Annotated in this window: 56 protein-coding genes (1 of these 56 cut by a window edge); 16 read left to right on the top strand and 40 right to left on the bottom strand. The window is 60.4% G+C overall.

All coding sequences use genetic code 11. The features are described from left to right. Window positions 1-161 precede the first annotated feature (161 nt). The 7 genes from ACW9HX_RS02100 to ACW9HX_RS02130 all read right to left on the bottom strand — a co-directional run bounded on the left by ACW9HX_RS02100 (window position 162) and on the right by ACW9HX_RS02130 (window position 12,370). Complete coding sequence (locus tag ACW9HX_RS02100; protein WP_457379311.1) at window positions 162-923, bottom strand: SurA N-terminal domain-containing protein; 762 nt, start codon at window positions 921-923, stop codon at window positions 162-164. A 15-nt stretch (window positions 924-938) separates the two neighbouring features. Further along, on the bottom strand, window positions 939-2,489 hold the full coding sequence (locus ACW9HX_RS02105; protein WP_457379312.1) for a cytochrome c/ABC transporter substrate-binding protein: 1,551 nt from the start codon (window positions 2,487-2,489) through the stop codon (window positions 939-941). A gap of 9 nt (window positions 2,490-2,498) precedes the next feature. Further along, the gene (locus ACW9HX_RS02110; RefSeq protein WP_457379313.1) at window positions 2,499-3,119 is read right to left on the bottom strand and encodes an SCO family protein; all 621 of its coding nucleotides are present in this window, start codon (window positions 3,117-3,119) and stop codon (window positions 2,499-2,501) included. Continuing rightward, complete coding sequence (locus ACW9HX_RS02115; RefSeq protein ID WP_249484033.1) at window positions 3,116-3,766, bottom strand: SCO family protein; 651 nt, start codon at window positions 3,764-3,766, stop codon at window positions 3,116-3,118. Before ACW9HX_RS02115 ends, ACW9HX_RS02110 begins: the two co-directional genes overlap by 4 nt. A gap of 13 nt (window positions 3,767-3,779) precedes the next feature. Beyond that, a complete protein-coding gene (locus ACW9HX_RS02120; RefSeq protein ID WP_457379314.1) occupies window positions 3,780-5,702 on the bottom strand; it encodes a cytochrome D1 domain-containing protein in 1,923 nt (640 codons plus the stop codon). A 40-nt stretch (window positions 5,703-5,742) separates the two neighbouring features. Beyond that, window positions 5,743-11,556 carry a manganese-oxidizing multicopper oxidase MnxG gene (gene mnxG / locus ACW9HX_RS02125; protein WP_457379315.1) on the bottom strand — a complete coding sequence of 1,938 codons (5,814 nt, stop codon included), beginning with the start codon at window positions 11,554-11,556 and terminating at the stop codon, window positions 5,743-5,745. A 202-nt stretch (window positions 11,557-11,758) separates the two neighbouring features. After that, the gene (locus tag ACW9HX_RS02130) at window positions 11,759-12,370 is read right to left on the bottom strand and encodes a lytic transglycosylase domain-containing protein (protein WP_249484031.1); all 612 of its coding nucleotides are present in this window, start codon (window positions 12,368-12,370) and stop codon (window positions 11,759-11,761) included. Window positions 12,371-12,572: 202 nt separating this feature from the next. On the opposite strand from ACW9HX_RS02130, the gene gspG reads away from it, so the two are divergent. The 3 genes from gspG to ACW9HX_RS02145 all read left to right on the top strand — a co-directional run bounded on the left by gspG (window position 12,573) and on the right by ACW9HX_RS02145 (window position 14,849). Further along, window positions 12,573-13,001 (top strand): type II secretion system major pseudopilin GspG, encoded by a 429-nt coding sequence (gspG, locus tag ACW9HX_RS02135; protein ID WP_102622369.1) that lies wholly within the window; start codon window positions 12,573-12,575, stop codon window positions 12,999-13,001. Between the two features lie 14 nt (window positions 13,002-13,015). Further along, entirely contained in the window at window positions 13,016-14,203 is a 1,188-nt protein-coding gene (locus ACW9HX_RS02140; RefSeq protein WP_457379316.1) for a type II secretion system F family protein, read from the top strand. Between the two features lie 76 nt (window positions 14,204-14,279). Then, window positions 14,280-14,849 (top strand): hypothetical protein, encoded by a 570-nt coding sequence (locus tag ACW9HX_RS02145; protein ID WP_457379317.1) that lies wholly within the window; start codon window positions 14,280-14,282, stop codon window positions 14,847-14,849. Window positions 14,850-14,975: 126 nt separating this feature from the next. Here ACW9HX_RS02145 and ACW9HX_RS02150 read toward each other — a convergent pair whose 3' ends face one another. Continuing rightward, window positions 14,976-15,875, bottom strand: coding sequence for a LysR family transcriptional regulator (locus ACW9HX_RS02150; RefSeq protein ID WP_457379318.1), 900 nt, complete (start codon window positions 15,873-15,875; stop codon window positions 14,976-14,978). A gap of 162 nt (window positions 15,876-16,037) precedes the next feature. Between ACW9HX_RS02150 and ACW9HX_RS02155 the strand changes: the two genes are divergently transcribed. Both ACW9HX_RS02155 and ACW9HX_RS02160 read left to right on the top strand, forming a co-directional pair. Beyond that, window positions 16,038-17,054 carry an alpha/beta hydrolase gene (locus ACW9HX_RS02155; protein WP_457379319.1) on the top strand — a complete coding sequence of 339 codons (1,017 nt, stop codon included), beginning with the start codon at window positions 16,038-16,040 and terminating at the stop codon, window positions 17,052-17,054. Window positions 17,055-17,117: 63 nt separating this feature from the next. Then, entirely contained in the window at window positions 17,118-18,545 is a 1,428-nt protein-coding gene (locus ACW9HX_RS02160) for a mechanosensitive ion channel domain-containing protein (protein ID WP_457379320.1), read from the top strand. A 274-nt stretch (window positions 18,546-18,819) separates the two neighbouring features. Here ACW9HX_RS02160 and ycaC read toward each other — a convergent pair whose 3' ends face one another. The 5 genes from ycaC to ACW9HX_RS02185 form a co-directional block, all read right to left on the bottom strand. Then, entirely contained in the window at window positions 18,820-19,446 is a 627-nt protein-coding gene (gene ycaC / locus ACW9HX_RS02165) for an isochorismate family cysteine hydrolase YcaC (protein ID WP_011333417.1), read from the bottom strand. Between the two features lie 66 nt (window positions 19,447-19,512). Beyond that, window positions 19,513-21,357: an amidohydrolase gene (locus tag ACW9HX_RS02170; RefSeq protein ID WP_457379321.1), complete on the bottom strand. Its 1,845-nt coding sequence runs from the start codon at window positions 21,355-21,357 to the stop codon at window positions 19,513-19,515. 45 nt (window positions 21,358-21,402) lie between these two features. Beyond that, window positions 21,403-22,029 (bottom strand): antibiotic biosynthesis monooxygenase, encoded by a 627-nt coding sequence (locus tag ACW9HX_RS02175; protein ID WP_457379322.1) that lies wholly within the window; start codon window positions 22,027-22,029, stop codon window positions 21,403-21,405. Continuing rightward, a complete protein-coding gene (locus ACW9HX_RS02180) occupies window positions 22,022-22,438 on the bottom strand; it encodes a DoxX family protein (RefSeq protein WP_457379323.1) in 417 nt (138 codons plus the stop codon). Before ACW9HX_RS02180 ends, ACW9HX_RS02175 begins: the two co-directional genes overlap by 8 nt. Window positions 22,439-22,617: 179 nt before the next feature. Continuing rightward, window positions 22,618-23,538: a LysR family transcriptional regulator gene (locus ACW9HX_RS02185; RefSeq protein ID WP_457379324.1), complete on the bottom strand. Its 921-nt coding sequence runs from the start codon at window positions 23,536-23,538 to the stop codon at window positions 22,618-22,620. 209 nt (window positions 23,539-23,747) lie between these two features. Between ACW9HX_RS02185 and ACW9HX_RS02190 the strand changes: the two genes are divergently transcribed. Next, entirely contained in the window at window positions 23,748-24,149 is a 402-nt protein-coding gene (locus ACW9HX_RS02190; protein WP_457379325.1) for a helix-turn-helix domain-containing protein, read from the top strand. Window positions 24,150-24,156: 7 nt separating this feature from the next. Here ACW9HX_RS02190 and ACW9HX_RS02195 read toward each other — a convergent pair whose 3' ends face one another. Then, a complete protein-coding gene (locus ACW9HX_RS02195; RefSeq protein ID WP_457379326.1) occupies window positions 24,157-24,726 on the bottom strand; it encodes a flavodoxin family protein in 570 nt (189 codons plus the stop codon). A gap of 332 nt (window positions 24,727-25,058) precedes the next feature. Between ACW9HX_RS02195 and ACW9HX_RS02200 the strand changes: the two genes are divergently transcribed. Next, window positions 25,059-27,845: an ATP-binding protein gene (locus ACW9HX_RS02200; protein ID WP_457379327.1), complete on the top strand. Its 2,787-nt coding sequence runs from the start codon at window positions 25,059-25,061 to the stop codon at window positions 27,843-27,845. Here the strand turns inward: ACW9HX_RS02200 and ACW9HX_RS02205 are convergent. Both ACW9HX_RS02205 and ACW9HX_RS02210 read right to left on the bottom strand, forming a co-directional pair. Beyond that, a complete protein-coding gene (locus ACW9HX_RS02205; RefSeq protein ID WP_457379328.1) occupies window positions 27,807-29,279 on the bottom strand; it encodes an ATP-binding protein in 1,473 nt (490 codons plus the stop codon). The genes ACW9HX_RS02200 and ACW9HX_RS02205 overlap by 39 nt on opposite strands. Before the next feature lie 90 nt (window positions 29,280-29,369). Beyond that, window positions 29,370-30,320 carry a GlxA family transcriptional regulator gene (locus ACW9HX_RS02210; RefSeq protein ID WP_457379329.1) on the bottom strand — a complete coding sequence of 317 codons (951 nt, stop codon included), beginning with the start codon at window positions 30,318-30,320 and terminating at the stop codon, window positions 29,370-29,372. A gap of 213 nt (window positions 30,321-30,533) precedes the next feature. Between ACW9HX_RS02210 and ACW9HX_RS02215 the strand changes: the two genes are divergently transcribed. Then, window positions 30,534-31,256: a pirin family protein gene (locus ACW9HX_RS02215; protein WP_457379330.1), complete on the top strand. Its 723-nt coding sequence runs from the start codon at window positions 30,534-30,536 to the stop codon at window positions 31,254-31,256. Window positions 31,257-31,323: 67 nt separating this feature from the next. Here the strand turns inward: ACW9HX_RS02215 and ACW9HX_RS02220 are convergent, their stop codons facing one another. Then, on the bottom strand, window positions 31,324-32,199 hold the full coding sequence (locus ACW9HX_RS02220; protein WP_457379331.1) for a LysR family transcriptional regulator: 876 nt from the start codon (window positions 32,197-32,199) through the stop codon (window positions 31,324-31,326). Between the two features lie 111 nt (window positions 32,200-32,310). Here ACW9HX_RS02220 and ACW9HX_RS02225 point away from each other — a divergent pair, with 111 nt between their 5' ends. The 4 genes from ACW9HX_RS02225 (at window position 32,311) to ACW9HX_RS02240 (ending at window position 36,215) form a co-directional block, all read left to right on the top strand. Next, complete coding sequence (locus tag ACW9HX_RS02225) at window positions 32,311-33,531, top strand: YbfB/YjiJ family MFS transporter (RefSeq protein WP_457379332.1); 1,221 nt, start codon at window positions 32,311-32,313, stop codon at window positions 33,529-33,531. A 63-nt stretch (window positions 33,532-33,594) separates the two neighbouring features. Next, window positions 33,595-34,593: an NAD(P)H-quinone oxidoreductase gene (locus ACW9HX_RS02230; protein WP_457379333.1), complete on the top strand. Its 999-nt coding sequence runs from the start codon at window positions 33,595-33,597 to the stop codon at window positions 34,591-34,593. A 112-nt stretch (window positions 34,594-34,705) separates the two neighbouring features. Beyond that, a complete protein-coding gene (locus tag ACW9HX_RS02235) occupies window positions 34,706-35,650 on the top strand; it encodes an alpha/beta hydrolase (RefSeq protein WP_457379334.1) in 945 nt (314 codons plus the stop codon). Window positions 35,651-35,801: 151 nt separating this feature from the next. After that, window positions 35,802-36,215, top strand: a complete 414-nt coding sequence (locus ACW9HX_RS02240) for a VOC family protein (protein ID WP_457379335.1) — start codon at window positions 35,802-35,804, stop codon at window positions 36,213-36,215. A 56-nt stretch (window positions 36,216-36,271) separates the two neighbouring features. Here ACW9HX_RS02240 and ACW9HX_RS02245 read toward each other — a convergent pair whose 3' ends face one another. Then, window positions 36,272-36,601 carry a hypothetical protein gene (locus ACW9HX_RS02245; RefSeq protein ID WP_096821286.1) on the bottom strand — a complete coding sequence of 110 codons (330 nt, stop codon included), beginning with the start codon at window positions 36,599-36,601 and terminating at the stop codon, window positions 36,272-36,274. Window positions 36,602-36,830: 229 nt separating this feature from the next. Here ACW9HX_RS02245 and ACW9HX_RS02250 point away from each other — a divergent pair, with 229 nt between their 5' ends. Both ACW9HX_RS02250 and ACW9HX_RS02255 read left to right on the top strand, forming a co-directional pair. Continuing rightward, window positions 36,831-37,127 (top strand): hypothetical protein, encoded by a 297-nt coding sequence (locus ACW9HX_RS02250; protein ID WP_457379336.1) that lies wholly within the window; start codon window positions 36,831-36,833, stop codon window positions 37,125-37,127. Between the two features lie 198 nt (window positions 37,128-37,325). After that, complete coding sequence (locus tag ACW9HX_RS02255; RefSeq protein ID WP_457379337.1) at window positions 37,326-38,426, top strand: acyltransferase family protein; 1,101 nt, start codon at window positions 37,326-37,328, stop codon at window positions 38,424-38,426. 121 nt (window positions 38,427-38,547) lie between these two features. Here the strand turns inward: ACW9HX_RS02255 and ACW9HX_RS02260 are convergent, their stop codons facing one another. Next, entirely contained in the window at window positions 38,548-38,898 is a 351-nt protein-coding gene (locus ACW9HX_RS02260; RefSeq protein ID WP_457379338.1) for a hypothetical protein, read from the bottom strand. Window positions 38,899-39,398: 500 nt separating this feature from the next. Between ACW9HX_RS02260 and ACW9HX_RS02265 the strand changes: the two genes are divergently transcribed. After that, a complete protein-coding gene (locus tag ACW9HX_RS02265) occupies window positions 39,399-39,620 on the top strand; it encodes a hypothetical protein (protein WP_457379339.1) in 222 nt (73 codons plus the stop codon). A gap of 5 nt (window positions 39,621-39,625) precedes the next feature. On the opposite strand, the gene ACW9HX_RS02270 is transcribed toward ACW9HX_RS02265, so the two are convergent. The 9 genes from ACW9HX_RS02270 to ACW9HX_RS02310 are packed head-to-tail and all read right to left on the bottom strand — an operon-like array spanning window position 39,626 to window position 47,358. Beyond that, a complete protein-coding gene (locus ACW9HX_RS02270; protein ID WP_457379340.1) occupies window positions 39,626-41,491 on the bottom strand; it encodes an SGNH/GDSL hydrolase family protein in 1,866 nt (621 codons plus the stop codon). 20 nt (window positions 41,492-41,511) lie between these two features. Beyond that, window positions 41,512-42,027: a DUF2514 family protein gene (locus tag ACW9HX_RS02275; protein WP_457379341.1), complete on the bottom strand. Its 516-nt coding sequence runs from the start codon at window positions 42,025-42,027 to the stop codon at window positions 41,512-41,514. Further along, on the bottom strand, window positions 42,024-42,572 hold the full coding sequence (locus ACW9HX_RS02280; protein WP_457379342.1) for a glycoside hydrolase family 19 protein: 549 nt from the start codon (window positions 42,570-42,572) through the stop codon (window positions 42,024-42,026). Before ACW9HX_RS02280 ends, ACW9HX_RS02275 begins: the two co-directional genes overlap by 4 nt. Window positions 42,573-42,584: 12 nt before the next feature. Next, on the bottom strand, window positions 42,585-43,028 hold the full coding sequence (locus tag ACW9HX_RS02285; RefSeq protein ID WP_457379343.1) for a tail fiber assembly protein: 444 nt from the start codon (window positions 43,026-43,028) through the stop codon (window positions 42,585-42,587). Between the two features lie 13 nt (window positions 43,029-43,041). Next, window positions 43,042-44,448, bottom strand: a complete 1,407-nt coding sequence (locus ACW9HX_RS02290; protein WP_457379344.1) for a hypothetical protein — start codon at window positions 44,446-44,448, stop codon at window positions 43,042-43,044. 12 nt (window positions 44,449-44,460) lie between these two features. Further along, a complete protein-coding gene (locus ACW9HX_RS02295) occupies window positions 44,461-45,123 on the bottom strand; it encodes a DUF2612 domain-containing protein (protein ID WP_457379345.1) in 663 nt (220 codons plus the stop codon). A 1-nt stretch (window position 45,124) separates the two neighbouring features. After that, complete coding sequence (locus tag ACW9HX_RS02300; RefSeq protein ID WP_457379346.1) at window positions 45,125-46,303, bottom strand: baseplate J/gp47 family protein; 1,179 nt, start codon at window positions 46,301-46,303, stop codon at window positions 45,125-45,127. Then, window positions 46,304-46,657, bottom strand: a complete 354-nt coding sequence (locus tag ACW9HX_RS02305) for a hypothetical protein (RefSeq protein WP_457379347.1) — start codon at window positions 46,655-46,657, stop codon at window positions 46,304-46,306. Then, on the bottom strand, window positions 46,654-47,358 hold the full coding sequence (locus ACW9HX_RS02310) for a Gp138 family membrane-puncturing spike protein (RefSeq protein WP_457379348.1): 705 nt from the start codon (window positions 47,356-47,358) through the stop codon (window positions 46,654-46,656). The genes ACW9HX_RS02305 and ACW9HX_RS02310 overlap by 4 nt, the downstream gene beginning before the upstream one ends. An 11-nt stretch (window positions 47,359-47,369) precedes the next feature. Here ACW9HX_RS02310 and ACW9HX_RS02315 point away from each other — a divergent pair, with 11 nt between their 5' ends. Continuing rightward, the gene (locus ACW9HX_RS02315) at window positions 47,370-47,801 is read left to right on the top strand and encodes a hypothetical protein (protein ID WP_457379349.1); all 432 of its coding nucleotides are present in this window, start codon (window positions 47,370-47,372) and stop codon (window positions 47,799-47,801) included. On the opposite strand, the gene ACW9HX_RS02320 is transcribed toward ACW9HX_RS02315, so the two are convergent. From ACW9HX_RS02320 to ACW9HX_RS02375, 12 genes are all read right to left on the bottom strand, one after another. Then, window positions 47,798-48,763, bottom strand: a complete 966-nt coding sequence (locus ACW9HX_RS02320; RefSeq protein WP_457379350.1) for a phage protein — start codon at window positions 48,761-48,763, stop codon at window positions 47,798-47,800. The two genes, ACW9HX_RS02315 and ACW9HX_RS02320, sit on opposite strands and share 4 nt — an antisense overlap. Window positions 48,764-48,766: 3 nt before the next feature. After that, window positions 48,767-49,075 carry a phage baseplate plug family protein gene (locus ACW9HX_RS02325; RefSeq protein WP_457379351.1) on the bottom strand — a complete coding sequence of 103 codons (309 nt, stop codon included), beginning with the start codon at window positions 49,073-49,075 and terminating at the stop codon, window positions 48,767-48,769. A 3-nt stretch (window positions 49,076-49,078) separates the two neighbouring features. Next, the gene (locus tag ACW9HX_RS02330; protein WP_457379352.1) at window positions 49,079-49,669 is read right to left on the bottom strand and encodes a phage baseplate protein; all 591 of its coding nucleotides are present in this window, start codon (window positions 49,667-49,669) and stop codon (window positions 49,079-49,081) included. A 1-nt stretch (window position 49,670) separates the two neighbouring features. Further along, window positions 49,671-51,329 (bottom strand): phage tail tip lysozyme, encoded by a 1,659-nt coding sequence (locus tag ACW9HX_RS02335; RefSeq protein WP_457379353.1) that lies wholly within the window; start codon window positions 51,327-51,329, stop codon window positions 49,671-49,673. Beyond that, window positions 51,330-51,452: a DUF6889 family protein gene (locus ACW9HX_RS02340; protein ID WP_457379354.1), complete on the bottom strand. Its 123-nt coding sequence runs from the start codon at window positions 51,450-51,452 to the stop codon at window positions 51,330-51,332. 62 nt (window positions 51,453-51,514) lie between these two features. Further along, a complete protein-coding gene (locus tag ACW9HX_RS02345; protein ID WP_457379355.1) occupies window positions 51,515-51,985 on the bottom strand; it encodes a phage tail assembly chaperone in 471 nt (156 codons plus the stop codon). After that, window positions 51,985-52,425 (bottom strand): phage structural protein, encoded by a 441-nt coding sequence (locus tag ACW9HX_RS02350; protein ID WP_457379356.1) that lies wholly within the window; start codon window positions 52,423-52,425, stop codon window positions 51,985-51,987. Before ACW9HX_RS02350 ends, ACW9HX_RS02345 begins: the two co-directional genes overlap by 1 nt. Before the next feature lie 16 nt (window positions 52,426-52,441). Beyond that, on the bottom strand, window positions 52,442-53,923 hold the full coding sequence (locus ACW9HX_RS02355; protein WP_457379357.1) for a DUF3383 domain-containing protein: 1,482 nt from the start codon (window positions 53,921-53,923) through the stop codon (window positions 52,442-52,444). A gap of 18 nt (window positions 53,924-53,941) precedes the next feature. Beyond that, on the bottom strand, window positions 53,942-54,496 hold the full coding sequence (locus ACW9HX_RS02360; RefSeq protein ID WP_457379358.1) for a phage neck terminator protein: 555 nt from the start codon (window positions 54,494-54,496) through the stop codon (window positions 53,942-53,944). 3 nt (window positions 54,497-54,499) lie between these two features. After that, window positions 54,500-54,871 carry a hypothetical protein gene (locus tag ACW9HX_RS02365; protein ID WP_457379359.1) on the bottom strand — a complete coding sequence of 124 codons (372 nt, stop codon included), beginning with the start codon at window positions 54,869-54,871 and terminating at the stop codon, window positions 54,500-54,502. Window positions 54,872-54,873: 2 nt separating this feature from the next. Then, window positions 54,874-55,356 (bottom strand): hypothetical protein, encoded by a 483-nt coding sequence (locus ACW9HX_RS02370; protein ID WP_457379360.1) that lies wholly within the window; start codon window positions 55,354-55,356, stop codon window positions 54,874-54,876. 2 nt (window positions 55,357-55,358) lie between these two features. After that, window positions 55,359-55,365: the 3' end of a DUF4054 domain-containing protein gene (locus ACW9HX_RS02375; RefSeq protein WP_457379361.1), read on the bottom strand. Its footprint extends 377 nt past the window's final position; only the last 7 of its 384 coding nucleotides appear in the window; its start codon lies off the right edge, out of view; the stop codon is at window positions 55,359-55,361.

Here is a 55,365-nt window from a genome sequence, read left to right on the forward strand (position 1 = left end):
GGTAACGCACACTTCATGCCAGGCCGAGTGCCGGTAAATTTATGTCTTCATGTCCTTGAATTTGATGACAATGCCCGCTCGTCCCGGTACCCCGTTCCCCAGAAACGGGGAAGCACCTGAATGGGCATCGAAGCCATTCCCCACTATTGGGGGGGGAACCTTCAGTCGTCGTCAATTCGTTCGATCCTGTTCTGCGCCCGCAATTGCGCGAGCACCTGGCGACGAGCCAGGGCCTGTTGCTGTCGGGCACGCTGTACCCGGACTGTTGCAAGCCCCTGCACCTCTGGGACATCGGCTGTCTCCAAGTGGTTCTGCAAATAAATCAAATGCCAGCCGAATGGCGAGCGAACGGCATCGCTGGCGAACGTTGCCCCCTCGACCACAGAGGCGCGCATCTGCATCAAGCGTAGACGTGCCGCCGCGTCTGTGACGGCATCGGCACCCGGTGCCACCCGAACCAGCAGATGCCGTGGCTGCAAAGTGTTGGCACGGATCAACGCGGCGAACATCTGCTGGGCCGCCAGTTCACGGCGGGTGTACTCGGTGAACGAAGTTTCATCGAACCCCGCATCCTGCAAACGTCGCAGGAACCTGTCGCTACCGCCGATGGCGACGCGGATCTGCTCGATCTGTTGCTGTACAGCCTGATCGTCGACTTTCAAGCCACGTTTTTGCGCCTCCTGCCACAGCAATTCCTTGTCGATCAATGTGTCCAGCGCGGCCTGACGCAGCTGTTTATAGGCCTTGGGACTGCGGATGCTCGCCACGGCGCGGCCCCGGTCTTCCAGATACTCGGCGAAAAACCGTTCCAGGCGAAACTCGGAAATCACCTCGCCGTTGACCCACGCCGCCACCGGTTCCGTATTGGCAAACGCCATCGGCAACCAGCACGCCAGCAGCCACAACACGCTTTTGAGCTTCATGATCAAGGCCTCCGTTCAGGGGCTCGCGAGAATCGGTTTGTAGGGCGCGACCAGATAGAAACGCTGATCGGGCAAATCCACGGTGACCACATGCGCCCCGCTCAAGCCCGATCGTCGTCCGGGGCCGAAGCTCAGGCGTGGGGTCAGCCCGGTGTCGAAGTCATGCAGGCCTTCAAGGGCCGCCACCATTTTTTCGCGACTGGCATCACGCCCGGCCTGCTTCATGGCTTCGCTGAACAACAGCATCGAGGCATAGGCGCCGACTTGCAGCACCGCATGCTGCGCGCCGATGCCCTGATGTTCGCGCAGTAAAGTCAGAGCCATGCGCCCGGCCTGGGTCCAGTCGCTGGGCACGAAGGGATAGGCCAGAAATACGCGCCGGGAAAAGCCATCGGGTACTTGCAGCAAATCGCCCGCCACCTGGCCCGAGGTCGCGAACAGATACGGCACCTGCCCGGCCTGCTGCAGCCCCGCCGCCAGCCGACTGAAACCACTGCCGCTGCCCAGGTAGAACACTGAGCGCGAGCCCAGTGGCAAGCTGTCCGCCACCGGGTTGTAGGCCTGTAGCCGGACCTTTTGCCAGCCGTGACCTTGCAAGTACTGCCCCAGCGCCTGCGCGGCCTGTGCCTGGGCCGGGTCGTCGGGATAGGCGATCAGCGTCGGCCCTTGCAGCACTTTCAGGCTGGCGGTGGCGTAATCGGCCAGGGCGATCAACTGCTCGCGCAATCCCGGCAACGGTTCGAAGATCTGCGCACTGGCCTGTACCGACCCCATCAGGGACAGCGGCCCGATCAGGGGCAGACCGGCCCGTTCCAGACGCGGCGCCAGTTCGCTGTCCAGCGCCGGGGCCAGCGGGGCGATCAGCGCAAAGACCTTTTCCTCGTCGATCAGCCGTTGCAGAGCCTGCTCGGCGCTGGCGCGGTCCGGCCCCGGATCGACCACGGTCAGACGCAGTCGCCGGCCATGAATGCCGCCCGCCTGATTGATCCGCGCCACGCTGCCATTGAGCACCGCCGCCACTGTCGCGCCCTCCTCGGCCAACGGCCCCTGGCTGGGAAGCAAGGTGCCCAGGTGCAAGGTCTGTTCATCGAGCCCCGGATCGCGATCGTCGGCCAGGCGTTTGAGATAGGCCGTGAGGTTGCGTTGATCCTTCATCGACAGCAGGAAGCGCGGCATGCTCGGATCGAGCCGATTGTTGGCCGGATCACGCCCCTGCTGGATCACCTGCGCCAGACTGCTGTCCGTGTAAGCCGGGTAACTGCGCCCGTTGACGTGTTGCTGACCGTGAGAGCTGGTCAGTCGCGGCCAGTTCAGTTCAGGCGGCCTCACCCCGCCCTCGGGCCGACCAAGACCGTCAGCGCCATGGCAGTTGGCGCACGGCAGGCTGGTGGCAGGCAGCAATACGTCCGCCGCGCCGACCCGCGCCATGATCGCCTCGCCGCTGGCCGACAGGCCTTCGCGGTACAGGCGCTTGCCGGCGCTTTCTTCATCGGTCAGCGACAACGCCGCCGCGCCGAGGCTGACGCCAGCGAGCAGGATCAGGGCGAGGACGCGGCTCAGGCTCATGGCACAGACTCAGCGGCCGGCCACGGGCATTGTCAGCAGCTGCAAGCGCTGGGCAATGGCGGCGGCCGGGGCATCGGGGCGGATCTTGCTCCAGCGTTTGCTGGCGACATCACCGACGATCAGCTGGGTCGAGTGTTGCTCCGGCGTCGGCACGATCTGCCCGATGCGACCGAGCACCAGATCCATCTGCGCCTTGTCGCCGGTAAGGAAAAGCCAGTGAGGGTCATCGGCGCCCTGCTTCAAGGTGTAAGCCTTGAGCACCGCCGGCGTGTCGCGCAGCGGATCACTGGTAAGGGAAATGAAGGTGACACCATCGGCCTTGTCACCCAGCAGCTCCCGGACTTCCTTGAGCTTGCGGGTGATCAGCGGGCAGGCATCGTTGCAACTGGTGAAGATGACGTTGAGCAACACCACGCGGTTTTGCAGTGCGTCACTGTAGAAGCGTTGGGTGTTGCCATGCTGATCCAGCAACGGCGTGTCGGTGAACCAGGTTTTCGCGTCGTAGGTGCCTTTGGCCGGCGCGGCGGCCACCGTCGCCGGGGCCTCGGGCGCATGGCCTTCGTGGGCAAACGCCACGTTGCCGAGAATCAGGAAACAGATCGTCAGGGAGATCCAGTCGAGCATTCTCATGGCTGTTGCTCCATGGCAATCGCGGTGTGTTTGGCGTGGGTGCGCAGGCCGCTGAGTTTTTCCACTTCCTTGGCCAGCAGCGCCGGGTCGGTGAAGCCGTAGTAGCGCATCCAGTGGCGGCTGTTGCCATCACCGACGAGGATCAACGGCTGGTGATTCTTGAAGTCCCCGCTGAAACTGCCGAGTCCCTTGAGGGTGGCGTTGATCGACTGCGGCGAACCGGTCAACCAGCTCCAGCCCGGCCCTCGCTGGAAAGAGCGGGCGTAATCCTGCAGGCGTTTCGGGTCGTCGCGCTGCGGGTCAATGCTGATCGACACCAATTGCACTTCGCCGCCCACCCGCGAACCCAGCTGTTTCTGCACCTTGCCCATGATCGACGAGACAACCGGGCAGACCGTGGTGCAACTGGTGTAGATGAAGCTCATGACGACGATTTTGTTGTGCACCAGATCCTGCTCCAGGCGCACGGTCTTGCCGTTCTGGTCGAGCAGCGGCACGTCGACGAATTTGACCTGGGTGTGTTCCTGAGTGCTGGCGGCCGGTGCCTTGTGCCCGGCGTGTTCATCCGCCGAATGGGCCTGGGCCTGATGAATGCCGGCGGCCAACAGACACAGGGTCAGCAGGCCGGAAGATGCGAATCGGTTCATGGCGTTGTCCTCGTCACTGAGTCTGGCCGGGCAACACCCGGACACTGGCAAATGTCTTGTCGTCGAAACCGGCGCCCAGCGATGCCGCGCGCACATGCAGGTACCAGGCGCCGCTGCGGTCGAGGGTTACCGGGGCTTCGTACACGCCATCGGCGACTTCCAGCGCCGCCACCTCACGGGGCCGCGATGTCGGCGCCAGGAAGTAGCGCAACTGCACGTCTTTCACACCCGTGCGCTGCACCTTCTGTTTGCCTTCGACGATGCGAAACCGCACCACGTACGGGTCGTTGAGCGCCACGGCGGTCTTGCCCGGCAGGAACTCGACTTTCGGCGGGCCGACGTGTTTTTCAACCGCGCCGTCGGACTCCACTTGCGCGCTGAAGCAATGAATGATGTTCGGCTGGTTGAGCAGGAACGCCACGTCGAAACGCCCCGTCGCCGGCAGTTTCACCCGGGCGCTGTACAGCCCCGGCGACACCTCGCGCAGGCTGCGGTCGACGACCATTGCCGCACGCGCAACCTGCCCGCGATTGGGGTAACCGGACATCGGCGCGTTCATGCCTTCGGCGTAGAAATAGGTGGTGTTGTCCACCGGGTTGACCACGAACACCGCATTGTCATCGCGCGACACGGCAAGGCTCGACGCCAGCGGCAAATCCCCAGCCAGCCTTGGGGGCTGCGGCCCGGCCTCGAAACCCTGGCTGATCGGCTGCCGCCCTTCCCCCAGCGACGCGAGATTGATCATGGTGACTTTCGGCGAGGCCAGGCCCCGCACGTAGGCATAAGCCTTGGTGAACACCACTTGATAGGGTTCGGCCGAGACTTCCAGATCGTGGATCGCTGAATCATTGGCCGCATCGATAACCGTGGCGCGATTCTCCACTGTGTTCAACACCACGCCGAAGCGGCCATCGGCGCTGAAGCCCATCGGGCCCAGGCCCTGTTGCAGCTTGATCACCCGCCGTACGGCGCGGCTGTTGGCGTCGATCACCGTGACGGTGCCGTCCTTGCCGTCGGCCACATACACCGCGCCGGACAGTGGCGAATACGCCACCGACAACGGGCTGGAACCGGTTTTGATCTGTTGCAGGAGGCTCAGGCTGGCGATGTCGATGACGCTCAACGTGCCGTCGTCGCGGTTGCTGACGAAGGCGAAGCGGCTGTCCTTGCTGAAGCTGATTTCGTGGTGGCCACGACCGGTCGCCAGCTGTTTCAGCGTTTTCAGGCTGTGGGCGTCGATCACGGTGACGCCGGATTCTTCGGCCTTCGCCGCATTGTTGCCGACCCACAGCAGACGTTCGTCCGGTTGCAGCGCGACCCGCACCGGTTGGTTGCCGGCGGCTACCGAGTCGAGCACCTTGAATTGCTCGCTGTCGATCACCGCCACTTCCCCTGCCGTCGGCATCGACACGAACACTCGTTTGTTGTCCCTGGGCGTGACCCAATCCATCGGCGGCTGCTTGAGTTCGATCCGCGCCAGCGTGCTGGTGATGCCGCCGACCGACACCGACGGATCAATCACCGAAACGCTGGCATCGCGGTTCATCACCAGCAGGAAGTAGCTGTTGAGATCGAGCAACGGCCGCGCACCGATGTTGGATTTCAGGAACGTCCCGACCCGGGATTTGCAGCTCTTGTCGCGGCCCTGGGCCTGGTCGGCGGCCACGATTTCCGGATCGATCCACGCCCCCGGCGCCACACCGGACAGCGGCTGGCCGGAGGCACCATCGGTGACGCGAAACTGCACGTCGGCGAACTCGCCTTCGCGCAGCATGCCGTCGCGTGCCAACGGTTGCAGGTTGAAGGCAATCGACACGCCGTCACGGGTCAACACCTGGCCGGGCCCGGTTTGCGCCAGGGCAATCTCACCGAGCGTGAGCAGCGCCCCGGCCATCGCCAGCAGGCACACGCCGATGATGTTGATGATCCTGTTCATGTCGCTCTCCCCTTCCAATACGTCCCCGACTGCATTCCCGCTATTGGCCCTGAGGGGCCGGTTCCGGCTCATTGGTCACCCGCAACAATCCCCACAACCCCGCCGTATTGCCGAACGACGCGTTGTCGCGGAACAGGTAGTCCCCCGCTATCGCGTTGGCACCGCCGGCGCTCGGCAACATGAAGCTGAAGTGCGCCGCCGGCAGCACGCTCTCGCGGGCGCCGATGTACATCGACATCGGGTTGTAGCCGAACTTCACCGAACCCACGCCAGGCGTGTTCATCGGGTAGCCGCCGACGTCACTCTTCTCCGACTGGAACGGGTTGACCGACCACAGATGCCCGTCGAGCTGGAAGGTCGAGCCACGGCTGCCACCGGTCGGCATCAGGACGTGAGTGCGGAACGGCTGACCCGGTTTGGCGTAGAACACCGGGGTCTGCGGATCGCCGCCGACCAGCGCGTTGCTGTAAGCCATGTGCGCGTTCGGTACGTCGCCGTAGCCGTGGCCATCGGCACGCCCGAACGGTGCGTCCGGGGCCAGGCCGAAGCGGTACCACATCGGTTCGGCCTTGTAGTTGATGGCCATGCCGGCGTTGTCCTTGGGATCGTTCGGCACACCCATGCCTTCGGACGCGATGCCTTCCACCGGCCGACCATTGGCCCAGCGCAGATTCAACGCACGCTGCCAGACCATCGCGAAGTCGCGATAAGTCGTCTGCCCCGCCGCCGTCACCGTGGCGCTGACCTTGCGCAGGTCATCCACCCAGGTCGCACCGATCGGCAGGATGCTCATCGCTCCGCCCAGGCCTTTTTGCGGTTGTTTGATCACGTCCGCCGGAGTGAAGTTGAGGCCGCCGAACTCCACCGCCGTCGCGTTGATGTTGTCGACATTGCGCCCCAGTTGGGTGATCGGTTTGCCTTCGCGTTCCAGGTGCCCGGCGTAGTACTGATAGGTACGGGTCGGGTACGCACCGGTGCTGCCAACACGCGGCGGCACGGTCTGGATCGGGTTGGCGCCGACGTTCACGCCGTCGGACTTGGTGATGTCGTACGCCAGCAATTGCGCGTGCAATCCGACGTGGCTGGACGGCCGCAACAGGTTGTTGTTGAAGGTGGTGGAGCCGTCGCCACCGTTGCGATCACGTTTGACCAGGCCCTGCATGATTGCGGTTTGCGCCAGGTCCGGCATGACGCTCGGCAAGCGGTTTTCCAGGGTGATGTTGATGCAGTCGCCGGCAGCGGCGCGCAGCACCAGCGGCTCCACCGGGATGCCGGGTTTGAGCTTGCCGGTGGCCGGATCGAGATCCGCCTTGCGCACGTACAGGATCGCGGTCGGATCATGGATCGGCCCGCTCTGACCGCCGATGGTGATGGTTTCGCCATCCTCGGGGTCGGTCACCGTTGCCTGCGGAATACTCACGGGCCGCGAGTTGAACACCAGCGTGCCGCCGGCCGGATTCAACGGCCCGCCGACATGCTGGCCGAGCCCGGCCGAGTCGCCGATGGTCAGCCCCAGCGGGTTGCGCAGGATGTCGTTGGCCAGCGCCGCGACCACTTCATAGTTGCGCTGCACCGTCGGCCGGGTGCCGATGCCATTGGGGTTGGCGCTGATCCGTGGGCAGGTGCCTTCGAACGCCACGGTGTTGCGCATGCCGGTGGGTTTCGGGTTGTTCGGCAGCGCGAACAGGTCGTTGCGCTGCGCGGTGTAGTTGCGCATCACACCCCAGATGCCGTTCCAGTAGCCTTCGATCGAAGCGTCCATCGAGTACAGATAATCCCCGGTGGTCGCCGCCGAACTCGACAGCATCGACACCGGCGCGATGAAGCCCATCTGCTCGGAGATCCCGACCATCTGCGAAGCGCGCCAGCCGGAGTTGGAACTGTTGCCGAACCCGGAACCGCTTTGCAGCCACTTCACCCCGTGCAGGGTGACGTTGTGCTCTTCTTCATGGCCGCCGGCATGCACCCGCAGCCGCACGTTGTCACCGGTGTAGGTGCGCAGCATCGGCGTGAACGGATCGCCCGGTTCGGCGCCGCCCTTGTTGATGTGCGGCGGGAACAGCGTGGTGCCGCCGGTAGGCCCGGTGGCCGAACTGATCAGGTTCGGCGCCAGGTTCAGCGCCGGGATGGCGCGGTCGGTACGGCTCTGCATGGCGTACGCCAGATCACCGCCGAGGCCGTCGGCCTGCATGCCGCGCTTGCCGTCCGGGCCGACCTTGTTCGGGTCGAACACTCGCAGGCCCAGCGGTTCGTTGCGGTAGTTGACGACGAACATGCCCGGATCATCCACGGAAATTGCCTGCGGGCACGGCCGGCTCGGGCAGCCCGGCTTGATCCCGCCGCGCGCCTCGACCACCGCTTCGAGCAGGTTGCCGGCGTTGTTGCGCACCGGCGGATTGATTGCAAAACGGAAGCTGTCGGCCGTGGCCGGGAACGCTTGCGCATTCGGGATGCCGTTCGGGCCGGCCCCCACGTACACACCGGCTTCATAGGCGTGCTGGAAGTCGCTGTACTCCAGGAAGAACTCGCGGAAGCTGTCGTTCAAGCCGTCGCCGTCGAGGTCGCCGGTGTTGATCACCGCTTGCCATGAAGTCGGCCCGCCATCCTGCCGCGCACCGCTGTACAGCGGCTCGCCGGTTTCGGCGTGGAACCAGGTGGAACCGGCCGGCTCAGCCAGCACCGTGGCGTAGAGGCCAATCTGCTGGTGCGTCGATGGCCCGAGGTGGTCGTGGGTGAAGATCGTGCCCAGGCCGCGATCCACGCCTTTGCTGTTTATCACCGGGTCGACGAACCAGCGCTGCATCGCCGTTCGCGCGCCCAGCCAGTCGCTGCGTCCGTACTGGCCGAAGAACGGGTGCGCCTTGGCTTTCGGGCAGGCCGGAGTGCCGTCGCGCGGGTCGGTGCCGGCGCACTGGTTGAACTCGCGGATCGCGTGCACCCGCTCCTGCACGGCGCCGGGGGAAAGCACGCCGTCCTCGTAGTTCCAGCCGTTGGAGGAACCGTCCGCCGCCGTCAGGTCCCACTTCGGCAGGTGAATGTGCTGGCCGATCACGTCGGTCGGGGTGCGCACCTGATAGTCGTCCATCTCGTAGACGGCCGGCACCAGGTTGGTTTGCTGGTATTGCACGCAGTCGAAGGTGTTCATGCGCATCACCAGCGGCTCCGGCGGACGCTGCTTGGTGATCACCGGCCAGGCGTCTTCCCAGAGCGCCAGAATCCGGGCTTGCGGGAAGTGATAACCGACCTTGTTGTACACCGCATCGAACTGGATGTTGGCGGCTTTGTAGACCCGTGGACGGTCGGCGGTGTAAGTCGAGGCGCCGACAAACGACATGCCATCGAGACGCTCGCCGCTGTTGAATTCGCCGGTGCCGGCGCTGCTGGTCAGGCGTTTTTGCCGGTCGTCCATGCACGGTTCGTAGTACGGCGCGCCGGCCATCGGCAAGGCGCCGTTGGTGCGGAAGGCCTTGGCCACCACCTGGTTGCCGGGCAGCAAGGCGAAACTCGGGTGATCCTTTTTCGCGTGGAAGGCCATGGCGGCCTGTTCGACTTCGGTGCCCTCTTCCGGCAGGTAAATCGGTTTGGCCCGGGTGACTTCCTTGGAGAAATCCAGCGACGTGGTCACGGTCAGCGCTTCGCCTCCGGCGGATTTTCCGTCCAGGGCATGGCGTGGCAAGCCACCGTCCCAACCACCGGATTGCGTCGGGTCGAGGTTGGCCCACAGCGCCTTGCCACTGGCTTTGAGCGATTGCGCGGAGGCCGCGTCGAGCATGTCCAGCGGTGGCGTCGGCGGGCGTTGTCCGACCGAACTTTCCATGCCGCCGATCCAGAACGGATAGCCGGGGTTTTTCAGGCTGCCGTCGGCGTTGCGGTTGGCTTCGCTGCGATCAACCAGCGCCAGCGAACCCACAGCTTGCCCGCCAACGTTGCCGCCGTGGTGATCATCATCTTCTTCCTCATCGCCGTCATCGTTGCCGGCGACCAGCGCTTCGCCGATTTTCGGCACGACTACGACTTTGCCCGGCATCGGCGCCATGGCCTTGCCCGGCAGCGGCACCACCGCCGGAATCGGTGTACCGGCAATGATTTCCCCATCCGGCAAGGCGCGGGCGCCAGCAGCCGGTTTGCCGCTGCGCAGGGCATAAGGTTCGCTGTGGAAACCGTCGGCCCCTTGCTGGGAAACCTCCAGCCGGGTGCCTTCTTCAAACACATCGTGCACCCGCCACATGGCCCACATGCCCTGGGCAAAGTGCGGATAGAAGTGGCAATGGTAGATCGCATCGCCTGCCACCCGGTTGCGATTGCCCGAACCGCCGTTGGCAATTTCATAGGTGTAGCCGGCACCCGGGCCGATGCCCTGTGCGTCGACGTAATCGGAGTTGTCATCGTTGGGGTTGAACAGCCACTGGTGGCCGTGCAGGTGAAAAATGTGGTGTTCGTAACCGTTGTGGGTGTTGCGGAATTTGACGAAGTCACCGATGTAGCTGTGGGCGACGTTCGACGGCTCCGACGGATACAGCGCCATCGTCGCTTTCACGCCGACCTGATCGGCACGTGGAGTCTGGCCGGGGGCGATGTTCTCAAGCCCGGTGTTGGCCGGCACGTCCACCAGCATCGCCACGTCGCCGACGGTGTGCGAGCTGAGGAAGAATTCTTCGTAGGCGCAAGACAGGCAATCGTGCATCGGCCCCACGCCCAAACGGTTGGCAATCACCTCGGCGCCCATGCCGCCGGCACCGTAGTTGATCATGAACGAATCGCGGGTCGGCTCCAGCACATGGCCCATCACCGGGTCGGCGAAGTACGCCGGGAACGCCTGGGTGACAGCTGTTTCGTCCTGGAACTGCGCGGCGAAATCACGGAACGGTTCGAGGCGGTTGGGCAGCGCCGGGTTGCGTTTGCCCACCGATTCCAGCGGATAAGTAATGGGCGGGAAGCTGCCGTCGGGGTTGCTGCCCATGACGATGGCGTCGCTTTCGCTGGAGATGATTTCGCTGCCATCGACCATGCTGATGATCGGCGTACCGGCCTTGCCTTCGCGCAGCCACGGCTCGCGCTGCGGGTAGCGGGCCTGGTAATCGACGATGGGATGTCCGGCGGGAGTGCGGCCAGTGGTGGCCAGACGCATTTCTTCTTCGGTGAGGGTGTTGCGGTAAGTGCGGCCGCCCTTGGGCACGACCACCACTTGGGCAAACAGACCATTGGCATTGTTGCCGGCCGCGCCCTCCCCGCCGAATGTCGCACCACGGCTGCTGACATCGAACGCCCCTTCGCGCTCGGCGTACAACAGATAGGAACGGCTGGCACCGGGGGCGACCAGACTGTTGGCATTGCGACCGGTGAACGAGGCGATGTCGTCAATGCTGTTCACCGCTTGCAGGCCGTTGACCTGGAAGCCGACATGCCGGTCGGCGACTTGCTCGTCGGCCTTGAAGGCTTCGCCGACGTTGGGATTTTCCTCTTCGCCCTCAGGCTCCGAGTGATGGTTCGGGTTCGCCTGATACGCCAGCAGGTTTTGCAGGTTGATGGTCAGGCAATCCCCCGCCGCCACGCGCAGCACCAGTGGCCGTGGGCGCTTGTCCGGGCGCAGCGAGACTTTGCCCGGCACCGCCGAACCGCCCTGGGCCAGTGACCGGTCATGGTCATCGACCACGTCGCGGCGCAAAGCGAACATCATGCCGTTGACGTTCTGCGCGCCGAGGCGGTTGAACATCAGCGGCTGATCGAAGGCCACGACGTTGGCCACCAGATTGCGTTCGCAGCGCACAGCGGCGCTGGCCAGTTCGACGCTGAGCATCGAGGCCAGCAACAGCAGCCAGTTCAACAGGGACGGTGCGTGGTGAATGCCAACCATGATCGGAAACCTCGTAGTGGGTGCTCACAGGGAATGATTCTCGACAAACCCGCTGGAGCAATCCGCATGCCACAAAAAATTGCATTACGGTTCAGTCAGTTACAGAAGCCACTTGAGAGTCCGGGGGATATTCCCCACCCGATTCCCCGTTTTTCCAACCCGGCGGGTTTGCCCCGATAGTGGGGAAAACCGGGTTGATGGTTTACAACGGCGCGTCCGCCGCCAGTCCCTGCAAACGCCGGTACTGGCGCAGGACGCTGGGGACATAACGCTGGGTTTCGGCGAACGGCGGGATCACCCGGCCACGGCTGAGCACCGCGTCGGGGCCGGCGTTGTAGGCCGCCACCGCCAAGGCGATGTCGTTATCGAACAGGGTCATCAGGCGCTTGAGATATCGGGCCCCGCCCTGGATGTTGGCCTGGGGGTCATAGACGTCGGTCACCCCCAGTTCCCGGGCGGTGTCGGGCATCAGTTGCATCAGCCCGCCGGCCCCTTTGGGCGAGGTGGCGCCGGGGTTGTAGTTCGATTCGGCGTTGATCACCGCGTGCAACAGTGCCTCGGGCAAGTGATTGGCCGTGGCCGCCGCCGACACCAGTTCCGCGTAGGGCTGGTTGGCGATCAATTGCGGTTGCCGGTCAAGACTGACCACAGGCATTTGCGCCTCATGGATCACCCGTTCGTAGGTGCGTCCGGGGCGGTGGACGTTGGACAGCACGTAGCTGCCCTTGGCGTCCACGGAGACAAACACATCGGCCTCGGCGATGCCGGTCAACAGCATGCAGCCAAGCAGTCCTGCGCAGATTGGATTGAGCATTGGGCCTCCCCTGACAGGCCCCGAAAAATTGGGGGAAATGCCCCACTGACCTGTCGTGAATCAGCCGTACGCAAGCACTGTGCCGACTCTCGAGAAGCCCGTATTTCAAGGGGTTCAGCCCACCAGCAGGAATTATCGGGGGCTGAGCATGGCAATTGCATGAGCCCTCAGGCGACTCGGCTGCCATTCACCGGAGGTCATCATGAAGCTGCATGTTCGTCCGCGCGCCCAACAGGGTTTTACCCTGCTCGAATTGCTCGTGGTGCTGGTGGTGCTCGGCCTGCTGGCCGGGATCGTCGCGCCCAAATATTTCGCCCAGCTGGGGCGCTCCGAAGTCAAAGTCGCCAAGGCGCAGATCGAAGGCCTGGGCAAGGCGCTGGACTTGTATCGGCTGGAAGTCGGCCACTACCCGTCAACCGAACAGGGCTTGCAGGCGCTGGTGACCGCGCCGAGCGACGAGGCGAAATGGACCGGCCCGTACTTGCAGAAAAAACTCCCGCAGGACCCTTGGGGCCGTAATTACACCTACCGCTACCCCGGCGAAAACGCCGAGTACGACTTGCTGTCGATGGGCAAGGACGGCCAGCCCGGCGGCGAAGGTGAAAACGCCGAAGTCACCAACTGGCAATGAGCGGAGCACACGGCATGCGTTTTCATCTGAAGGCAGTGGGCAAGGCCGGCGTGGTGTCGCTGAGCATCGAGGCGCCCGGTCACAGCGAAGCGCGACGCATCGCCGAGGATCAGGGTCTGCGCGTGGTCAGCCTGCACGCCGAGCGTCACTGGCGTTCATTGCGCCTGAGCCAGCGTGAAACCTTCAATCTGGTGTTGTTCAGCCAGGAATTGACCACGTTGCTCAACGCCGGCCTGCCGTTGATCGATGCACTGGAAAGCCTGGCGGAAAAAGAAACCGCGCCCGCCGCCCGCAAAACCTTGAGTGAGCTGGTGCGGTTGCTGTACGAGGGCAAATCGTTTTCCCAGGCGTTGGCCCAGCTGTCGGCGGTTTTCCCGCCGCTGTACGTGGCGCTGGTACAGTCCAGCGAGAAAACCGGCGCGGTCGGCGATGCGCTGGGGCGTTATGTCAGCTATCGCCAGCGCATGGACGAGGTGCGGCAGAAGATCGTCAGTGCCTCGATCTACCCCTTGCTGTTGCTGGTAGTCGGCGGTGGCGTGGTGCTGTTTCTGATGGGCTACGTGGTGCCGCGCTTCAGTCTGGTGTTCGAAGGGCTGGGCTCGAACCTGCCGTGGCTGTCGCAAATCCTGATGAGCAGCGGGATGTTTTTGCATGCCCACCAGGGTGAGTTCTTCGGGATTCTGGCGGCGATCATCACCGCCCTCGCCATGTTGCAGAAACAACCGGCGTTTCGCCGTGGGCTGGATCGGCTGGTGGAGAAACTGCCCGCCGTGCACCAGCGGATCTTCATGTATGAGCTGGCGCGGTTTTATCGATCACTGGGGATTCTGCTGCAAGGCGGGATTCCTCTGGTGACCGCCATGGGCATGGTCCGGGGCCTGCTCACCGTGGCCTCGCGGGCACGTTTGGACCAGGCCTGCGAGCGGGTGCGTGAGGGGCAATCGTTGTCCACTGCGCTTGAGCTCAATCGGCTGGTGACGCCGGTGTCCCTGCGCCTGCTGCGCGCCGGCGAGCAGTCCGGCAACCTCGGGCAAATGATGGAACGCAGCGCCGATTTCTACGACGAGGAAATCAGCCGCTGGATCGAGTGGTTCGTGCGGCTGTTCGAACCGCTGCTCATGACCTTCATCGGCTTGTTGATCGGGGTCATCGTGATCCTGATGTACATCCCGATCTTCGAACTCGCTTCAAGCATTCACTGACCCCGGGAACGGGTCGGCTTACCGGCAACAACGCACATCCACGTTCCCAACCAAGACAACAAAGACGGAGAACGATATGCACATTCAAAAGCTCATGCTCGCAATGGCCATCGGCGCGGTCCTGTCGGCGTCCACCGTATTGATCCCGGACAACCTGTCCGGGGTGTCCAGCGTTCAGGCCAAGGAAGGTGGAAGTGGGGGTGGAGGAAGCGGTGGTGGTGGCGGCGGCGGTAGTGGCGGTGGTGGCGGCGGAAATGGAGGCGGTGGTGGAGGCAACGGAGGGGGTGGTAGCGGCGGTGGAGGCGGCGGCAACGGTGGCAGTGGCGGAGGCGGCAATGGCGGTAGCCACGGCGGCGGCAGTGGAGGCAACAGTGGCAGCGGTGGCGGTGGCAACAGTGGCCACAGCGGCAGCGACCATGGTTCGGGCCATTCCGGCGACAGCGCCTCTTCAGGACGCAACGGCACCCACGCCGAAGCCGGCGACGATCATGGGGTTCATCGGGCCGGCGAGGTCGGGGATGACCATGGCGTACACCGCGCTGGCGAGGTCGGGGATGACCATGGCGTACACCGCGCTGGCGAAATCGGTGATAACCGTGGCGTACACGTTGGCGGCGAGCCGGGTGATGACAAGCGCGCCAACTAAATCACTTTGAAACGCCCTACCCCTGTGGGAGCGGGCTTGCTCGCGAAAACGTCAGGTCCGTCACTCCTGTATTGACTGACCCACCGCTTTAGCGAGCAAGCCCAATCCCACAATGTTTTGTAGCGCCTACAAAACGCCTTTTGTCTGATCCAGCCGCTCACGCAAAAACTCGATCAACGCCTGCACCGGTCGCGACGCCTGACGGTGCTGCGGATACACCGCCGACAGAATCAACGGCTCCGGACGCAAATCATCCAGCACCGGCACCAGCCGCCCATCCTTCAGCGCGGCCCCGACAATGAACGTCGGCAGATAGGTAATCCCCATCCCCGCCACCGCCGCATCGCGCAGCAACTCACCGTTGTTGACGCGCATCCGCCCGGTGACATTCACCAGCAGCGGCTTGCCCTGCCCTGCATTGAATCGCCACTGCACCGAACGCCCGTGCCCGTATGGCAGGCAGTCATGGCTAAGCAAGTCTTCCGGTTTGACCGGTGTGCCGCGCTCGGCCAGATACGCAGGACTGGCGCAGTACACCCGCTCGATGGCCGCGATGCGCCGGGCGATCAGGGTCGAGTCTTCCAGCACGCCGATCCGCAGCGCCAGGTCATAGCCCTCGCCGAGTAAATCCACCGGACGGTCACTCAGATCGACCTCGACCGTCACCTCGCGATAACGCTGCAAGAACAGCGGCAGCAGACACCCCAGATGCGCCACCGCAAACGACAGCGGCGCGCTGACACGAATCGTCCCGCGCGGCTCGGCGGTCTGCCCGGCGATGCCCTGCTCTACCTGTTCGACTTCGCTCAACAGCCGCAGCGCCGATTCGTAATAGCTCTGGCCCAGTGGCGTCACGTCGAGGCGTCGGGTCGAGCGATTGAGCAACCGCACGCCCAGGCGCTCCTCCAATTGCATCAGCCGACGGCTGACGAACTGCTTGGACAGGCCTAACTGATCGGCCGCCGCCGTGAAGCTGCCGGAGTCCATCACCTGGCAAAAAATACGCATGTCTTCGAATGGGTTCATTGTCACTCTCTGGTTGACAGTTAAACGCTTTATAGCCGCTTTTTCACTTTCCGGCACCTCATTAATCTGTGCTCACGGTGTTGCTGAGGCCTGAAGCCCAGCGCCACAGCAGCCCGATCCCAAGGCATACAAAAACTCAAACGACTTAAAAAGGAATTGCTCATGAACATCAAGAAAACCCTCGCCGCTTCCCTCCTCGCCCTGTCCATCGGCAACGCATTCGCCGCCGAAGGCACTGGCGTCGAACACACCACCCAGGCCTTCCTCGATGCCCTCGCCGCCGGCGGTGGCAAACCGCTTGAGCAACTGAGCCCGAAGGACGCCCGTGCGGTGCTGACCGGCGCCCAGGCTTCGGTGAAGGTTGACCTGTCCGGCGTTGAAGTCAGCGACAAGGCGATCAAGGTCGATGGCCAGACGATCAACCTGAAAGTGGTGCGCCCGGCCAAGGTCAAGGGCGAGTTGCCGGTGTTCATGTTCTTCCACGGTGGCGGCTGGGTGCTGGGCGATTTCCCGACGCACCAACGCCTGATCCGCGATCTGGTGGTGGGTTCTGGCGCGGTCGCGGTGTACGTCGATTACACGCCGTCGCCAGAAGCGCAGTACCCGACCGCGATCAACCAGGCTTATGCGGCAACCAAATGGGTGGCTGAGCACGGTAAGGACATCGGTGTCGACGGCAAGCGTCTGGCGGTAGCCGGTAACAGCGTAGGCGGCAACATGGCGGCGGTCGTGGCTCTGATGGCCAAGGAGCAGAAAACCCCGGCCCTGCGCTTCCAGTTGCTGATGTGGCCGGTGACCAACGCAGGTTTCGATAACGGCTCGTACCAGCAATTCGCCGAGGGCCATTTCCTGACCAAAGGCATGATGCAGTGGTTCTGGGACAACTACACCACCAACCCGGCCGAGCGTGCGCAGATCCACGCCTCGCCGCTCAACGCCAGCGCCGAACAGCTCAAGGGCCTGCCCGCCGCACTGGTGCAGACCGCCGAGTTCGACGTGCTGCGTGACGAAGGCGAAGGCTACGCCCGCCACCTCGACGCGGCCGGTGTGCCGGTCACTTCGGTGCGCTACAACGGGATGATTCATGACTTCGGCCTGCTCAACCCGCTGAACGGCATTCCTGAAGTGAAAGCCGCCGTGCGTCAGGCAGCAGCGGAACTCAAGACCCATCTGAACTGAGTGCAACCTCTCGCCACACCTTCGGGTGTGGCGTTTTCTTTTGTGTCCGCCGGAGTTCGACTCATGAGCCTTTTTTCTGCCCACCTGCTGTCCTGGAGCGCCCTGCTGCTGGTGCTTGACGCCCTGCTCTGGCACCTCGCGCCGTTCAAACATCGCGCGCAACGGGTCGGCGTGCGGCTGGTGCTGTTTCTGGCTTTCAGCGCGCTGATCATCAATGCCGGCGTCAGCCCGTTGCAGGCGCCATTGTTTACCGATGACCAGGTGGCGCAACTGGGCGCGACAGCGCTGGGGATTTTCTGGTGGCTGTACGCCGCGCGGGCGCTGACCGAGGTGATCGGCCTGATCCTGATGCGCCGCATCGGCCACAGCGGCCGCTTGTTGCAGGACGTGATCGGTGCGCTGGTGTTTCTGGTGGCCATCGTTGCGGCCGCCGGTTATGTGCTGGAGCTGCCGGTCAAAGGCCTGCTCGCTACCTCCGGGGTGTTCGCCATCGTGGTCGGTCTGGCGCTGCAAAGCACCTTGAGCGACGTGTTCTCGGGCATCGTGCTCAACACCACCAAGCCGTATCAGGTAGACGATTTCGTGGTGATCGACGGCGTCGAAGGCAAAGTGCTCGACATCGACTGGCGCGCCACGCACCTGCTGACCAGCGCCGGCACCCTGGCCGTGGTGCCGAACTCGGTGGCGGCCAAGGCCAAGATCGTCAACCTCAGCCGCCCGAACAACCTGCACGGCGTTTCGATCAGCATCAAGGTGCCGAATCACATCCGCCCGCGCCGGGTCCTCGACGCCCTCGACCGTACGCTGCAAGGCAGTAGCAGTTTGCTGCTGACGCCCGCGCCGAAAGCCGTGCTCAAAGAGGCCGGCGAAGAGATGTCCGAATACGTAGCCAGCGGTTTTATCGCCGAGCTGGGCAAGAAGGCTGAGGTGCGCAATCAACTGTTCGACCTCGCCCACCGCCATCTCGAAGCCGCCGGCATTTCGCGGCACCCGGACGGTGTGATCGAACCTTCTACCCGTGCCCGCGCCTTGCTCGATGAAGTGAAAATCTTCCGTTCCCTGAGCCATGAAGAACGCGATCGCCTTGCCGAATCGATGGTCGCGCAGCAGTACAGCGCCGGGCAGGTAGTGCTCAATCTGGAGGAAGTCCCGGACAGCCTGTTCGTGATCGCCACCGGCGTGGTCAGCGCCAGCGTGCCGGACGGCAACGGTTTCACCGAGGCTGGGCGCATGGGGCCGAGTGAGGTCATGGGCGAACAGAGCATTCTGGCTGATACGCCTTCGCAGGCGACGTTTACCGCGCTGACGTCTTCGATCATTTATCGCCTCGACAAGAACCTGACTCGCCAGTGCATGGAACAGCGCAGTGAAGTGGGTCGGGCTTTGAATAAATTGCAGGCGGTACGGCAGCAGAACAGTCGGTTGGCGTTGATGGCCCAGCCTTTGCCGGTTCGCAAGGGTGGGTTTTTGGGGTGGTTGCAGAAGCGGTGATGTTTGCACCTCTGAATCCCCGTCGCCTTCAAGAGCAACCCCCTCACCCCAGCCCTCTCCCCCAGGGGGGCGAGGGGGAAAGGGAGCCGATCTCCATGATGTTCAGGTCCTGAGTTCGACCCGATTTTTCAGGTCGATGTACCTCGAAAGAACACCTCGGTCGGCCCCCTCTCCCTCCGGGAGAGGGCTGGGGTGAGGGCAGCCTTTGAAATGAAAACCAAATCTCAGGAACAAAAAAATGCCCGCTCTTAAGCGGGCATTTTTCTCCAACCAATTACTTGGCAGTGAACTTGGTGTAGCTGTTGATCAGGTTGCGGTAATTCGGCAGACGCTGGGACAGCAGATTCGCCAAACCTTCCATGTCGTTGCGCCAGTCACCTTGCAGCTCGCAAGCCACAGCAAACCAGTTCAACAGATGAGCACCAGCAGCCGACATACGCGCCCACGCCGCTTGTTGCACGGTGGTGTTGAAAGTGCCGGAAGCGTCGGTTACCACGAACACCTCAAAACCTTCAGCGATGGCCGACAGGGTCGGGAACGCCACGCAGACATCAGTCACCACACCGGCGATGATCAGTTGCTTGCGACCTGTGGCCTTGATCGCTTTGACGAAGTCTTCGTTGTCCCAGGCGTTGATCTGGCCAGGACGGGCAATGAACGGTGCGTCCGGGAATTGCTCTTTCAGCTCAGGCACGATCGGGCCGTTCGGGCCGCTGTCGAAGCTGGTGGTGAGGATGGTTGGCAGGTTGAAGAACTTGGCGATGTCGCCCAGGGCCAGCACGTTGTTCTTGAACTCGTTCGGCGAGAAATCCTGCACCAGCGAGATCAGGCCGGTCTGGTGGTCGACCAGCAGTACCACGGCGTCGTCTTTGTTCAAGCGCTTGTAAGGAACGTTGCTCATGTGAAACTCCTCGGGGATGGGTGATGCGGCAAGCGCCGGCCACGAAGACCGGCGCCGTTTACGGGATCAGAAAGCGAAGCAGGAGCAACCGAACGCGCCCCAGAAACCGGCGAAATCGCTGACCGGCGCATTCGACATCCGTGCTTTTTCATGGCTGTGGGTATGCACGGCACACGGGCCGCTGCACTGGTGTACCTGAGCCTGCAACGGCGCATTCGGTCGCCAGTGACCCGGGACTTTCGCCACCGGCGACCAGTCCGGCAGAACCGGCAAGGCACGCGGGCCAAGGTCTTCGAAGTCGCCAGCGGAATAAACGATCTTGCCGCCGACGACGGTCAGCACCGACTCGATCCACTTGATCGCTTCTTCTTCAACGTGGAAGAAGTCCGCGCTCAGCGCTGCCAGATCCGCCAGTTGGCCGACCTTGATCTGGCCCTTGTTGCCCTGCTCGGACGAGAACCAGGCGCTGCCGTGGGTGAACAGTTCCAGCGCGGTGGCGCGCGGCAGACCTTCTTCATACAGCGCCAGACCGCCAACGGTGCGACCGCTGACCATCCAGTACAGCGAGGTCCACGGGTTATAGCTGGACACCCGCGTGGCATCGGTTCCCGCGCCGACCGGTACGCCTTCAGCGAGCATGCGTTTGATCGGTGGCGTGGCTTCGGCGGCCTGTTTGCCGTAACGGTCGACGAAATATTCGCCCTGGAACGCCATGCGATCCTGGATCGCAATACCGCCGCCCAGCGCTTTGACGCGCTCGATGTTCTGCGGGGTGATGGTTTCCGCGTGGTCGAAGAACCATGGCAAACCGTTGAACGGAATGTCGCGGTTGACCTTCTCGAACACGTCAAGCATGCGGCTGATGGATTCGTTGTAGGTGGCGTGCAGACGGAACGGCCAGCGCTGCTCGACCAGGTGGCGCACCACCGGCTCCAGCTCCTGCTCCATGGTTTGCGGCAGGTCCGGGCGCGGTTCGAGGAAGTCTTCGAAGTCCGCTGCCGAGAACACCAGCATCTCGCCGGCGCCGTTGTGGCGCAGGAAGTCATCGCCCTGATGCAACTTGACACTGCCGGTCCAGTTCTGGAAATCGGTCAGCTCTTCTTTCGGCTTCTGGGTGAACAGGTTATAGGCGATGCGCACGGTCAGTTGCTCATCTTTGGCCAACTGCTCGATCACCTGATAGTCGTCGGGGTAGTTCTGGAAACCGCCGCCGGCATCGATGGCGCTGGTCAGACCGAGGCGATTGAGCTCGCGCATGAACTGACGGGTCGAGTTGACCTGATATTCCAGTGGCAGCTTCGGCCCTTTGGCAAGCGTCGAGTACAGGATCATCGCGTTCGGCCGCGCCACCAGCATGCCGGTCGGGTTGCCGTTGGCATCGCGCACGATCTCGCCGCCCGGCGGATTTGGCGTATCGCGGGTGTAACCGGCCACGCGCAACGCAGCGCGGTTGAGCAACGCACGGTCATACAGGTGGAGGATGAACACCGGGGTGTCCGGCGCTGCCTGGTTGATTTCTTCGAGAGTCGGCATGCGCTTTTCGGCGAACTGGAATTCGTTCCAGCCACCCACCACGCGTACCCATTGCGGCGTCGGCGTGCGGTCGGCCTGATCCTTGAGCATGCGCAGCGCATCGGCCAAGGACGGCACGCCTTCCCAGCGCAGTTCGAGGTTGTAGTTCAGACCGCCACGGATCAGGTGCAAGTGCGAGTCGTTGAGGCCGGGAATCACGCAACGGCCCTTGAGATCGACCACCTGGGTGCCCGCGCCGCGCAGGGCCATGGCTTGCGCATCATTGCCGACGACGGCGAAGCGGCCGTCCTTGATCGCCACGGCGCTGGCGAGGGGTTTTGCGCGGTCTACGGTATGAAATTGGCCATTGAACAGAATCAGATCAGCGTTGGCGTTCATCGCAGTTCCTTCGATATAAGTGAAACGAAGCCCAGACCTGCCGGCTCAGCGCGGCGGGTTGGCGTTGGATTCCAGGTGTTCATGGGGCTGACTGGCGGTCAGCCATGGCGCGAACAATCGGGTGGCGGCCGGCATGCACACGTAGACCACCGACACCACGATGGTCAGGGTGATCAGAAACGTGGCGACCACGTAGTTGGAAAGAAATCCGTTGAGCTTGAGCAACGGTCCCCAGATCAAGGGCACCAGCAAGGTGTGTGGCAGGATCACGAAAAGTGATACCACTGCCTGCTTCCAGCGCGGTGGCGGCGAGGCGGCATCGGCCAGTGGCGTGAACCAGAACTCGTTGGCCGCATTGACCTCGACCTGGTCGCCGTCGGCAAGCATCGGTGCGGCTTCATCGATCAGCTTCTGACGCTGCGGCGAGTCGAGCCAGCGCTGCATCGCCTCGGTCGAGCAATAACGCAACACGCACGTAAACAGCGCGAGCCCGCCCTGCTTGCTGCGCATCACGTCCACGCCCAGGTGCCCTTCTTCACGCCCCGCCACGCTGACGATATTGCGCAGCCAGGCTTCGTACGGCTGTTCGAAACCGGCCTTGACCCGGTGCTTGACGATCAGCGTCACGGTTTCTTCGGGTCCCGGCTTTTTCAGGGTCTGGGAATCAGGCATAACGGAGCACTCCGGGCAAACGGGTATTGAGCGCCAGCCTTCCGGGCCCGGCGATCAGAACAGTGGTGAAGAGGATCAACAGCAACCAGCCGAACTGCCCTTCAGCCACACTCCATTGCGGATGCACGAGCAGCAGCGCCACCAGCAGCACAAACAGAATAGGCAAGCACGCCAGACGCGCCAGCACCCCGGCGACGATCAGCAGCGGACAGAGGACTTCGGCGAAGATCGCCAGAATCAAAGTGAGGTGGGCACCGAGGTGGAACGGGTCTTCGATCAGTTGCAGTTGCGCGGTGAAGTCCAGCAGCTTGGGCAAGCCGTGGACGAACAGGAGAAACAACCCGCCGGAGACCCGCAGGAACAGCAGGCCGAGGTTTTGCGCCTGGTCATTGCGTTGTACAGCGTTCATGGGCCCACCCTTGATCAATCATTGCAGGCAATGGTGCAACGATTGATCGGGGGGGAAATTGGATGGGTGTGCTCTTTTTACGAGAGCACGCAGAACCCACGAACGACACAAATTATTGTGGGAGCGAGCTTGTTCCCACAGGGTTATGAGGCGACAAACGAATTGTGTTTCAGGTCTTGTTACGCCGGAATATCCAGCGACACCGACATGAATTGACTGATCCGTGACCGCAGCCACTTCTCCGCCGGGTCGTTGTCATGCACCCCGCTCCACGCCATCGACAGTTGCGCCGCATCAATCGGAAACGGCGGATCTTCGGCCCGCAACGCACAACCTTCAACCAACGCACACGCGGCGTAATCCGGTACGGTGGCGATCATCTCGGTACCCGCGAGCAAGGCGCGCAAACCGCTGAACTGCGGCACCCCAAGCACCACCCGGCGGCTGCGGCCGACCTTGGCCAGGTCCACGTCGATGTTGCCGCTCAGATCGCCGGAGAACGACACCATCGCATGGGGACGCTCGCAGTATTCGTCGAGGGTCAGAGGCCCCGGCCGGTTGTCGCCGCGCAGCACCTTGCAGGGAATGTCGCGCAGTTTCTTGCGCTTGGCGTTGGCTGGCAGATCGGTGGTGTAACTCACACCAACGGAGATTTCCCCGGACGCCAGCAGCGTCGGCATCAGCAGGTAGTTGGCGCGGCGCACCACCACGACAATCCCCGGTGCCTCTTCCTGCAACTGGCGCAGCAGCGGCGGGAACAGACCGAACTCGGCGTCATCCGACAAGCCGATGCGGAACACGTCGCAACTGGTTGCCGGATCGAACTCCTTGGCCCGGCTGACCGCGCCGGAAATCACGTCCATTGCCGGTTGCAGTTCCTGAAGAATCGCCAGCGCCCGCGCGGTCGGCTCCATGCCTCGGCCGTTGCGCAGCAGCAGCGGATCGTCGAACAGATCGCGCAAGCGGCCCAGCGCCGCGCTCACTGCCGGTTGGCCCATGAACAGTTTTTCGGCGACGCGGGTCAGGTTCTTCTCGAACATCAACGCTTCGAAAATCACCAGCAGGTTCATGTCGACGCGGCGCAGATCGTTTCGGTTCATGGACGTGTTTCCCTTTTTGGCCAGGCGCAAGTGCTACGCACTTTACTTGATCGGCGGCCATTCGAAATCAGCTTTGGCGGCGGAATTAACAACGTTTAACTCGTCAGCCTTCGCCCCTCGCCAAACAATGAATCCCTCTGCGCAGCGTTGTTTTTTTGACCTGAGGGAAGGCGCCGACCGTGCCTTCCCCCCCGACACGGACATTGGCCATGGCTCATTCACAGCAAACCGTCGCCCTCGCCCCTGCCAGCGAACCCCGCAAAATCAACACCGGCGGCCTCAGCCCGCAACGCGAGCGGCTGGTGAAACAACTGATCCTCGAACGCTTGGGCGACAGCCTTGAAGTCACCGAACTGGCCAACGCCTGCGCACTGTCGCGCAGTCATTTTTCCAGGGCGTTCAAGTGCAGTACCGGTTACTCGCCGCAAGACTGGATCCGCACCCAGCGCATTGCCCGGGCCAAACTGTTGATCCAGCACACCAACCACAGCCTCACGCAGATCAGCCTGGAATGCGGCTTTTGCGATCAGGCGCACTTCTGCCACATCTTCACCCGCAGCGAAGGGATCAACCCGTTTGCGTGGCGTTGTCAGGTCATGAAAAACCGCTGAGGCGGTTTCATTCCCGCACCATCCGCTGAGCCAGTCGCGCTACCCGCTCGCCCAGGTGCGCGGCAGTCAGTTGATCTTCCAGCGGGGGAACCTGCTCGGGCGGTTGTTCGACGCAGGATTGGGACATGGCGCCGAGGGAGCTGCCGAGGCGATTCAATTGACCGTCGAACACACCTTCGCAAGAACGCGCCGGCAACAGATCAAGCCCGACCCAGATCATCGAGTGCTGGGCAGCAAACACCGCCATTTGCAAAAGCGTATTGAGCTTGTCGCCACACAGGCTGCCGGAGTTGGTGAAGCCCGCTGCGAGTTTGTTGCGCCACGGCCGGGCGAGGTAGAACGGGGCCGTGGCCTCCATGAATTGCTTGAATGCCGCCGAAGCGCTGCCCATGTAGGTCGGCGCGCCGAAGATGATGGCGTCGGCGCGGTGCAGGTCATCCCAGTGGGCTTCCACGTCTTCCACCGCCAGTAACAGGCAGGTGCTGCCCAAGTGGCGCTCCACTCCCTTGGCCACAGCCTGGGCCATGACGCGGGTGTGCCCGTAGCCACTGTGATAGACCACCACTACCTTGCTCATCGCAGCGTCCTCCGGACGTATGCATTCCATTGCCTTGGAGTTTTGGCTCTGGAGCGGGCGCGGACGAGTTAATCGTTGTTAATTTTTCCCGGTTGTCGGGTGAGCCGGCACAGGTTCCAGCCTTTAAATACAGTGGTGACGGCACGGAATGCCGATCGATGCTCAAGCGGCAGGCCTTCGCGCACGTTGCGCTGGCATCGAATCCTGAGGAATATGGCCGGATACCGCGGATCAGACAGCTTGCGTGCCCCTCAAGTGTCTATCCGCCCTGCCCGTCACAGGTTCTTCACCACGACAGCGCAGGATTACAAAAACATCGCAGGAGTGAGCGGTTGAGTCTTTCCCCGAATCAGGCCCTCGGTTTCGGCCCCTATCGGATCCACCCCGGCCAGCGGCTGGTGCTTGAGGGCGACCAGCCGTTGCGCCTGGGCCGCCGCGCCATGGACATTCTGCTGATCCTGCTGGCCAACGCCGGCGAGGTTGTGAGCAAGCAGCAGTTGATCGCCGCAATCTGGCCGGACAGCGTAGTGGAAGACATCAATCTGCGGGTACACATGGCCGCGCTGCGCAAGGCACTTGGCGACGGTCAGGCCGGGCAGCGATACATCGTTACGGTGGCGCAGCGCGGTTACAGTTTTGTCGCGCCGATCCTGCTGCAATCCATCGAACAACGCCCCGCTACTGAACCCATCGGTCGGCACAACCTGCCATTGCGTCGTACACGGATGATCGGTCGCCAGTCGGTGGTCGACAGCCTGATGACGCAACTGCCGCGCCAGCGCTGCATCACCCTCGTTGGCCCCGGTGGCATCGGCAAGACCACCGTGGCCCTGCGCGTCGCCGAGCAATTGATCGGCCGCTATCGCGACGGTATCCGTCTGCTGGATCTGGCGCCGCTCAACGATCCGGGCTCGATCTGTTCGCACCTCGCCGCCCTGCTGGATCTTTCGCTGCATGACAGTGAGCCGATGGCCTGTCTGATCAACAGCCTGCGCGAGCGGCAGATGCTGCTGGTGATCGATAACTGCGAGCATTTGATCGACGCCGTGGCGCTGCTGAGTGAAAGCATTCTGCGTGGCGCACCACAGGTACACATTCTGGCCACCAGCCGCGAAAGCCTGCGCGCCGAGGGCGAGTACGTACAGCGACTGGAATCCCTCGACTGTCCGCCGCCGATTGCGGTACTCGACCGCGATCAGGCGCTGGGATTTTCCGCACTGCAACTGTTCGTCGAGCGGGCGATGGCCGCCCACGAACACTTTGAGCCGGGCAATGCCGACCTGCCCTTGATCGTCGAAATCTGCCGTCGGCTGGATGGCATTCCCCTGGCGCTGGAACTGGCAGCCGCGCAGGTGGCGAGCCTCGGGCTGGAAGGTTTGTTGAGTCAGCTTCAGGGGCGCTTGCCTACGGGCAATCAGACTCACCTCGGTCGGCATGAAACCCTGCGGGCCACGCTGGACTGGAGCTTCAACCTGCTCAACGGCTGTGAACAGACCGGCCTGCGCCGGCTGGGTGTGTTCCGTGGCGCATTCACTCTGGAGTCCGCTGCAGCGGTCATCGTCGGCCAGCACATCGAGCCTGATGAAGTTTTCGCCTCGATCACGCAACTGGTCGCCAAGTCGCTGCTCAACGTCGAGGTCGGCGATGAAGAAGTGTTCTATCGTCTGCTCGACACCACTCGCCGCTATGCGCTGGAAAAACTCGACCTGGCCGCCGAACTCGGCGAAACCCGTGAACGTCATGCCGAACGCTGCCTGGCGTTGATGCATCAGGCCCAGGCTGACTGGGAGAACACACCGACCGGGTTATGGATCGAGCGCTACGCCCGTGGCCTCGAAGACTTGCGGACGGCGCTTGAGTGGACGCTGAACGATGAAGGCTCGCGCCCTCTCGGCGTGCGCCTGACGGCGACTTCCGCGCCGTTGTGGCAGGAGTTGTCCCTGCTCAAGGAGTACGGCGTCCATGTGCGCCGGGCACTCGTCTTGCTGGCGTCATCCGAGGAGCCTTGCCCGCGACTGGAAATCGCTTTGAAACTGGCACTGGGCAGTGCCTGCTACCACACCTGGGGCGGCACACCGGAAACCATCGAAGCCTTCACCAGCGCGCATCTGCTGGCGCAACGGCACGATGACAAGGCCGGGCAATTGCGCGCCGTGTCGGGGCACATGGCGGTCAATCTCAGTTGCGGAAATTACCGGATGGCCCTGGAGCAGAGCGAGCAATTCGAAAGCCTCGGCCTGCACGGCGATGCACAATTGTCCTTGAGTACCCACCGTTTACGGGTACTCGCCCTGCACTACGCCGGCGATCAGCAACAGGCGCGAATCCATGCCGAACAAGTGATCCAACGCATGGCTCAAAGCGGCCATCTCAACCGTTTCACCCACGGTTTCGGTGTGCAGTACGACCAGAGCGTCGCCTCGCTGACTGTCCTCGCCCGGGTACTGTGGCTGCAAGGATTTCCCGAGCAGGCCTGGCGTACGGCACGGCAGGCGCTGGACATCGCGGTACAGATCAACCACGGCACTTCGATCTGCTACACCCTGGCACTCGCTTCGTGTCTGATCGCCCATTACAACGGCGACGTACAAAATGCCCGCGCTCTGTTGCAACTGCTGCTCGAACAGGCGCAGAAACATTCGGTGCTGCTGTTCTATACATGGGCGCGGCACTATGCGCAGGTGATCGACGCCGACAATGCCCCCGTCATCCCGACTGCCGATAGCGGCCTGGTCAGGGAAATCATGGTCACTCTGGACCCCGGTTTTGTTGACGATGCGTTGCTGGAACGGGCGCAGAGCGGCGCAGCTGGCTGGAGCACCGCAGAGATCCTGCGAGCCCGGGCCGAGCGATTGCTGGCCGCTGAGTCGCCCTGTCATCACACGGTCGAAAGCGCCTTGCAGCAATCCCTGGCGATTGCCCGGACGCAAGGCGCCCTGGCCTGGGAACTGCGTAGCTCGACGTCGCTGGCTCAGTTGTGGCAGCGCCAGTCGCGTTATCGTGAGGCGCTCGAATTGCTGACACCGATCTACCAGCGCTTCACCGAAGGCTACGCCACCCCGGACTTGCGCAAGGTGCGTTTACTGCTCGACGAACTGCGTGGTCAGTCGGCCGCTTGAGGCTGGCCGGGTGCGGCCCAGGTAACGCGCGTGCCGACGCTCGACATCATTCAATTCGCCGCCCTGCTCCAGCTGTTCACGGGCATAGCGGCGCGTGGTATTGAGCATTCGATAGCGCAGTGTTCCGCTGGAGCGATCCACCGTCAGCAACGACTTGGCCGCCAACTGTTCAACGACTGCCACCAGCGTCGAGGGTGGCAGTTGCACGCAACTGATCACACCAATGGCAGCGTCCAGCGTGAACGCCATCCTGAACACCGACAAGCGTTGCAGTACGCGTTGTTCGTGCTCGCTCAAGCGCTGATAGCTCCAGTCAAGCGCGGCTTGCATCGACTGATGGCGGGGAACGGCGGTCCGGCGGCCGTGACTCAAGACCTGCAGACCGTTATCCAGTTGCGCCTGAAGCCCGACCAGCGCCAGTGCATCGATCTGCGCCGCCGCCAGTTCGATCGCCAACGGCAGACCGTCGAGCCGCCGACAGATATCGCGCACCGTTTCCAGATCCTGTTCACGCAAACGGAAGTCGTGTTGACGCGCTCGGGCGCGACTGACAAACAGTTGCACCGCCGAATAGCCCATGACCTCATCGACACTGTTGAGCGCCGAGGTTTTAGGCGTGCTGAGAGGCGGCAATGGCTGGAGGACTTCCAGGCCAAGACGCAACGGCTCACGGCTGGTGGCAAGGATTGAAAGACGGGGCGCTGCGTTCAGCAGGGTCTCCAGCAAACCACGGCAGGCTTCGTGCAGGTGTTCGCAATTGTCCAGCACCAGCAAGGCGTGGCGCGCCGCCAGTGTTGCGAAGTCGATATCGAGGACTTGCAACAGATGATCGACGAGCGAGGTTTGCTCGCCGACCCGTGATAAATCCACGCGCCACACGCCATCGCGAAAATGCTGCAACAGCAACTCCGCCGCTCTCAGCGCCACCGTGCTTTTGCCGACGCCGGCAGGTCCCGTCACCGTTATCAATCGGGACAGCGGCAGTTGCCGCACCAGGCCACCGACCAGCGAGTCACGGCCAGTGACAGGGGTCAACCGTGCGGGCAGATTGTGCTGTGGCGCCTGGAGACTTTCGAACACCACTTGGGCAACAGTATCGCCGTCCACCGGCGCAACGAAGCTGTACCCGCATTGCGGCACATTGACGATGTAGCGCTGACCGTTCTCGCCATCGCCGAGGGCCCGACGCAACGCGGCGATGTGCACCCGCAGGTTGATCTCCTCGACCACTGACGTCGGCCACACCAGCGCGATCAATTGCTCCTTACTGACCACCCGGCCGGCGCGCTCGACCAGCACTTGCAGAATGTCCAGCGCACGACCGCCCATGCGCAGTTGCCGATCCCCTTCGAGGATCAGCCGTTGGCGCAAATGAAACGCGTACGGGCCGAAGCGCAGGACCGACGCCGAGTTCAATTCGTTGAGGCTGTTCATGTCCGTTATCTTGGCAGGCCACGATGACGGTACAACCGTCACACGGGGCGCAACACGGACATCCGGATGCCCGTAACGGACAGAATCGCTCTAGCTGAACTGTTCCCGGTACTGTGCAGGCGTCAGCCCAAGCTTTTCGCCGAACAGAAAACGCATGTGGCGCACGCTGCCGAAACCGCTTTTGTAGGCCACAGTCTTCAACGGCAGATCGCTGGTCTCCAGCAGATTGCGGGCGCAATCGATGCGCGCGCTTTGCAGGAACTCCATGGGCGTCATGTTGACTTCGCGGGCGAACACCCGGGCGAAATGCCGTGCACTCATGTTTGCAAGGCTGGCCATGCGCTCGATGGTGAAGGTTTCTTCGAGATGCTCCAGAACGTGATTCTGCACTCGGGTGACAGGGGTTTCGTGGGGCGATACCGCCGCCATCAGCGGGCTGAATTGCGCCTGACCGCCCTGACGTTTCATGACGACCAACAGCACTTTGGCTACGTCCTGGGCAACTTTCTTGCCGTGATCCTGAGCCACAACCGCCAGCGCCAGATCGATTCCAGCCGTCACACCGCCCGAGGTGATCAGGTTACGGTCCTCGACAAAGATCTGGTCGGTCGCAACATTTGCGTTGGGAAAGCCCTTGATCAAGCGTTCGGTGTAGTTCCAGTGGGTGGTTACGCGATACCCGTCGAGCAACCCGGCATAGCCGAGCACGAAGGCCCCCGTGCATATCGAACCGTAGCGATCGGCACGACCGACCGCACCTTTGAGCCAATCCAGCAGCGGTGGACACTTTTCGTTGTAGGCACCAGGCCCGCCCGGAACCAGCAGAAGATCATAATGTTCAGCCGCGTCGTCGATGTGCCGGTCGGTATGCACCAGCACACCGTTGGAGGCACGCAGCGGACCGTGCTCGCTACCCAGAAGCGTCAGTTGATAATGGGCGTCCGGCTTCAGGTATCGGTTGGCAACCGAAAACACTTCCAGCGGCCCGGCCATGTCGAGCAGAAGAAACTCGGGAAACAACACCATTGCCACGGTTTTCATGAGCAAACATCACTGAAATCGATTAACGGTTATAAGTTGCCGCATTATGGCCAAGTACAGCGACAACGTTGGAAAAGAATGCGTGAACTGACGCACATAACTGTCAACCCTGAGGAGACAGTTTTTCAATTTTCATCTACTTATTGCGCCAAAGAGTAACCAGTAACCTTCTCCTCACTCGGACGAATCAACGTCCTGAAAGGAGATTTCATCATGCTGACCCTTCGCAAAGCTTCCGACCGTGGTCTGGCCAATCATGGCTGGTTGAAGTCATTCCACACCTTTTCTTTCGCCAGTTATCGCGACCCGCGTGAACAAGGTTTCTCCGATCTGCTGGTGATCAACGATGACCGCGTTGCTGCCGGCAAAGGCTTCGGCCAGCACCCGCATCGTGACATGGAGATTTTCTCCTATGTGCTCGAAGGCGCACTGGAACACAAGGACACCCTGGGCACCGGTTCGGTGATCCGCCCCGGCGACGTGCAACTGATGAGTGCTGGCAGCGGCGTGGCCCACAGCGAGTTCAACCACTCGGCAAGCAAGCCTGTGCACTTCCTGCAGATCTGGATCGTGCCAGACGTCAGCGGCGCCAAACCGCGCTATCAACAGGAGCACTTCAGCGAGCAGAAAAAACGCGGTCGCCTGCAACTGATCATCTCGCCCGAAGGCACCCACGGCTCGCTCAAAGTGCGCCAGGATGCACGCGTGTATGCCGGGCTGTTCGATGGCCCGGAAAGCGCCACACTGGAATTGCCTGCTAACCGCTACGCCTATGTGCATGTTGCCCGCGGCAGCGTTGAACTGAACGGCGTGCAGTTGAAGGAAGGCGACGGTGTTCGGGTTCGTGAAGAACAGGTGCTGACCCTGAGCAATGGCCAGGACGCCGAAGTACTGGTGTTTGATCTGCGGCCACAGGAGTTGCCGGAAATGCCATGAGGCTTCGGTTTCAGCGCTCACAAAAAAACGGTCTTCAGTGAAGGCCGTTTTTTCATTGGCAGAATGACTACTCGTTTTCCAGCACAAACGCTTCGACAATGTGTTCGATCACCGCTCTGACCCGCGCGGTGTGGCGTAAATCCGCATGGGTCACCAGCCACACTTCATAAGGCAACGGCCGCGTACGCTCCGGCCACAGCCTGACCAGACCATCGCGTTCGCCCATGTAGATCGGGATTTCTCCTACCCCCAGCCCGGCGGCAATCGAGCGTCGTACCAGCAGACTGGAGCTCAGACCGGCGACGATCCGCCCGCGAACCACGGGCTCGGTCACCAGGGTCAGGTCCTTGTTGCCTTGCAGATAGGGCTGGTACACCACCAGATCATGCCCCTCGAACGCACTGCCCGGCACCGGCACGCCATGGCTGTCGACATAGGCCTGCGAGGCAAACAACCCTACCGGCCAACGCGCGATGCGCCGGGCGATCAGGTCCGGGTTGTCCGGACGTGTGTTGCGCACGGCGATGTCCGCTTCACGTTTGGCCAGGCTAAGGATCTGCGTAGAGGCGTCCAGTTGCACGCGCACGTCCGGATGCTGTGCGTGCAACTGCGCGATGGCCGGGATCAGGAAGTCGATGGCCAGCGAATCGGTAGTGCTGACCCGCACACTCCCGGTCAGGCGATCGTCCAGACCCTGGATACGCCGTTCCAGTTCCAGTGCCGAATGCTCCATTTTTTCCACCGATTTGAGCGCAGCTTCACCGACTGCCGTCAGTGCATAGCCCTCGGAGGTGCGCAGGAACAAGGTCGCGCCCAGCGACTTTTCCAGTGCCGTGATGCGTCGTCCGACCGTTGCCTGATCCACGCCCAGTACACGCGCGGCGCCGCGCAATGTCGACTCGCGGCAGACCGCAAGAAACACCCGTGCATCATCCCAGTTCATACCGTTCTCCATTCATGCATAAACGCATCACAACAACGCAAACTCGCTGCATTAACGCAGCAACGATAGCCGATATGCTGGGCGCCATAAACCTTTCACAGGATTGCCGTCATGCGCACTTTAACTGCTTCGCCCGAGCGTCCGGACACGGGTGTCTGGCTGTCGATCTTCGCCGGACTCTGCGCCAGCCTGGTCAGCATCGGTCTGGCGCGTTTCGCCTATACGCCACTGATTCCTTCGCTGATCCAGGCGCAGTGGTTTTCCGCCCATGATGTGGTCTATCTCGGCGCAGCCAATCTGGTCGGCTACCTGATCGGTGCCCTTCTCGGCCGCCCGCTGGCACGCCGGGTCACTCAGAAAAACGCCTTGCGCCTGATGATGCTGGCGGTGACCGCGGCGTTTTTCGCCTGTGCGTACCCTGTTTCGGTGAGCTGGTATTTCGGCTGGCGCCTGCTGTCCGGAATTGCGGGCGGCGCGATCATGGTGCTGGTGGCCGCCACCGTATTGCCCCATGTACCGGCCGCCCGCAAAGGTCTGGCCAGCGGGGCGATTTTCCTCGGCATCGGTCTGGGCATCGCCGGTTCGGGCACGATTGTTCCGCTGCTGTTGAGTCTGGGCCTGCAAGCGACCTGGCTGGGACTGGGCACTTTGTCGCTGGCACTGACGGCTTTGAGCTGGTTCGGCTGGCCCTCGGAGCTGCCTCAGGCCGCACACGCAACGGCTCAAGTGGAACCGGTCGAACCGACACCGCCTGCTGTTTATCTGTTGTTTGCCCAGTACGCATTCATGGCCGCCGGGCTGGTGCCGGCCATGGTCTTTCTGGTGGATTACGTCGCCCGCGGACTGGGCGCCGGGGCGCACGTCGGCGCGATGATCTGGGTCATGTACGGTCTGGGCGCCATCGTCGGCCCGGTGAGTTATGGCTTTCTCGCCGATCATCTCGGCGCGCGCACGGGTATTCGTCTGGTGCTGGTGGTGCAGGCCGTCACCCTCGGCTTGCTGGCGGTTTCGCATTCGTTTCTGGTGTTGGCCCTGCTGGCGGTGATCCTCGGCTCGTTTCCGCCGGGCATTGTCCCGCTGGCGTTGGCCCGCGTGCATGAGCTGGTGCCGGATCACCATCGCCAACAGGTGGCGTGGAGCCGGGCCACGGTGTCGTTCGCCACGTTTCAGGCGTTGGCGGGCTTCGCCTATTCAGCGCTGTTCAACGCCACGGGCGGACAACATGCGCTGCTCTTCGTGATTGCCGGCGGTGCCATCGTGATCGCGCTGATACTTGAGCACGCCATGAAACTGCTGCCCTCCTCCGTCGAGCAACGCTGCCGCGCCGAATGACGGGAATCATTGCGCCCTGACTGCGTTCCCATCTACTGATCACTTTTTCAAGAGGAATCGAAAATGACGTTGCCCACTGAAATGACCCGAATCGAAATCACCGAACCGGGCGGGCCCGAGGTTCTGCAATCCCGACGCGTCCCGCTGCCGGTCGCAGCAGAAGGCGAAGTGCTGATCCGTGTGCATGCCGCTGGCATCAATCGCCCGGACGCCTTGCAACGTGCGGGCAAGTACCCGATGAAGCCTGGCATGAACCCGATCCCGGGCCTTGAAGTGGCGGGTGAAGTCGTGGCGGTCGGCAATGGTGTCGGCACATTCGCAGCGGGTGACCGAGTCTGCGCGCTGACCAATGGCGGCGGTTACGCTGAATACTGTACGGTTCCGGCGGGCCAGGTCTTGCCAATTCCCGATGGGCTGGACTGGATTCAGGCAGCGGCCATTCCGGAAACCTTTTTCACCGTCTGGGCCAATCTGTTCGGTCTCGGTGGTGCGAGTCATGGACAGCGTGTGTTGATCCACGGCGGCACCAGTGGCATCGGCACTACTGCGTTGATGCTGTGCAGAGAACTCGGCATCGAAGCCTTCGCCACCGCAGGCAGTGCCGACAAATGCGCGGCCATCCGTGAATTGGGCGGCGAACCGATCAATTATCGCGAGCAGGATTTCGCTGCCGTGATTGCCGAGAAAACCAACGGCCTGGGCGTCAATGTGATCCTCGACATCATGGGCGGCTCGTATCTGAACGCCAACCTCAGCGCACTGGCCATGGATGGACGCGTGGTAATGCTCGGCTTTCTCGGCGGCGCCCGTGCCAACGATGTCGATCTACTGACCATTCTCGGCAAACGAGCCGTGGTCACAGGCTCCTTGTTGCGCGCACGCACTTCTGCGGAAAAAGCTGCCATCGCCATGCAACTGCGCGAACACGTCTGGCCAGTCCTGGCCGCCGGGCGCTGCCTGCCAATTATCGACAAGGTCTACCCGCTTGCCGACGCGGCCCAGGCCCATGCGCACATGGAAGCGGGTGATCACATCGGCAAGATCGTGCTGAACGTGGCGTGAGCCACAGCATCGTTTTGTAATCATTGCAGGCAGACGACGGTCGAAAATGTCACGCGCGGACCAAGGCATCTGGTAAAAAGCCTTCTTTGTCCGCGCACTGGTGAAACGTTTAATGTTCCTTGCCTTCATGACCCGACTTCGACGCCGCCGTCTGGCGTTCGCCTGTATGGCCGCCCTGATCATCGGGGTGCCGACGAGTTGTGCGGTACTGGAACACACCGAACGCAAGCTGTTGTTTCGCATCGAACCGGGCACCGCCGGCTGGTATCACGGCTTGCCCGGCAGCGTTCAGGAACTTGACCTGCAACCGAAAAGCTTCAGGGCCGGGCAGAACATTCATGCCTGGTGGTGGCCGGCGGAACGGCCCAACGCTCCCGCCATCCTCTATCTGCATGGCGTGCGCTGGAATCTGACGGGGCAATTGTTCCGAATCGAACAGCTGCGTGCGGCGGGGTATTCGGTATTGGCCATCGATTACCGTGGCTTTGGCCAGAGTCATGGTGACTTGCCGTCAGAAAGCACCGTTTATGAGGACGCACGGGTAGCCTGGGAACGCTTCCAGCAACTGCAACCCGACCCGGACAAACGCCTGATCTACGGTCATTCCCTCGGTGGTGCGGTTGCCATCGACCTGGCCGCCGAGCTGGGCCGGAACGCCACCAGAAACCATACGCCGCTGCCGGTCCGGGGTCTTGTGATCGAGTCCACCTTCACGTCACTGGCCGATGTCGCCGCGGCGGTGGCCAACACGTCCCTGCCCGTTCGCTGGTTGTTGTCGCAGAAGTTCGACTCCATCGACAAGATTGCCGACATCCATATGCCGTTGCTGGTCGTGCACGGTCTGGCCGATGCGTTTGTGCCGTCACGCTTCAGCGAGCAACTGTTCGCGGCCGCCAGACAGCCCAAGCGATTGCTGTTGGTACCCGGGGGGACGCACAACAACAGCATGGCATTGGGCGGACAAAACTATCGCAAGGCGATCGATGCGTTGATGCAAACCAGGCCCGCCGCACGAGTTGCAGGCGCAACGTTGTTACCTGGTGCGCGCGATTCCTGAGAACAGTGTCCATCGGTCATTTCGGGATAAATATTTGCGGCACTGGCTGGCAATCCGTCGATCTGAGGCTTTGCTGGATGGAGTCAATCCATGACGCAGCTTCGGCACACCCGGCCGCGCTGCGTTTCACTGCCTGATCGGGAGCACCACCATGAAAATCAACCCGTACCTGATCTTCAACGGCGATTGCCGTGCGGCCTTCACGTTTTATGAGCAATGCCTGCAAGGCAAGCTTGAGGCGATGATGACCTTCGGCGAAACGCCCGCCGCAGAGCATGTTCCGAAAGAGCATCGCAATCTGATTATCCATACCTGCCTGAAAGTCGGCGATCAGATGCTCATGGCGTCAGACACCACACCCGACCGCCCGACGCAGGGCATGAGCGGTTGCTCGGTGTCCTTGAACGTCGACACCGTCGCCGAGGCTGAAAGAGTCTTCAATGCCCTGGCCAAGGACGGTCGAGTGGACATGCCACTGGAAGCGACCTTCTGGGCCGCGCGTTTCGGCATGCTGGTGGATCGTTTTGGCGTGTCGTGGATGGTCAATTGCGAAAGCGACAAGTGATGCAGCCATTGCGCCGGACATGAAAAAGCCCGACCTCTTCAGGTCGGGCTTTTTGTTTATCGCTGAGCCAGTTCATGTCTCACGCACTGTTCGTAGTAGGTCTGTTTCACGGCTGCGGGCTTGAGGCGCGAAGTACTGTTGTAGGTCTGCTCAGTAATGCCCATCGCGGTCATGCGCATCCAGGGCTGCTGAAACCTGCGTACCTGCAAGCGCTTGCGGGCGCCATAGAGGGAAATCCCCGACAGCTTCGATTGCTGCGCGCCGGCCGCGATGTCCGAACCCCAGGTACAAGCAAAACGATGGCTCTTGCTCAGTTCCCTCGCCTGGGCCCCGAGCGCGAAGAGAGCCAGGGAAAGCGTTGCAACGGTGATGACAGTCGTCCGCATATGGCCAGCCTAACCTTTTGAAAAAAGGCGATTTTGACTATGAATTCACGTGACGAGGGCCAGCAATTTGCCGCCTTTCGTCAGTTTTGGCTTAAAGCCTCGAGACGGTGCAATCCCTTTGCAGCATTTGTGAGCTACCTTGTCATCGCGGATTCAACATAGGTGAACCCGCCGCTAGCTGCAATATCGAATAATAATATTTCTGAACAGCCACCGTGGAGACAGCAGGATGCCGTCACAAGTCAAAAAAACCTGGAACACCTTGACCGTCCCTGAAGTTGTCGTCGCTCAATCGAATGTCACCGATGCTCAGCCCCCGGTTGCGCCGGTCCATGCGCAAAGACATGAAGTCGTTTTGAAAGGTCGCCTGGCAAGACAAAGACGTTTCGAAGTCGAGGCCCTGTTCAATCGGCTCAAGGAAACAGAGCGCAGAGTCAAACTCCTTGAGAAAACCCTTCAAGAGATCAGGCCTCATTTTTTTGACGATCATCCTGTCTCGAAAAAGATCGAGTCCGTGCTGGACTGAGCAACTGTTTCGCGCTCCCAGAACAGGCTCCCCTCTCCTGTCGATTCGGTTCTGACGACGAAGGGCCAAAGCCTTCCAGGTGCAATACTGCCGGGCATTACGCCGCCAGAGGCTGCGATAATCGCTGCTCCTCACTCATTCAAAAATCGCACGGTTCAGGTACAATCGCTGTTTGCCTGACAAAAGATTGAGCGCACAGTGAACTCCACGCATCAGAAAACTAAAGACCGCATCGTATTTTTAGATTACATGCGGATATTTGCGTTTATCAGCGTACTTGTCGGCCACAAACTTTACGACAAGCTTGAGTTCATATCCCAGAACCAAAGCCTGCACATCACCCTCAGATACTTCGCCGAGGCACTCTTACCGCTTTGCTATGGTGGAGCGGCAGGCGTAATTGTTTTTTTCCTGACATCGGGATACATCATTACCCATGTCCTGCAAAACGAAACAACCAGCGAGTTCATAATAAAGCGGATATTCAGAATTTATCCTCTGTATATCTTTGCGGTCATCGTGGAAGCATTGCTTGCCAGAATCATTGATGGCGTCGCACTGCCTGGACTCGGCACTCTGATCCCCAGACTGCTATTGATGGGTGATTTTTTCGGTACACCACTTGCCTTGACGGGCGTCGAGTGGACGCTCAGGGTCGAGGTTTGTTTCTATTTCTACATGGCACTGCTGCGTCATTTCGCAATTCTGCAGAAGCCAAAAACGGCGGTGACGATATTTTTCACAACGGCCATGGTCATGTTCCTTGCCCCGCAATTCCCGGTGACCACCGAGTTCTCCCATGGGTATCTGAGTACTTACGGCGTGTTCCTTCTGGTTGGCGCTTGCTTCTACCTATATGAAAAGAACAAAGAAATACGAAACCTTTGTGTCTTTGCGACCTTATCAATGCTCGCACTGTTTCTTTTCATGATTTCAAAAAATCATCCAGCCTGGATGAACAGCAACTATGGCATTTTTGCTCTCGTGATCTTTGGTGCCGGCTGGGTGCTGAGAGACCGCATGCAGTACGGCCCGATCATTGGCATTGCATCCAATCTCACTTATGCCATTTACCTGTTCCATAAGTGGATGTGGGACTACATACAAATAGTCGTCGCAAAGATTGGAATCGTGGCCATACCCCAAAGCCTGCAAATATTCACGATACTTGTGATCATGTGCTATCTGCTCCATATCAGCGTCGAGAAATACGGGCTTGAGCTTGGAAAGAAAACGCTGAAGCTTTTTCGTTCCAGAAAAACCTCTTTGGAAAAAGTCTTGGAGAGTTCGACGAATTAATCTGTTAGACCAAGCCAGGTCAACTGACTGGGCCAGTCACGTGAACGTACTGGCCCAATCGAACTGACTCATGGTTTCACACAGCGCAAAGTATTGATTCGAACACTTCCCTGCAAGACGACTACTTCGTCGTGACCATGCCTTTGCAGAGGCTTTCCAGCAAGTTTTGCCCACCGGGAGAGTTGAAAAACTCAACCGAACCCCTCACCTCCGATGCGTACATTGGCTTATCCGCAACCTCTCGAATGTGATTGGTCATTGGTTCAGTCAAATTGTCTTTTTCCTGCTCCAGAAACCTTTCCAGGGAAATGCCGGCATCCGGGTGTTTTTTTGCGCATGCCTGTGTGGTTGCGACAGCCAGGACAGCGGTCTGATGCTCCTGTAGAGCAACGCTGGTGGCATGAGCTGCAAGGGAGTACACCGAGGCCATAATCGCGATGGCAATGCCGTTACGGGCTTTTCTTGGAAACATTTCCAACTCCAGGTTTCGAGTATTTGGCGTCACTATCGGCCGAGCTCGATGAATCCTTGAGTGAACGCTAACAATCGGTACTGGGCGGCCAATCAAAAATCACGTAGGCCCCGGATAGCGTTGAGAACACTCGATGCGCCAACGTCCCAAGGACCAAACTACTGGGGTGTTTTGCGCAGGCACAAAAAAGCCGATCTGCTCGATCGGCTTAAGTGTCTGATTTTACTCAGGAATTATGGTCGGGACGGAGTGATTCGAACACTCGACCCCTAGCACCCCATGCATGCAGTGATCATGCAAGGCCTTTTTAAACCTCTGTAACCATTGGCGCTCGCTGCAATCGAATGCCCACAAGAGCTTACAAGTGCATTAGAAAGTCACGCAAAAGTCACGCACCCCCTCCTACGGCGTTCTGCCGAAAAAATCCCCACTCGATGTACGGCAACCACCAATACGGCATTGCCTGCTATGGTGCGCGCCGGGCTCGCAAGGAATCGCGCATGCTAGACAAAATAATGAAACTGCTCTCGGTCCTGGAGCTGCTATCACCATCCCACAGGCTGATACGGCACTACCGCGAAGAGTTCGAGCAGCTACTCAAGGAAGATGGTCGCGCTGCTGATCTGCAACGATTCCCATCCGGCGAATACGTCGACGAGGCCGTCGAGCAAGAATGGCAATCGTTCAAGACCATTCAGGAACAGAACGACCTCTCCCTCTGAGCCGACTACACCATGACGGCCAAGACCTTTTGAACCTCTCTGAATATAAGTTCGTTCGCATAGTCGCTCGGGTGATTGTCATCGTTGTAAAGGCGCTGGTAGTCGACCCGGCCTGAACTCACCTCATCAAACAGCGCCGCCTCTGCATCAACAAATGCGCAACCGTTGGCCACGCAGATAGAGCGGGCAACCTGTACATACAAGTCATAGGTGATAGCCTGTTGCGCAGCGCCCTCAAAGGCGATTGGCTTGTTCCGCAGGGATGTGAAGAACAGGAAATCGACGCCCTTCGCGTTGAAGTTGTTGCTGGCCGGCAGGTGATTTCTGAATCGGTTCACGAACGCCACCAGGTTGTTGATGAACGTCGCGATCGGCGTTTGTCTCAGGTACTCATTGACCAGCGGGAGCTGGGTAATGACGTGCGATGGCTGCACAGGAACGTGATTCAGGATTTGTGCGACATGATCGGCCGTCTCGCTTGAATATGAGGCCTCAAGACCAAGCCAGCCGCCTATGCTGTGGCCGCCCATGGCCAGATTGACCACCTTATTGTTGTCGAGGATGACGCCACGGGTATCACACGACCCGTACGCCTCGATGAAGAGGTCGCCGATCTGAGTCGAGCCAAAGTCGATCCGGTAGATGACTTCCTCAGTCACGCCGGCCGTCAGCGATGAGGTATCGATCTGGAAGTTGACGGGATTTACCGTGACCTTGGAAGCAGCGCTCAGCACGCCATTCGGCCCCGCCACAACCGAGCCTGCGGATGGCGATGCGCACCACTCAAGATCATTGGCGCTCGCCCTGGCCAGCGCTCCAGAAAGATACGGCTCATTCCCGCCACCGCCGGTCCCGAGGTTGTCAGTGAAGTACAGATAGAGCATCCCGCCAGCCGGCTTATGGCGGATGGCGATGTACAGCGCCCGGGCAGGCGCCTGCATTGGGACCCGGCAGACGCACTTTTGCACATAGGCCGGATGGTAAAGGCGCATCCCATCGCGCAAGCAGCCGAGGATCGCTGTCCCACCCAGCGGGGCGCCGGACGGAGTGACGATGCCAATCGTCGATCCACCATAAAGCGTGGCGATAGACCCGAACTTGATCAAGCCATACCCTGGCACGAATGCCTGATTGCCGACTGCAATCCATGCCGGCAATGATGCGGCCGGCTGCACAGTCGACAGGTACAGGTCATTCGTCGAGCTGTTGCGCTCCGCATAAATGCCGCCAGTGTCATTGGTGTAGATGACGAACCCGGTACCTGAAGGGACCCGCGCCGGGTTGACGGTCAGTTGCAAGAACTCTGACTTTCCCGACTCCTGAAACTCGTTTACGCCCTCAGTTGTCAGGGTGAGCATCGGCAGTCCGAACAGGCCAGTTGACAGTTTCTCGCGAAACAGGCCGGCATAAGTCGCGCTGAGCGCGGCCGGCGTGTAAAACCGCGAGTTGGTCAGGCTCCCATAACTGGATAGCGGCGTGAGCGATCCGCTGATCTTCCCAACCACGGGGATCAGCGGGAACACTTGGCTTGGGTCATTGGCTGAGCGAGACAGCGCGTCATTTGCGTAAAAGCCGGGACGCAGGCCGATCGTAGGGTAGTTGCTGCCCCATGCACCGTACGTAGCAGGACAAAATCCGCGACGTCGAGAAATATCGTCAGCCAGCTGACCCATAAAGCCCTTGTTGTAAATGTTTGCGCTATGCACGGAAACGTTTACAGCAGTCGTCCATGTTTGAGACTCAGGGGATCCCTGTCCCCAAGCATGCGAGTCACCGAACAGCAATACCCACTGATCCTGGGTTGCACCATTCCGGTTCTTCAGAAGAGAAACTGGCAGAGTCGACGTATTGATCCCTTCAGCAATGGCCATTCGCACCTCTCGAAAACTGATTATTTACCCAGACCATCAAATGCTTTTTCGCACGTCACTCCTCTGGCGTAACTTTGATCAGCAAACTCTGCCAGTTCTCCCGCTCGCTGGTCAGCGCGCTTGAGCACGTCGGCAAGCACCATGACGGCGCGGGAAGCTGCCGCGCTTGCGGCGGAAGTGCAGGAATTGCCGCCGGCCTGACTGGCTGCGAGTCGAGCGGCAAGCTTGTCGGCTGCCCCGCGCAGGCTGTCAGCAGAAGCGCGAGCAGTGGCAGCGTCAGCCGTGAGCTGATCGATCGTGCGTTGACCATCTTGAACCGCCTTATCGATTGAGTGTTGGTAAGACTGCTCGCGCACCCGGGCGGCAGACTCATTTGCGGCCAGGGCGGCCTCGTCTCTGGCATCGCGCCTGGACCACTCCGCCTGCCATGTTGCGTTTGTGACGCTCACACCATGGTGGTAAGCACCGAGCAGCGAGCCGGCAACTAGAAGCACCGCTGCTATATAAGGAAGGATTCGCAGCCAGATGGAAGTCATGCCAGCACCTGCAATGCTTTCTCATAGAGCGCTTGGCGCTCAGCAGCACCATTCGGAGTGCGCCCGCGCCGGCCAGTGTTGATGATGCTACCAATGTTCGCGTTGTCGCCTGCGTCGGCCAGCGTGTTAAGCCCATGAGTGGCCCACCACCACGCTGCCGACATCGCGGCATGCTGCGGCAGCTCCAGCAGCTCAGGGTGATTGATCAGGTCCAAGCCCAGCGCCTCGCCGCACTCGGCATAGTTCGACCGGCCGGTGATCTGGATCAGGCCACGCCCGCGAAACTTCGAGCCATCTCCGGCCACGGTGTTACCGAGGTCTGGCCGCCCCTCGTACTTCAGCTGAGCTGGTGTAGGCCCCCAAATCTCACGCACCCAGCACAACTGGCCGGATTCATGACCAGTCTGGGCGATGAACGCAGCAGCACGCTTCGTCCCAACAATCTGGTAATGCTGCATCGCTGTGTTGAGGGCCGGTGCAAAAACGCCGGCTTTGGCGCCGGCGTTCGGGAGGATCTGCAGCAACTGCTGCTGAGTAATTGGCATGTGCGTCCCCTATTACAAAACGACCGCAACCAAAGATAGGTCCATCCCATCTTTCGGCTGTTCTGGCCAAGTCACAGTTTCCGGCCAGCCAGCATCATTCGACAATCGACCAAGGGCTGCCGAGTAGCGGTACCACGCAGTTGACTGCCCCTGACGGACCGGTAGCTCTGTTTCGTCTGCAGGCGTAGCTGTCCCGTCCTTAATGGAGAACTGCAAATCATCAATGCGATTGGTCAGAGCTGCCTTTTGCGCGCTCGCCAATTGAATAAACCCGCGCAGCTTCTGGCTTTGTGCTGCCAGTATTTGTTCGGGAGTTGGAGGCGGGTTTTGAATTTCCACCGCTTCTTCGTCGGACACTGTGACATATCCAGCTGGCAACAACCCTTCCCCACCATTCAGGACGTCCTCCTCGCTGAGGTACCAGAGAGAGCCCGTCCAATCTTTGAAATATGGCATTTCCTTAGGCTCCTTATCTGTATTCAGCCCAGAAGTTGTTGGTAATTGTCGAGCCGGCAACCACGACATAGGACCACCCGACAGGAACCTCGAATGACACGAATGCGGTTTGAGAAAGTGATGTACTGGCCGCCCCAACAGTTACGGGCGGTCCGCCAGGCGGCGTGACCGAACAGGTAAAGCCGGTGTTTGCCGAAGATGGGTTGCCAGAAACGTTTACCGTGATCGTTCTTGGAGTGGCGTTAACGTAAGTTGTCCCATAAACCCTTGACCCAAGAACATTTTGCCACGTCTGCCCAGAGCCATACGCTTGTAGTGCAGCCAGCGCCTGTCCACCATTACCTTGAAGCAAGGTTGGCGCTGTTGCCCAGGTGCCAGCCGTCGCTTCAGTGATCAGGATGTAGCCAACAACTCGGTACGGCGAGTTCGCAGAAACTGCAGAAGCCGAATAGATGACGCCAGCCGAGGTTGCCCCTGCGCTGATAGTCGTGGGGCTGATCAGGTTGGTTTCGCTCAGATCCAAGGCGCCGGACATGTTCGTAATGCACAGGACTGGAGTGCCGCCGTTGTATGCAACAAGCAAGATCAGTTGCGCCTGTTGGCCGGAAGCTGTGCCAAGTGTCGCGCCAGACGGGACAACGAGAGACAGTGCGGCCGCCGGGTTAGCGGTGACAGGAGTGCCAATGTTTAGCGTGGGACTGCGAAAGTTCAGCGCTGTAGGATTCCATCCGACCGTCAATGCGTTAGCTGCAACAGATGCGGTGATCGACTGAATGGGGGCGCCAAGCGACTGCGCCTGCGACAGCTGTACGGCATGCTGACTTTTCGTGGCTGGCGCGACCTGCTGAGAGCCACCGAGTGACTCGATGATGATCCAGGCGCCATTGCCGCCATTGACTCCAGGTTGCACCAGATACATCAGGACTGCGATACCAGCCGGTAACTCGCCACCCTGAAGAGGCTGAAGGCCGAGACCGTAAATTGGCTTAGCGGCAAGACCATCGGGAGCGTATGTCGCAGCTCCAGTATTGGCATTTGCAATATTGATGCGCTGTACATATCCGGTCGCCGGAAGGGTCGTAAGCGCGGGGGAGTTTACTGCTGCATATGCGTTGGCCGATCCTGTATCGGGGAGGATTGTAGTCTGGCGCCCTACTGCCCGGATGGCTGTCAGTAAATTCGCCTCAAGCGTCGAGGTGCTCCCATCATCAACAGCGTTCTGGCCAGACTGGTCAACAATGAACTGAGCCAGCATCGAGGAGATGATTGATGATTGCCTCCACGCTTTATTGAGCTGTGCAGACTTTGCGGTCCCTGCTACAAATCCAGTGGAGCGAGCAGCCAAAGCCAGGTAGTCAGTCTGGTTCATTACATTGGCGCCCACGGCGTTGCCGAACGGCAAAAAGTCATTCGTTGGCATATGAACCCCGAGTTATGAGTAGAGTTTTCCCCAGCTTCCTTCGTCGAAGCCGGCGATGTATTGGTTTGTGACGTCAAAACCGAAGAGAGGACCGTCTTGCGTAGGGGTGACGTAGTAATCGACTCCGACACTTTGCGGCTTGATTGGAATGTAACCGCCGGTCAGTAGTGCGAGCTCCAGTGCAGTAGGTGACACACCGGCAATACCGATCGTCATCGTCATGTCCTGGTTGTCTTGAATGAAAACGAGAGCTTCGCCGGTGAAGATGAGATCCAAGATTTTCTTGGACTGCTCCATGGTTCCATCCCAGTGGTTCGCGCCGATTTTCGCTCGTATCAACGTTCGATACGTCTCGTTGTCGAGTGTGGTGATGCCACTGTCGGGATCGAACGGGCCTTGCCACGCGCCTTGGTCAAAGCCGAGACCATCGGCATCCAGCGCAAAGTAGACACCCGTCAGTGGTGTGCTGACATTTCTGGAAATCCCCACCCACAAACCGATGTCGTCAAGCTGTGCATCGACGGCATCATCCAGGTCAAACGCTGCGGGAAGGCTCACCGATACCGTGCTCACGTCCAAAAAACACTGCGATACCGATTCAACCATCTGCATGAATTTCGGTTTATCTGAGTGCTCGCTGGTGATCTTGCCCGTGTAATCCTTGATGTCTGCCATGTCAGGTCACCGTAAGGACAACGGACGCGGGCGTACAGGAAGCGGCCTGATTGAATGCAAGCGGAACATCCGGCGTGCCAGGGCCGCTCGGCCCCGTGAGCGTCAAGGCTGTAAGCTTGAACGTTTCGCTGCCGGGAATACTGTTCGCAGCTGTCAGCGCATCAGCCCATTCGACTGTTCCGCTTGGGCCTCCACCGATTGAGACAGCATTCACGTAATCCGATACCGCTTGCTGAAGCGCGGCGCCGATAGCAGTCGTGTAGCCCGGCAACGCCTTCAGCGAAGCGGCTGCGGTAATCGCTTTATAGGTTGGGCGGAAAAAATTGATGGTGATCGGCATCCCATAGACATTCAGCACGGTGACCGACGTCGTACCGAATGTGCCGCCCCCTGGCCCTTTTTTTGCCGCGATGGCCGATGCGATTTCCGTCGCGTCGCCACCCTCAGCGATAATTGCAAGATGATTTCCCAGAATGCCGTTGGTGTCTGTGACCTTGGTGTCGTTGTCGACGGCTGAATACCGAGTCACCCCGGCGACGTTCGCAACCGCACCAATGGTCCCTTCGAGAACCGTTCTGGAAGGAAGCGCTGTCGATGTTTTCTGTTTGGCTCGAAGCTTTGGGTCCGTTTCTACCGGTGCGCCAGGCGTCGCATCCGACAGATTGGTTACGCTCTGCCAGCCCCTAGTCACTGTCGAGATCTTGTTTATCTGCCCAGCAGTGGCAGTAATCGCACCGACTGTCGCGCAGGTCGCCGTCTCGACTATCTCGCCAGACGGAGGAATAACCACGGAGGCTGGTAGCGCCCATTTGTTCCCGTTTTGGTCTTCGGCGAATCCGCTGGTGATCGTGGTGCCAGCCTGACCGATGATTGTCAGATCGGCCTGGGAGTTGGTCGCCACGGCGCGTGCGATGCCGTTGATCTTCACGTTACTGGACAGCGCGGCTTTCTGTGCGGTGGCCGGCGAGAACGAAAGATACGCGGCAATCGTGGCGGAGTTTGAATCGCTGATGGCCAGTGCCTGAACTGCCAGAAATTGGCCGTCCTGCGAATCAGCCTCAAGGTAGATATCATCTCCATAGATCGATCGATACTTTGCTTTCAGGTAATCGAGAACCTCGGCATACGTCGGCGCCGTGATGCCGGTTGCCGTAATGGTCGGTGCTGTTGGAGAGGCCATTTATTGAGTCCCGTTGATAGTCGCCTGGCCGTATACCGTTGTGACTTCGGCTGTCGGCGTGAACTTGCGGGTATCTGGATCGAGACCGCTGTCGTAGCTGTCGAGCTGCACAACACCTTGTGTTCCAAGGATCCGCTTCTGGACGGCGGAGTCACGCGTAGCAACTGTGCGCTCGCCCAGTACCTCAGAGCTCCACGGCATGCCTTCGGTTTTGTCGAGGAACCACTCGCCCTGATCGAGTTTGAGCCTGGTGCTGATGGCCTGAGCCACCGCCTCGGGAGAGTCACGCAGGAAGTCGGCCTGCTGGTGGCCGAAGGTATAATCGCCATTGGCGTCGAGCTTTCGATATCTCATGGCGTTGGCCCTCCGCTCGTTCCGCCGCCGGCGGTCACACCGGTATGCTTGTGAGTCTGGAGGCTGATCGTTCCGGCCTTCACGTCGCCAGTCGAGTCGACTCGGCCGTTGACCTTCACGTCGCCGTTGATGGTCACCAGCGGCGCGGTCAGGGTGATGTTGCCCTGGGCGCTCACCAGCGCGGCGCCGGCGGTCACGGCATTGATGGCGTGCGTAACCGAATCGACCTCAACGAATGCCGCGCCATCGTCTGTCCTGAGCTGCGCGGCGCTGCCACTGATGCCGCCGATCACCCGTGGCTGCGAGCGGAATCCCAACAACACAAATCCATCCGACAGGTCGTGCATACGCAGATCGGCCTGCGCCTGGACCCCGCCAGACTGCCACCAGGAATCGATGCAGCGCGACGAGAACACCACGAGGCATTCATCGCCTGGCTTTACTGGGAAGGTCAGTGTGCAGCCGCCGCCGGCCGGGAATTGCACCGGGCAGTCGGTGAGAAGCGGGAGATCTGTCCCAGTGAGGGCGCCGGTCTCGTCGCGCACTAGGCCACTGATTGCCGGTTGAACCGTGCAGGTCATATGATCAGCATTGAAGGATTGAATAATGCCTGGGACAGCTGTCTGAATTTTTGACTGCCACCCACCAAGGGCGACCGATAACCCAATAATCGGGTCGTTCATACGCTCGCGTGCATCCATGGAGAGTCACCATGAGAAAGTTGTTTTTGATTGGAGCGCTTGTATTGCCGGCGATTGCAAATGCTGAGGTCGTATACGTGCAGACCGCCAAAGGACATCAGTGCGTCGGTGATAGATTTCCGATCACTGCCCCGCTTGAGGTTCTGTACCGAGATCGCAAATGCGATTTGCCTTTGGCGCACGCCAAAGATATGCGGGCCTATTTTTTTTCGGATAGCGGCTCTACTTCTGCCAATACGAAGCGACCTGCTTTGTCACTGAAAGGCTGCTGGGGAACGCATTTAGATGGGTCATACGTGATTGTTCGTCAGGATGGCAGCCAGAGTTATGCTCCACCGAATGCTTACGTCACGGCGGACTTGGCAAAGGAAGGATTGTCTACCGTAACGGCATCCCCGAATCAGGGTAGTCGGTACGCCAAAGCCATGGAAATGTGTCCTTAACCGTAAGGTCGGACTGGACCGACCGGACCAACGCCACCGGTTTGAGGGAGCAAGCCAATCGGTACTGTTGCATCAATCGCAAGGCAGATCGTATCGGTGTACCACTCATTGCCCCGGGTATCTCCGTAATGGTCCACGACAATCGCTTTATAGAACCCGTCATCAGCGATCTTGGCTTGTTGCTTCACAAAGCTGTTGGACGCTCCTGAATTGATGCTCAGACCGTACCGATACTGCTGGATGCTGGTGTTGTTGATCTGCAAACGCTTGCCGATACGGATGCCTGGGTTCAGAAGCGTGCGCACGTTGATTCCGTTTTGGGTCTGCTCCGGCAGGCCCACCATCCCCGTCGCCGAAGTGATCACGACAGCTTCGCCTGGCAGGTAGGCGTTGTTCGGGATTAATGTCAGCTTGCTGTCCTGAATGCTCCAGCTCACATCCTGCGTTTTACCCAAGATGTCGAGAAAGTCGCGGGTCATGCCATAGAAAACTTTCCCCCGAGGGAGCCTGGTTTCCGAAAGCTCAGGCGCCTCTCCCATGGTGATGCCGCGCGACTTCATAGAGCTCAACACCTGCTCCAGGTGATCATTGGCAGTGGAGCCAGAGGCCAGCGTCACGTTCATCACGGCGAAGTTATAGGCGCTGTCGCCGTCGGCAGCAGTGATGTCGATGTAAGTCGTGTCCTGACTCTCACGGCCGCGCCGAACCTGTTTGATCGTGCCGTCGAAGATTACGCCGTAGTTTCCGGCATACCCGGCTTGCAGCACGACCCGTTCGAATTCCTTTTGAATCCGCTGGACGGTGTTTTCACTGAGGTTGTATACCCTGATGTCTGCTGAATTTGGGGTTTTGAAGTCACCTCTTCGCACCGCGAACCGGATTCGCATGTCCGACAGGTCGAGAGCATCATCCGCGTCCCCGACCTTGAGGCTGATTTGGCGCAGATATTGGGGCACGCTCATTTATCACTCCGTGAACCAGTAGAGATGGGAGCCTACCCCGAGATTATCGAAGGTCGGCACCGCATCAGGATCAGCTGTTGTCTGCACCCAGAGCACCCCCGAGATCAGATACTCGTACTGTTCCAGCAGGTTCGTGCCGGTCACCAGCGGGATTCCCTGAATGATCGGGTTCGCACTGGTGTCGGCAATGTCGAGTATCCAGCCCGCGCCTTCGGCATTCCGCCACTGAATCGTGAGCCGGTAATCGACGCCAGAAAGCGAAATGGTGAAAGTTTGCGGGTTCGGGCTCAGCGGAATTTCAAAATTGGCCATGGGTTATCCGTCTGGTGGTTGCCATCCGCCCGGGGCCGGAACTCCGACTACAACCTGCTTTACACCAGCGTCGGTCGTTTCAGCGGTCGATTCAGGCTGAGCCTGATCCTCACGCGGCGGTAGCGTGGTGGCCTGCGTCTGGACAATGAGGACCTGCTTGAAAACAGCGGTCACCATCAGCGTGTATTCGCTTTTCTCGTCCGTGGTCACGCCCAGGCTGCGCATCAGCATGTTGGTGTAGAGGCGCTTGCCGGTGGTGACGTCAAAGGGAATCCGTGATTCCTGCAACGCCAGGAGCTGGTTGTAGACCCCCGACACATAATCCGAACCGAATGCATCGCCACCCTGCAGGGCGGTAATCAGCCCTTTTACACCCGCGATCACGCCGGCGAGACTGGCATTGCTCCAGCCGCACCGGACTATCAGTTCGGCGGGTTTCTTGAAGGCATGGTCCGTGATATTCGCGCCGAGCTCGACCGGGTGTTCCGTAATTTGCAGCTCATCGGTGCCCACTTCCTCAATGGTGACATGGGCAACGATGCTGCCGATCGAGCGCTTCGGATCGATGGTGATGAAGCCTGCGAAGTTGGGCATATCAGTTCACCGCCGAGTTCAGGTTACGGGTTATGTCCTGGTTCACCCTGCTCTGGGCTCCGCTCACAGCCGATGCCGTGGCGTTAGGGTCCGTGGCACCGTAAACGTTGATCGTGGTGGACTGATGGAGTTGGTTGGCGACATCCCCTCTGGACGCTGCCTCACGAGCCCTTGCGGTTTCATCCACTCCAGGACGTTCGTAATATCGGGAGACAGTTGAGCCCGCATCTCGTGAGTTTGTGGCGGCCTTCAGCAACTTACCGGCCGCCACTTCGGCGCCTTCTGTGAGCTCGTAGTGAACGAAGCGCAGTTGATCTTCCAGTGTTGACTGACGAATGTCCTTGCCGGCCCATTTCTCGAAATTGGCTTGGCGATCCGGGTGCCATTGCGCGACTCCATATGCCTTGCCGCCATCCCCGACTGCAGACGAGTTGAACCCGCTTTCAGCCGAGAGGTTTGCGGTAATACCGGCCGACTGGGCCGGTGACCAGCCCAGATCCTGGAAGAACTGCATGACCCGGCCGGCCATATCATCACCACCGCGTAGACGTCCATCAGCAGCGTCCTCGGCGTCATGCCGGCGCTGCACAATGTCATCCTCACCCTCGTTCAGCGAGGACGAATAAACGGCAGCCCCAAGGCCAACGGCCAACGTGGACAATGCTGTAGCTCCAGCGGCAGCAGCTCCGGCCCCCGTAATCGCGGTACCAAGGCTTAAGAACGCCCCGGCAAGCCGCGTAATCCCAGAGATCACAGACAGCGCACCGATGGCGTTCAGCGCCCAGAGCAACGCAATGATTTTCGTGCTCCAGCCGTCGGTAGCCTCGTCGAGCTTGACGAAGAAGTCCCAGATTTTTTGCAGGTACGGACCAGACTTTTCCGCAAAGTCGATGATCTTGACCGCGATGTCGGCGATCCGATTGGCGATCATCGGGCCGTTCTGTTGAAACCACTCAGCGAAGCGCTGCAGGTCCGGACCAAGCTTGTCCATCAGGGCGGCCTGAACCTGAATCGAGAATGTCTCGAACTGCAGCCCGACACTTCGTAGAACCTCCATGAACGCATGGGCATCCTTTGTGGCCTGGTCAAGGCCGCTATCTCTCAGCTTTTTCCGGTTCTGTTCTAGCTTCGCGCCAAACTTGTCGTCCTGAATGGCGCGCAGCGTGCGCTCGTCAATGCCCAGCACGCTGGCGTACTGGTTGGCCTGATACCACGGCATCGCCTTCAACTTCTGGCCGATATTGACCAGCATGTCGGCGGTGTCACGCAGGTTGCCGTTTGCATCACGAGTCTGAACACCAATCCCTTTCAGGAAATCTTCACCGCCTGGGTTGTCACGCAGAAATTTGGCAATGCCCTCGATCGATCCGCGCGCCTCATCGGCCGATGCACCAAGGTCTCGAGCAGCATATTCGGCTGACTTGAGGCTTTCGGCAGATGCGCCCACTCGCTGGGATGCGAAATACAGCCCTTCAAGGTTGGATGCGAACGCCGAGACACCGGCGGCGACCGTCAGCGATGCGCCGGCGATGACTGTTACGAGGCGAGTTACCGTCTTGGTGGCGTTGTCGATGCCAATGGTGAAGTCCTTGACACCCTTCTGATCAACCTTGAACCCCAAGCCAACCAAGAACTCCTTGATGACGTCTTGATCAGCCATTTAATCCTCCAGGGCCTTGCGCATCCGCTCCTTGTTTTCGGCGCGGATAAGCAGCGAATCGTTCATTTTTGCGATATCGGAGAGGTCCAGCGTGCAATTGAGCAGGGACTCATAACGGCACATCCCTTCGTGCACCGGGATGAGCAGCCAGTCTTCGCCGTCAGGCAGCTTCTCAAGTTCGACCGTCAGGCCTTGGGAGTGCCCTGGCCGGTAAGCATCCCGCGTAAAAAAGGGCCGAGCGACTCGGTGATCACGCGCACAGCCAGTTTCAACATGACGCCCAGGTCGAGGTCATCGAACATGCAGACATTCTGGCTGGCATTCCAGACAGGGAACCAAGAGGTGCCCTGTTTGCGCTGAACAATGCCGAGGCACGTTGAGAGGATGAATTCAGCGGTCTCATCCGGCATACCGGCAATGCCGTCGGCGAAGGGCTGAAGCATCTCAGCCAGCGCGCCAAGATCACCACTGAGTGGAACCAGAGCGGAATCCGCGGCGCCATCAGAAGGTGCGGTTTTAGCCGACGCCCGAAGCTTCAGGAACACCGGGATCAACGTCGGGATCATCGGCGCGACCTTTCGGGACAGGTGGAACTGCTGGAAGGCGTTCAGCTTGCCGATGCGAAAAGTGTCGGCGCCGAGTTCGAATTCGCTCATCAGTATGTACCCAGGATGGAGTCGATTTTGATTGCATCAAATACCCACTCATAAAAGCCGCCGTCTTTCTTGTAGCTCATGTCCGGCACTTTCTTGAATGCACAGCTACGGCAGCCGTGACCATCACCACTGGCGCTGTTCGTCACCGTGATGACGTTCTGGCCCCACAACGACGAGCTAAGGCTTTGTGCGTCATACAAGGCCATAAGTTTGGCGTTGGTCGGTGATGTTTGCAGATAGCGGAACGTTACAGTGCCGGCCTTTCCGGCATGTAGAGAGTGCATACCCTCGCCGTCTGCCCCTGTAATCATGGTGTTTTTATCTTCCACTCGGGAAATCGTGATCCCTTCTTCTGCGTTGGCAGAACCAGCGCCCAGGTCGAGCACCGCGCCGGCTCCGACCAGAGAGGCGTTTACATCGAGAAAGCTATAAGTAGCCATAAGTGATCAGCTCCGATCAGCGGTTGACGTTGACGATGATATCGGCGAAGTGGACCGCGCCGGCCAACTTGATGGCGGCCTGGATGACCGGCGCTTTACGGGCCTCTCGATCGGCCTGGGCCTGGGTATCTACGGAATTTGCATACACGTAATAGCCCTTCGTGAGGTATTGCCCAGAAGTGACAGCACCAACATCCGGTCCATTCCATTGGCCAGGTGCGCAAAGTCCATTGTTAACTGCCTGATCGCATCGTCCATCGATGGTGGTGACGATGCGATTGATGCCAGAATTTGTTTGTGGGGTTTTCGTCTGGCCGGTGTAAAGCAGGTTATAGACAGCCGTCTGAATATCGTTCTGCAGCCAGTCCAGACCGTGCACCTCATCGAAGAAGTACCCGTTGCACATGACGCCTTCCTGGATGATCGCCGTGTCGTTGTTGTAGTTGACGAACACGTTGCAGTTTTTCGCCTTAAGCGCGGCCGCTTGGCTTTCAGTCAGACTTTCGGCGGTAATTCCGGGCTCTTGCTTGAACTTCAGGGTGATGGTCGTGTTGTTTCCCTGGAAGTTCACAGTGAATGCCCGGCCGAACATCGAGGCGGCGGCGTACGGGGTCGCACTGGAGAACTGGGTGAAGGTGCGCTTGTAGTTGGCTGCCTTCAGCTTGCTGGCGATATCGGTGGTGCTGGTTGGGTCGAGAGCCAGCGAGTTCTGAGTGGTGTAGCCGAAGATTCGGCTCTGACCGCTCCCTTCGATAAACGCGGCAGTTGCCAGAACATCCCCTTCTGCCAGCGCTGAGTCCGCCACCAGCAAGCCATACCAGTCGTTCGACATGCCGGACAAGCGGGCCACGGCATTTACCAGTGACTCAGCAGCCACGCCATTTACCGGTGCCGAAGCCTGACCGGTTTGCAAGCCGAGCAGGACCGAAACGTCCGTGCCGCTGGCAGGAGCCTCGGCATAGGTGATGGTCGAAGTTGCGCCAGTGGTGGCACTCGTGACTTCGAATCGGCTTTGAGTAGCGTTCCACACGCAAGTCCCGGCGGATGCGAGCTTGGTCGTGATCGCCGTAGCGACACCGTTCAGATTGGTAACTGCCGACAGGTCAATCGCACTCAGCGTCTTCAGTGTTCCGTCGATGGTGATTTTCATACCACCGGCGGTCACTGCTGTGAAGTTGGCCAGGGCCTGCTGGGAAGAAGACAGGACGGCGCCTTTGAGGATGGCCGAAGTTGCAGTCTTCGCCCATCGGCCGATGTACACGATTGCCGGTTGCGGCGATTGGCTGAAAAACAGGTTGCTGGCCAGATATTCAGGTGCCGAAGTGCCGAAATCACTGACAACACCATCGGTGCTCGAGTATTGGCGCAGGCCCTCACTCACATCGATGATTGGTGACGAACCGAGGACCAGCAGCGCGCCAAAATCACGCACAGCAGCTGCCTTCGGAGACATGACGATCTGGACGTTCACGACGTCCGAAATGGCAAGAGTCTGCATTGCTTTCTCCGGGTTGGATCAGTCGGTAACGATCACCGGATCGGCCGACAGGATGTTGAGAACTGGGTAGATGCGCACCACTTGGCGACGCATCTGAATGAAAAGGTCGTAGCGGCGCACCCATTGCTGGTTCACCAACTCGGGTACCGGCCGAATATCGGAGGCGCCGTAGAACGCCATCCTCTGGGTTTTGATGGCTTCGCTGTTCTGCGTGATGAAAATGCCGTCGCGTAGGATCGATGCGTAGGCCTGAGCCTGCGGTCCGTAGAACGTGCACAGGACCTGCAACTCTTCGTGCATCTGATACTGATCGTGACCATCATCCGAGCCGTCATGGTCGATGGCCGGATTGGCGATGGTTTTGGTTTCGTGAACGCCGACCGCGCACCAATTCACGTCCGGTTCCGGCTGTTTCGGTGGCTTTGTCTGCCAGCGTGGCCGAACCATTGGCCCAGGCAGCCCACTGATGCCGACCACCATGGCCTGCAGGATGTCTTCGAGCTGATCATCTTCAGGTGGCGCAGGCGTCCCCGCCGGCGTGAGGTAACCGCCGGTTGCTGAGGTATTCGCCATGGGTTATCCCTTCAGTGGAAGAAGATCGCAGGTAGCGCAGACGAAGCCGCGCCCGAAGTGCTTGTAGTCGTTGACGTTCGAAACGGTGTACTGCTTGCCCTGCCAGGTCACGACGTCGGCGGTGGTATCGCCTTCGCCGGCAGTCAGCCGGAAGATCGTGTGGATGGTGATGGACCCTTTCTTGCGCTCAGCACCAGCCAGACGCTCAAGAATGTCGCCCTTGTCGCTTGTGACGACGCCGGCAAACGTGATGTTGGTGTCGGCTGTAGTGGTCCGACCGTTTGCACCGACCGTTTGCACCGCCCTGGTACAGATCAGGCCGAGATCCATGAAGTCTGGGTCGAGCAGAATTTCCGATACATCGAGCTGAGCCATGGTCAGTCCTTCTCGCGAATCACGTAGGTGATGGCGTTGCGCAGTTGGCCGGTGTCGATCAAAGGTTTGATGCCAGTGCGACCTCGCTTCCTGCGCGCCGCCAGCGTCCGGTCGGACAGCGGTGCAAGGTCACCGTTGTTGATCTCGTACCTGGCTCCAGCCTGGGCCACCAGACCGGTAGCGTTCAGTTCGACATCAACCTTTTCCTCATTGCCATCCATGGCCGCTTTCGCCGCCTTTTGCAGGTGGCCGTTGATGCTTTCCTGCGCCCGAGCAACACCCGGGATCAGGAATGGCCTCGCAGGAATGTTTGAGGCAGGCGCGCCGTATTCGTGGATGTGACCGAGCTGTGCATTGTTGATCGGCTCGGCATCACCCTCTTCACGAGTTGCCTTCGAAGCCGGGATACCGACCAATACCTGCTTGCCAGCCAACTCCTGGATGGTTGCCAGTACCTTGGCCACGTTGTCGGTGGTGATCTTCATGCTCAAAGC

The organism is Pseudomonas sp. SDO52101_S400 (assembly GCF_054071635.1).

Bases quoted from the DNA above. Each gene is read 5' to 3' on its own strand.
- ACW9HX_RS02190 (WP_457379325.1), top strand. From the start codon at position 23,748: ATGGCTCATTCACAGCAAACCGTCGCCCTCGCCCCTGCCAGCGAACCC.
- ACW9HX_RS02310 (WP_457379348.1), bottom strand. From the start codon at position 47,358: ATGGATGCACGCGAGCGTATGAACGACCCGATTATTGGGTTATCGGTC.
- ACW9HX_RS02170 (WP_457379321.1), bottom strand. From the start codon at position 21,357: ATGAACGCCAACGCTGATCTGATTCTGTTCAATGGCCAATTTCATACC.
- ACW9HX_RS02315 (WP_457379349.1), top strand. From the start codon at position 47,370: ATGAGAAAGTTGTTTTTGATTGGAGCGCTTGTATTGCCGGCGATTGCA.
- ACW9HX_RS02175 (WP_457379322.1), bottom strand. From the start codon at position 22,029: ATGCCTGATTCCCAGACCCTGAAAAAGCCGGGACCCGAAGAAACCGTG.
- ACW9HX_RS02130 (WP_249484031.1), bottom strand. From the start codon at position 12,370: ATGCTCAATCCAATCTGCGCAGGACTGCTTGGCTGCATGCTGTTGACC.
- ACW9HX_RS02355 (WP_457379357.1), bottom strand. From the start codon at position 53,923: ATGCAGACTCTTGCCATTTCGGACGTCGTGAACGTCCAGATCGTCATG.
- ACW9HX_RS02230 (WP_457379333.1), top strand. From the start codon at position 33,595: ATGACGTTGCCCACTGAAATGACCCGAATCGAAATCACCGAACCGGGC.
- ACW9HX_RS02360 (WP_457379358.1), bottom strand. From the start codon at position 54,496: ATGGCGAATACCTCAGCAACCGGCGGTTACCTCACGCCGGCGGGGACG.
- ACW9HX_RS02220 (WP_457379331.1), bottom strand. From the start codon at position 32,199: ATGAACTGGGATGATGCACGGGTGTTTCTTGCGGTCTGCCGCGAGTCG.
- ACW9HX_RS02150 (WP_457379318.1), bottom strand. From the start codon at position 15,875: ATGAACCCATTCGAAGACATGCGTATTTTTTGCCAGGTGATGGACTCC.
- gspG (WP_102622369.1), top strand. From the start codon at position 12,573: ATGAAGCTGCATGTTCGTCCGCGCGCCCAACAGGGTTTTACCCTGCTC.
- ACW9HX_RS02320 (WP_457379350.1), bottom strand. From the start codon at position 48,763: ATGAGCGTGCCCCAATATCTGCGCCAAATCAGCCTCAAGGTCGGGGAC.
- ACW9HX_RS02345 (WP_457379355.1), bottom strand. From the start codon at position 51,985: ATGAGCGAATTCGAACTCGGCGCCGACACTTTTCGCATCGGCAAGCTG.
- ACW9HX_RS02340 (WP_457379354.1), bottom strand. From the start codon at position 51,452: ATGTGCCGTTATGAGTCCCTGCTCAATTGCACGCTGGACCTCTCCGAT.
- ACW9HX_RS02120 (WP_457379314.1), bottom strand. From the start codon at position 5,702: ATGAACAGGATCATCAACATCATCGGCGTGTGCCTGCTGGCGATGGCC.
- ACW9HX_RS02305 (WP_457379347.1), bottom strand. From the start codon at position 46,657: ATGAGATATCGAAAGCTCGACGCCAATGGCGATTATACCTTCGGCCAC.
- ACW9HX_RS02160 (WP_457379320.1), top strand. From the start codon at position 17,118: ATGAGCCTTTTTTCTGCCCACCTGCTGTCCTGGAGCGCCCTGCTGCTG.
- ACW9HX_RS02295 (WP_457379345.1), bottom strand. From the start codon at position 45,123: ATGGCAGACATCAAGGATTACACGGGCAAGATCACCAGCGAGCACTCA.
- ACW9HX_RS02155 (WP_457379319.1), top strand. From the start codon at position 16,038: ATGAACATCAAGAAAACCCTCGCCGCTTCCCTCCTCGCCCTGTCCATC.
- ACW9HX_RS02330 (WP_457379352.1), bottom strand. From the start codon at position 49,669: ATGCCCAACTTCGCAGGCTTCATCACCATCGATCCGAAGCGCTCGATC.
- ACW9HX_RS02110 (WP_457379313.1), bottom strand. From the start codon at position 3,119: ATGAGAATGCTCGACTGGATCTCCCTGACGATCTGTTTCCTGATTCTC.
- ACW9HX_RS02240 (WP_457379335.1), top strand. From the start codon at position 35,802: ATGAAAATCAACCCGTACCTGATCTTCAACGGCGATTGCCGTGCGGCC.
- ACW9HX_RS02105 (WP_457379312.1), bottom strand. From the start codon at position 2,489: ATGAGCCTGAGCCGCGTCCTCGCCCTGATCCTGCTCGCTGGCGTCAGC.
- ACW9HX_RS02370 (WP_457379360.1), bottom strand. From the start codon at position 55,356: ATGAAGATCACCACCGACAACGTGGCCAAGGTACTGGCAACCATCCAG.
- mnxG (WP_457379315.1), bottom strand. From the start codon at position 11,556: ATGGTTGGCATTCACCACGCACCGTCCCTGTTGAACTGGCTGCTGTTG.
- ACW9HX_RS02210 (WP_457379329.1), bottom strand. From the start codon at position 30,320: ATGAAAACCGTGGCAATGGTGTTGTTTCCCGAGTTTCTTCTGCTCGAC.
- ACW9HX_RS02335 (WP_457379353.1), bottom strand. From the start codon at position 51,329: ATGGCTGATCAAGACGTCATCAAGGAGTTCTTGGTTGGCTTGGGGTTC.
- ACW9HX_RS02215 (WP_457379330.1), top strand. From the start codon at position 30,534: ATGCTGACCCTTCGCAAAGCTTCCGACCGTGGTCTGGCCAATCATGGC.
- ACW9HX_RS02365 (WP_457379359.1), bottom strand. From the start codon at position 54,871: ATGGCTCAGCTCGATGTATCGGAAATTCTGCTCGACCCAGACTTCATG.
- ACW9HX_RS02245 (WP_096821286.1), bottom strand. From the start codon at position 36,601: ATGCGGACGACTGTCATCACCGTTGCAACGCTTTCCCTGGCTCTCTTC.
- ACW9HX_RS02180 (WP_457379323.1), bottom strand. From the start codon at position 22,438: ATGAACGCTGTACAACGCAATGACCAGGCGCAAAACCTCGGCCTGCTG.
- ACW9HX_RS02195 (WP_457379326.1), bottom strand. From the start codon at position 24,726: ATGAGCAAGGTAGTGGTGGTCTATCACAGTGGCTACGGGCACACCCGC.
- ACW9HX_RS02285 (WP_457379343.1), bottom strand. From the start codon at position 43,028: ATGCCATATTTCAAAGATTGGACGGGCTCTCTCTGGTACCTCAGCGAG.
- ACW9HX_RS02115 (WP_249484033.1), bottom strand. From the start codon at position 3,766: ATGAACCGATTCGCATCTTCCGGCCTGCTGACCCTGTGTCTGTTGGCC.
- ACW9HX_RS02205 (WP_457379328.1), bottom strand. From the start codon at position 29,279: ATGAACAGCCTCAACGAATTGAACTCGGCGTCGGTCCTGCGCTTCGGC.
- ACW9HX_RS02300 (WP_457379346.1), bottom strand. From the start codon at position 46,303: ATGGCCTCTCCAACAGCACCGACCATTACGGCAACCGGCATCACGGCG.
- ACW9HX_RS02270 (WP_457379340.1), bottom strand. From the start codon at position 41,491: ATGGCCATTGCTGAAGGGATCAATACGTCGACTCTGCCAGTTTCTCTT.
- ACW9HX_RS02225 (WP_457379332.1), top strand. From the start codon at position 32,311: ATGCGCACTTTAACTGCTTCGCCCGAGCGTCCGGACACGGGTGTCTGG.
- ACW9HX_RS02250 (WP_457379336.1), top strand. From the start codon at position 36,831: ATGCCGTCACAAGTCAAAAAAACCTGGAACACCTTGACCGTCCCTGAA.
- ACW9HX_RS02275 (WP_457379341.1), bottom strand. From the start codon at position 42,027: ATGACTTCCATCTGGCTGCGAATCCTTCCTTATATAGCAGCGGTGCTT.
- ACW9HX_RS02265 (WP_457379339.1), top strand. From the start codon at position 39,399: ATGCTAGACAAAATAATGAAACTGCTCTCGGTCCTGGAGCTGCTATCA.
- ACW9HX_RS02185 (WP_457379324.1), bottom strand. From the start codon at position 23,538: ATGAACCGAAACGATCTGCGCCGCGTCGACATGAACCTGCTGGTGATT.
- ACW9HX_RS02280 (WP_457379342.1), bottom strand. From the start codon at position 42,572: ATGCCAATTACTCAGCAGCAGTTGCTGCAGATCCTCCCGAACGCCGGC.
- ACW9HX_RS02260 (WP_457379338.1), bottom strand. From the start codon at position 38,898: ATGTTTCCAAGAAAAGCCCGTAACGGCATTGCCATCGCGATTATGGCC.
- ACW9HX_RS02350 (WP_457379356.1), bottom strand. From the start codon at position 52,425: ATGGCTACTTATAGCTTTCTCGATGTAAACGCCTCTCTGGTCGGAGCC.
- ACW9HX_RS02290 (WP_457379344.1), bottom strand. From the start codon at position 44,448: ATGCCAACGAATGACTTTTTGCCGTTCGGCAACGCCGTGGGCGCCAAT.
- ACW9HX_RS02145 (WP_457379317.1), top strand. From the start codon at position 14,280: ATGCACATTCAAAAGCTCATGCTCGCAATGGCCATCGGCGCGGTCCTG.
- ACW9HX_RS02140 (WP_457379316.1), top strand. From the start codon at position 13,016: ATGCGTTTTCATCTGAAGGCAGTGGGCAAGGCCGGCGTGGTGTCGCTG.
- ACW9HX_RS02235 (WP_457379334.1), top strand. From the start codon at position 34,706: ATGTTCCTTGCCTTCATGACCCGACTTCGACGCCGCCGTCTGGCGTTC.
- ycaC (WP_011333417.1), bottom strand. From the start codon at position 19,446: ATGAGCAACGTTCCTTACAAGCGCTTGAACAAAGACGACGCCGTGGTA.
- ACW9HX_RS02325 (WP_457379351.1), bottom strand. From the start codon at position 49,075: ATGGCCAATTTTGAAATTCCGCTGAGCCCGAACCCGCAAACTTTCACC.
- ACW9HX_RS02100 (WP_457379311.1), bottom strand. From the start codon at position 923: ATGAAGCTCAAAAGCGTGTTGTGGCTGCTGGCGTGCTGGTTGCCGATG.